Annotated in this window: 47 protein-coding genes (1 of these 47 cut by a window edge); 8 read left to right on the top strand and 39 right to left on the bottom strand. The window is 73.9% G+C overall.

The window, feature by feature from the left end; genetic code table 11:
* On the bottom strand, positions 1-93 hold the 5' end (the start) of the coding sequence (locus I003_RS0130415; RefSeq protein WP_027774872.1) for a dihydrofolate reductase family protein. The gene continues 540 nt to the left of window position 1, outside the view; the window shows 93 of its 633 coding nt (coding positions 1-93); its start codon is at positions 91-93; its stop codon lies beyond the left edge, outside the window.
* Between the two features lie 358 nt (positions 94-451).
* On the opposite strand from I003_RS0130415, the gene I003_RS0130410 reads away from it, so the two are divergent.
* Together I003_RS0130410 and I003_RS0130405 are read left to right on the top strand one after the other, a co-directional pair.
* Positions 452-1,864, top strand: coding sequence for a hypothetical protein (locus I003_RS0130410; protein ID WP_027774871.1), 1,413 nt, complete (start codon positions 452-454; stop codon positions 1,862-1,864).
* A gap of 158 nt (positions 1,865-2,022) precedes the next feature.
* Positions 2,023-3,858 (top strand): alpha-L-fucosidase, encoded by a 1,836-nt coding sequence (locus I003_RS0130405; RefSeq protein WP_027774870.1) that lies wholly within the window; start codon positions 2,023-2,025, stop codon positions 3,856-3,858.
* 99 nt (positions 3,859-3,957) lie between these two features.
* Here I003_RS0130405 and I003_RS0130400 read toward each other — a convergent pair whose 3' ends face one another.
* Positions 3,958-7,122, bottom strand: coding sequence for an amidohydrolase family protein (locus I003_RS0130400; RefSeq protein ID WP_027774869.1), 3,165 nt, complete (start codon positions 7,120-7,122; stop codon positions 3,958-3,960).
* A 195-nt stretch (positions 7,123-7,317) separates the two neighbouring features.
* Between I003_RS0130400 and I003_RS0130395 the strand changes: the two genes are divergently transcribed.
* Positions 7,318-7,605 (top strand): heavy-metal-associated domain-containing protein, encoded by a 288-nt coding sequence (locus I003_RS0130395; RefSeq protein ID WP_027774868.1) that lies wholly within the window; start codon positions 7,318-7,320, stop codon positions 7,603-7,605.
* Positions 7,606-7,720: 115 nt separating this feature from the next.
* Here the strand turns inward: I003_RS0130395 and I003_RS0130390 are convergent, their stop codons facing one another.
* The 10 genes from I003_RS0130390 to I003_RS0130345 all read right to left on the bottom strand — a co-directional run bounded on the left by I003_RS0130390 (position 7,721) and on the right by I003_RS0130345 (position 18,316).
* Complete coding sequence (locus tag I003_RS0130390; protein ID WP_027774867.1) at positions 7,721-9,151, bottom strand: NADH-quinone oxidoreductase subunit N; 1,431 nt, start codon at positions 9,149-9,151, stop codon at positions 7,721-7,723.
* The gene (locus I003_RS0130385; protein WP_027774866.1) at positions 9,148-10,653 is read right to left on the bottom strand and encodes an NADH-quinone oxidoreductase subunit M; all 1,506 of its coding nucleotides are present in this window, start codon (positions 10,651-10,653) and stop codon (positions 9,148-9,150) included. Before I003_RS0130385 ends, I003_RS0130390 begins: the two co-directional genes overlap by 4 nt.
* A gap of 8 nt (positions 10,654-10,661) precedes the next feature.
* Entirely contained in the window at positions 10,662-12,596 is a 1,935-nt protein-coding gene (locus tag I003_RS0130380) for a proton-conducting transporter transmembrane domain-containing protein (protein ID WP_027774865.1), read from the bottom strand.
* Complete coding sequence (nuoK, locus tag I003_RS0130375) at positions 12,593-12,898, bottom strand: NADH-quinone oxidoreductase subunit NuoK (RefSeq protein ID WP_027774864.1); 306 nt, start codon at positions 12,896-12,898, stop codon at positions 12,593-12,595. Before nuoK ends, I003_RS0130380 begins: the two co-directional genes overlap by 4 nt.
* Complete coding sequence (locus tag I003_RS0130370) at positions 12,895-13,458, bottom strand: NADH-quinone oxidoreductase subunit J (RefSeq protein ID WP_027774863.1); 564 nt, start codon at positions 13,456-13,458, stop codon at positions 12,895-12,897. The genes nuoK and I003_RS0130370 overlap by 4 nt, the downstream gene beginning before the upstream one ends.
* Before the next feature lie 17 nt (positions 13,459-13,475).
* Complete coding sequence (locus I003_RS0130365; RefSeq protein ID WP_027774862.1) at positions 13,476-14,411, bottom strand: NADH-quinone oxidoreductase subunit H; 936 nt, start codon at positions 14,409-14,411, stop codon at positions 13,476-13,478.
* Positions 14,404-15,663 (bottom strand): hypothetical protein, encoded by a 1,260-nt coding sequence (locus tag I003_RS0130360; RefSeq protein ID WP_027774861.1) that lies wholly within the window; start codon positions 15,661-15,663, stop codon positions 14,404-14,406. The genes I003_RS0130365 and I003_RS0130360 overlap by 8 nt, the downstream gene beginning before the upstream one ends.
* Complete coding sequence (locus tag I003_RS0130355; RefSeq protein ID WP_027774860.1) at positions 15,654-16,016, bottom strand: NADH-quinone oxidoreductase subunit A; 363 nt, start codon at positions 16,014-16,016, stop codon at positions 15,654-15,656. Before I003_RS0130355 ends, I003_RS0130360 begins: the two co-directional genes overlap by 10 nt.
* Before the next feature lie 332 nt (positions 16,017-16,348).
* Entirely contained in the window at positions 16,349-17,206 is an 858-nt protein-coding gene (locus I003_RS0130350; RefSeq protein WP_027774859.1) for a DMT family transporter, read from the bottom strand.
* 237 nt (positions 17,207-17,443) lie between these two features.
* On the bottom strand, positions 17,444-18,316 hold the full coding sequence (locus tag I003_RS0130345) for a universal stress protein (RefSeq protein WP_027774858.1): 873 nt from the start codon (positions 18,314-18,316) through the stop codon (positions 17,444-17,446).
* 334 nt (positions 18,317-18,650) lie between these two features.
* Here I003_RS0130345 and I003_RS34030 point away from each other — a divergent pair, with 334 nt between their 5' ends.
* On the top strand, positions 18,651-19,412 hold the full coding sequence (locus I003_RS34030) for a CBS domain-containing protein (protein ID WP_078564595.1): 762 nt from the start codon (positions 18,651-18,653) through the stop codon (positions 19,410-19,412).
* Positions 19,409-20,116 (top strand): response regulator transcription factor, encoded by a 708-nt coding sequence (locus I003_RS0130335; protein ID WP_027774857.1) that lies wholly within the window; start codon positions 19,409-19,411, stop codon positions 20,114-20,116. Before I003_RS34030 ends, I003_RS0130335 begins: the two co-directional genes overlap by 4 nt.
* Before the next feature lie 30 nt (positions 20,117-20,146).
* Here the strand turns inward: I003_RS0130335 and I003_RS0130330 are convergent, their stop codons facing one another.
* On the bottom strand, positions 20,147-21,325 hold the full coding sequence (locus I003_RS0130330; RefSeq protein WP_486584474.1) for a sensor histidine kinase: 1,179 nt from the start codon (positions 21,323-21,325) through the stop codon (positions 20,147-20,149).
* Between the two features lie 291 nt (positions 21,326-21,616).
* On the opposite strand from I003_RS0130330, the gene I003_RS0130325 reads away from it, so the two are divergent.
* Positions 21,617-22,486: a universal stress protein gene (locus I003_RS0130325; RefSeq protein ID WP_027774855.1), complete on the top strand. Its 870-nt coding sequence runs from the start codon at positions 21,617-21,619 to the stop codon at positions 22,484-22,486.
* A 20-nt stretch (positions 22,487-22,506) separates the two neighbouring features.
* Positions 22,507-23,181, top strand: a complete 675-nt coding sequence (locus I003_RS0130320; protein WP_027774854.1) for a CBS domain-containing protein — start codon at positions 22,507-22,509, stop codon at positions 23,179-23,181.
* A 29-nt stretch (positions 23,182-23,210) separates the two neighbouring features.
* On the opposite strand, the gene I003_RS0130315 is transcribed toward I003_RS0130320, so the two are convergent.
* Genes I003_RS0130315 through I003_RS0130305 form a run of 3 tightly spaced genes read right to left on the bottom strand, consistent with a single transcriptional unit; the run spans position 23,211 to position 24,954 of the window.
* Positions 23,211-24,140, bottom strand: coding sequence for a pyridoxamine 5'-phosphate oxidase family protein (locus I003_RS0130315; protein WP_027774853.1), 930 nt, complete (start codon positions 24,138-24,140; stop codon positions 23,211-23,213).
* A gap of 37 nt (positions 24,141-24,177) precedes the next feature.
* Positions 24,178-24,636, bottom strand: coding sequence for an Hsp20/alpha crystallin family protein (locus I003_RS0130310; RefSeq protein WP_027774852.1), 459 nt, complete (start codon positions 24,634-24,636; stop codon positions 24,178-24,180).
* Between the two features lie 12 nt (positions 24,637-24,648).
* Positions 24,649-24,954 carry a DUF1876 domain-containing protein gene (locus I003_RS0130305; protein WP_027774851.1) on the bottom strand — a complete coding sequence of 102 codons (306 nt, stop codon included), beginning with the start codon at positions 24,952-24,954 and terminating at the stop codon, positions 24,649-24,651.
* Positions 24,955-25,472: 518 nt separating this feature from the next.
* Between I003_RS0130305 and I003_RS0130300 the strand changes: the two genes are divergently transcribed.
* Positions 25,473-26,162, top strand: a complete 690-nt coding sequence (locus I003_RS0130300) for a phosphatase PAP2 family protein (protein WP_027774850.1) — start codon at positions 25,473-25,475, stop codon at positions 26,160-26,162.
* 7 nt (positions 26,163-26,169) lie between these two features.
* On the opposite strand, the gene I003_RS0130295 is transcribed toward I003_RS0130300, so the two are convergent.
* The 23 genes from I003_RS0130295 to I003_RS34020 all read right to left on the bottom strand — a co-directional run.
* Positions 26,170-27,495: a glutamate-1-semialdehyde 2,1-aminomutase gene (locus tag I003_RS0130295; RefSeq protein ID WP_027774849.1), complete on the bottom strand. Its 1,326-nt coding sequence runs from the start codon at positions 27,493-27,495 to the stop codon at positions 26,170-26,172.
* 7 nt (positions 27,496-27,502) lie between these two features.
* The gene (locus I003_RS0130290; protein WP_027774848.1) at positions 27,503-28,054 is read right to left on the bottom strand and encodes a dTDP-4-dehydrorhamnose 3,5-epimerase family protein; all 552 of its coding nucleotides are present in this window, start codon (positions 28,052-28,054) and stop codon (positions 27,503-27,505) included.
* Positions 28,051-29,316 (bottom strand): polysaccharide pyruvyl transferase family protein, encoded by a 1,266-nt coding sequence (locus I003_RS0130285; RefSeq protein ID WP_027774847.1) that lies wholly within the window; start codon positions 29,314-29,316, stop codon positions 28,051-28,053. The genes I003_RS0130290 and I003_RS0130285 overlap by 4 nt, the downstream gene beginning before the upstream one ends.
* Positions 29,313-30,278 carry a glycosyltransferase family 2 protein gene (locus tag I003_RS0130280; protein ID WP_027774846.1) on the bottom strand — a complete coding sequence of 322 codons (966 nt, stop codon included), beginning with the start codon at positions 30,276-30,278 and terminating at the stop codon, positions 29,313-29,315. The genes I003_RS0130285 and I003_RS0130280 overlap by 4 nt, the downstream gene beginning before the upstream one ends.
* Positions 30,275-31,555, bottom strand: coding sequence for a membrane protein (locus I003_RS0130275; RefSeq protein WP_037722322.1), 1,281 nt, complete (start codon positions 31,553-31,555; stop codon positions 30,275-30,277). Before I003_RS0130275 ends, I003_RS0130280 begins: the two co-directional genes overlap by 4 nt.
* Before the next feature lie 5 nt (positions 31,556-31,560).
* Positions 31,561-32,814 (bottom strand): DUF4910 domain-containing protein, encoded by a 1,254-nt coding sequence (locus I003_RS0130270; protein ID WP_037722321.1) that lies wholly within the window; start codon positions 32,812-32,814, stop codon positions 31,561-31,563.
* A gap of 17 nt (positions 32,815-32,831) precedes the next feature.
* Positions 32,832-33,857 carry an SDR family oxidoreductase gene (locus tag I003_RS0130265; protein ID WP_027774843.1) on the bottom strand — a complete coding sequence of 342 codons (1,026 nt, stop codon included), beginning with the start codon at positions 33,855-33,857 and terminating at the stop codon, positions 32,832-32,834.
* Positions 33,858-33,860: 3 nt separating this feature from the next.
* On the bottom strand, positions 33,861-34,508 hold the full coding sequence (locus tag I003_RS0130260) for a PIG-L deacetylase family protein (RefSeq protein ID WP_027774842.1): 648 nt from the start codon (positions 34,506-34,508) through the stop codon (positions 33,861-33,863).
* Positions 34,505-35,335, bottom strand: a complete 831-nt coding sequence (locus I003_RS0130255) for a glucose-1-phosphate cytidylyltransferase (RefSeq protein WP_027774841.1) — start codon at positions 35,333-35,335, stop codon at positions 34,505-34,507. Before I003_RS0130255 ends, I003_RS0130260 begins: the two co-directional genes overlap by 4 nt.
* Positions 35,332-36,576, bottom strand: coding sequence for a class I SAM-dependent methyltransferase (locus I003_RS0130250; RefSeq protein ID WP_027774840.1), 1,245 nt, complete (start codon positions 36,574-36,576; stop codon positions 35,332-35,334). Before I003_RS0130250 ends, I003_RS0130255 begins: the two co-directional genes overlap by 4 nt.
* Positions 36,573-37,820, bottom strand: coding sequence for a glycosyltransferase (locus I003_RS0130245; protein WP_027774839.1), 1,248 nt, complete (start codon positions 37,818-37,820; stop codon positions 36,573-36,575). Before I003_RS0130245 ends, I003_RS0130250 begins: the two co-directional genes overlap by 4 nt.
* Position 37,821: 1 nt before the next feature.
* Entirely contained in the window at positions 37,822-39,126 is a 1,305-nt protein-coding gene (locus tag I003_RS0130240) for a membrane protein (RefSeq protein ID WP_027774838.1), read from the bottom strand.
* Position 39,127: 1 nt separating this feature from the next.
* Entirely contained in the window at positions 39,128-40,642 is a 1,515-nt protein-coding gene (locus I003_RS0130235; RefSeq protein WP_027774837.1) for a right-handed parallel beta-helix repeat-containing protein, read from the bottom strand.
* 12 nt (positions 40,643-40,654) lie between these two features.
* Positions 40,655-42,628: an alginate lyase family protein gene (locus I003_RS0130230; RefSeq protein WP_027774836.1), complete on the bottom strand. Its 1,974-nt coding sequence runs from the start codon at positions 42,626-42,628 to the stop codon at positions 40,655-40,657.
* Entirely contained in the window at positions 42,625-44,817 is a 2,193-nt protein-coding gene (locus tag I003_RS0130225) for a bi-domain-containing oxidoreductase (RefSeq protein WP_027774835.1), read from the bottom strand. The genes I003_RS0130230 and I003_RS0130225 overlap by 4 nt, the downstream gene beginning before the upstream one ends.
* Positions 44,814-46,730: an asparagine synthase (glutamine-hydrolyzing) gene (gene asnB, locus I003_RS0130220; protein ID WP_027774834.1), complete on the bottom strand. Its 1,917-nt coding sequence runs from the start codon at positions 46,728-46,730 to the stop codon at positions 44,814-44,816. The genes I003_RS0130225 and asnB overlap by 4 nt, the downstream gene beginning before the upstream one ends.
* Before the next feature lie 6 nt (positions 46,731-46,736).
* Positions 46,737-48,260, bottom strand: coding sequence for a Wzz/FepE/Etk N-terminal domain-containing protein (locus I003_RS0130215; RefSeq protein ID WP_027774833.1), 1,524 nt, complete (start codon positions 48,258-48,260; stop codon positions 46,737-46,739).
* Positions 48,257-49,651 (bottom strand): Wzz/FepE/Etk N-terminal domain-containing protein, encoded by a 1,395-nt coding sequence (locus tag I003_RS0130210; protein ID WP_027774832.1) that lies wholly within the window; start codon positions 49,649-49,651, stop codon positions 48,257-48,259. The genes I003_RS0130215 and I003_RS0130210 overlap by 4 nt, the downstream gene beginning before the upstream one ends.
* Positions 49,648-50,910: a glycosyltransferase family 4 protein gene (locus I003_RS0130205; RefSeq protein WP_027774831.1), complete on the bottom strand. Its 1,263-nt coding sequence runs from the start codon at positions 50,908-50,910 to the stop codon at positions 49,648-49,650. Before I003_RS0130205 ends, I003_RS0130210 begins: the two co-directional genes overlap by 4 nt.
* Positions 50,900-52,216 (bottom strand): nucleotide sugar dehydrogenase, encoded by a 1,317-nt coding sequence (locus I003_RS0130200; RefSeq protein WP_027774830.1) that lies wholly within the window; start codon positions 52,214-52,216, stop codon positions 50,900-50,902. The genes I003_RS0130205 and I003_RS0130200 overlap by 11 nt, the downstream gene beginning before the upstream one ends.
* A 73-nt stretch (positions 52,217-52,289) precedes the next feature.
* Positions 52,290-53,759, bottom strand: a complete 1,470-nt coding sequence (locus I003_RS0130195) for a sugar transferase (protein ID WP_106966373.1) — start codon at positions 53,757-53,759, stop codon at positions 52,290-52,292.
* A 572-nt stretch (positions 53,760-54,331) separates the two neighbouring features.
* Positions 54,332-55,090, bottom strand: coding sequence for a response regulator (locus I003_RS34025; protein WP_078564593.1), 759 nt, complete (start codon positions 55,088-55,090; stop codon positions 54,332-54,334).
* The coding region (locus I003_RS34020) for an ATP-binding protein (protein WP_037722279.1) at positions 55,087-57,671 on the bottom strand (2,585 nt) is incomplete at its 5' end. The genes I003_RS34020 and I003_RS34025, both read right to left, overlap by 4 nt.

The following is a 57,671-nucleotide window of genomic DNA, read 5'->3' as shown; positions in this document are numbered from 1 at the left end:
CCGCTCGAACCCGCCCCTGCGGTCCTCGCCGGATCCGCCGAGGCCCTGCATCACTCCGTCGACGGAAACGTGGGTGACGGTCGTCAGCTTCATCGTCGTTCCTTTCCGCGGACACCCCGCGCGGGCGCCCTCTCCCTTCTTCCACGAACGCGGCCGCCCGGATCCGACACCGATCCCGTCGTGGTCTGCCGGAAGGTGACGCTATCTCCGCGCACACCACTTGCCGCGCAGGTACGGAACGCACGCAGTGCCCCGGGTCCCGGGGCGGCCCGGACAGCGCGAGACAACCGCCGTGCCGGCTCGCGCCGCGCGGGTACGGGCCTGCGCGGCGGCCGGCCGCTCGTCCACGGGCGTCGGTGATCCGCAGCGTACCCACGCCGCCCCTTGTCAGATGCCGTTCCCACGTGAGAATCCACAGAGACAGCCACCTCACGGACCGCAGGAGCGCCGCATGACCTCTTCGCACCGTCTGTCCCGCCGTCAACTCCTCGGCGCCTCCGCCGCCGTCGGCGCGGTCTCCGCGCTCGGCCTGCCGGCCACCGCCCACGCCGGGAGTACGGCGACCGCCGGCGGCGGGGTCGTGCCCGTCGACTGGGCCCGGCTCGGCTCGTACGCCGCGAGGGACGCCGCCGGACGGCGGGTCAGGGCGATCCTGGCGGGCAGCTCGCGTTACCTCATCGGCCCCTGGTACGCCGGGACTTACCGCACGTACCTCCCGGACGGCTACATCGACCTGCGCGGCACCGACGAGCGCGCCATCCGCCTGCCGGCCATGGCCGCCGTCTCCGCGGCCACCGCCCTGGTCACCGGCGTGTACGATCCGCGCACCCTCTCCGCCGCCAACGCCACCATCCGCACCCGCAACCTGATCCGCACCCTCGCGGCCCGGCACCTGGCCAACAACGCCGATCCCGCCACCCGCTGGGGCGACGTCTGGCAGAGCGCCCTGTGGGCGTACTACACCGCGCTCGCCGGCTGGCTCTTCTGGGACGAGCTGGACGACGAGGAACGCGGCCATCTCGCCGCGATGACGGCCTGGGAGGCGGACCGCCTCACCACCGGCGACGACGTTCACCTCGTCGGCACCTCGGGCCACCAGCTCTACGAGAAGCGCCGCGACGGCACCGCCGTCACGCCCGGGGACAGCAAGGCGGAGGAGGACAACTGGAGCGCCGCGGTCCTCTCCCTCGCCGAGGCCATGATGCCCGGCCACCCCGCCGCCCCCGCCTGGGCGCGTCGCAACGTCGAACTGCTGCTGGCCGCCGCCGCCTGCCCGGCGGACCTCACCGGCGGCGAGACGGTCGACGGCATCGAGCTGTCCGCCTGGCTGCAGGGCACGAACATCGCCGACGACGGCACGCTGGACAACCATCACATCCTGCACCCGCTCTACATGGTCGCCTTCGACCAGAGCCTCTACCAGGGCTTCGTCTACGGCCTCGCCGGCCGCTCCGCCCCGCGCGCCGCGCTGCACAACATCACCCGCGTCTACTCCGCCCTGGTCGACCTGCCCTTCCCCGCCCCCGACGGCACCACGAAGACCATCTACCAGCCCGGCAGCGGCGAGATCCACTACCCCGAGGGCAACGACTGGGGCACCCACTTCCCCTTCTACTTCGGCAACTTCGACCTCCTGGTCTCCCTCACGGCCCAGGACACGGGCATCGACCCGGCCGCCGCCTCGTGGGAACGACGCCACAACGAGGAGCAGCTCAGGATGATGTCCCGCTTCGACGACGGCCGCACGTACGGCGCGTCCGGCGAGAACACGTACTACGGCCGCGAGCACCGCATCGGCGCGATGGCCGGGCAGGCGTTCTTGACCCTGTACCTGGCCCGGAAGGACGCACTGCGCTTCGGCTAGCCCGGGCCCCGGAGGCGTCCCCCTCTCCCCGCAGCACGATACATCGGATCTCTCCCCCAGAATGAGTCGCGCGTAGCGGCGACGAACCTGAACGCCTCCCATTGACATCCGATGTCTCCATTCCTACCTTCCCGGTGATCCGATGAATTGGAGCTGCGATGCGCACCCCTCGTTCCACACGAAGAGTCACCGCACTGCCCCTGCTCCTCGCCGCGGCGCTCGCCGCCGCCGCCCTGCCCGCCGCGATGCCCGCCACCGCCGCCGCGCCGCCGCCCGCGAGCGGGCCCGGGACCGATCACGCGGTGGACGATCCGTTCTCGTCCGGCCGTACGAGCTGGTTCCGGCAGGACCGCTTCGGCATGTTCATCCACTTCGGCGCCTACTCCCACCTCGAAGGCGAGTACACCCGCCCCGACGGCACCGTCTGCCGCGACGCCGAGTGGATCAAGCGGCAGTGCGCCATCCCGACGGAGGCGTACGAGCAGCAGGCCGCGACGTTCAACCCCGCCGACTTCGACGCCGAGGCAGTGGTCGGCGCGGCCAAGGACGCCGGGATGCGCTACATCGTCATCACCTCGAAGCACCACGACGGCTATGCGATGTGGCCGACGAAGGTCAACTCCTGGAACCTGCGGGACCACTCGGCCTTCGACAGGCGCCGGGACCTCATGGCCGAGCTGAAGAAGGCCGCGAAGAAGGCCGGTATCAAGCTCGGCTTCTACTACTCGATCTGGGACTGGCACGACCCGGACTTCGCCGACCCGGCCACCTTCCCGCGGTACGAGAAACGCATGTACGCCCAGCTCAAGGAGCTGGTCGACAGCTACGACCCGGCCCTGCTGTGGTTCGACGGCGAGTGGGAGACGGACAATCCGCACAACCCCTGGACCGCGCAGGACGGCGAGCGGCTGGAGACCTATCTGCGCGGCCTGGACCCGGACCTCATCGTCAACAACCGCGTCGGCAAGCGCCGGGTGACCGACGGCGACTACGGCACACCCGAGCAGGAGATCCCCGGCGCACCCGTCGACGGCCAGCTCTGGGAGTCGTGCATGACCCTCAACGGCCACTGGGGCTACGCCCGTTACGACGAGGAGTGGAAATCCAGCGCGACCCTGGTGCGCAACCTGCTCTCCACCGCCTCCCGCAGCGGCAACTACCTGCTCAACGTCGGCCCCGACGCCCGCGGGCGCATTCCCGATCCCTCCGTCCGGCGGCTCGGGGAGATGGGCGACTGGCTGCGCACCGCGGGGCAGGGCAGGGCCGTCTACGGCGCCGGGTTCGGCGGGCTCGTCGAGCAGCCCGGCTGGGGCACCGTCAGCCGCAACGGAAACAAGCTCTACGCGGCCGTCACCGACTGGCCCGCGGCCGGCGGGTCGCTGCACCTGAAGGCCCGCACCGGCCTCGACGTCACCGCGGCCCGCGTGCTCGGCTCGGACCAGGAGGTGGCCGTCACCCGGACGGCCGACGGCTTCGGCCTCACCCCCGCGGGCACCGCCGTCAACGACACCGCCACCGTCATCGAGCTGACCGTCGACCCCGGCCCGACCGCCCCGCCGGGCACCGGCACCGGTCTGAAGCAGGAGGTCTTCGACAACCCCGCGCTGTCCGGCACGCCGAAGGTCACCCGCACCGACCCGGCCGTCAACCACTCCTGGAAGTACACCGGCTCACCCGCGAAGAGCGTCCCCGCCGACGGCTTCGGCATCCGCTGGACCGGCAGCATCGAACCCCGCCGCTCCGAGAGGTACACCCTGACCACGGTCTCGGACGACAACGTGCGCGTCTGGATCGACGGCGAACTGGTCATCGACAACTGGACGCCGCACACCGTGAGCATCGACAAGGCACAGGTGGACCTGGAAGCGGGCACCCGTCACTCCCTCACGATCGAGTACGCCGAGCAGACGGGCGACGCACACATGAAGCTGCTCTGGTCCAGCCCCGGCCAGGATCAGCAGATCGTCCCGCGGCAGCAGCTCCACCCGAACTGACCCCCGCACGGGGCCCCGGGGCGCCCCGCCGCCCGGCCGCCGCCGGCGGGGCGGCCGGGGGTCCCGCCGGCGGCGGCCGGGGACACGACGTACGGGAAACTACAGATCCGGGTCGCAGCAGCCGTCCCGGCGCATCAGGCGGCCGACGTCCAGCCAGTCGGCGACGGACCGCGGGCCCGGTGCCGGCTCGAAGGAGCGCACCAGGTCAGCCCGGACGAAGCGCCGTCCGCCGCGCAGCACCGACTCGGTGCGCACCAGGTCCGTGAAGTCCGTGAACGGATCACCGTCGACGACCGTCAGGTCCGCGTACTTGCCGGGCTCCAGCGTGCCCAGGTCGTCCGCCGCGCCGAAGGCCCGGGCCGGGAGCACCGTCGCGGTGCGGAGCGCTTCGGCCGGGGAGAGGCCCGCGCGGTGCAGGGCGCGCAGAGCGAGGTGGAGGTGGAGGCCGACGGGTACCAGCGGCTGGTCGGTGCCGAGGGCGACGACACCGTTCGCGGCCAGAATCCGGCGGTAGACGTCTGTTTCGGTGGCCAGGGCCCTCAGCTCCGCGGCGCTGGGCGGCTGCCCGGCGCGCCGGACGACGGCCGCGGTGTCCCACGGCGGCATCAGCACCGTCACCCGCGGGTCCGCGGCCAGCGCCGGGTCGGCGCCGAGCAGCGCCAGCGCGGTGAAGGGGGTGGCGACGAGGTGGAAGTCGCCGGTCGCGGTGTAGATGTCGACGAGATCCGCGAACGCGCGCCCCGAGGCCGTCGTGGCGTGGCCGCACTCCCAGCGCTGCGTGGCCTGCAGATGCGTCGTCAGGTCCTGGCCGAGCTGCACGCCCGGCGAGCACAGGTGGCTGCCGGTACGCACCCCCAGCCGCTCGTGCGCGAAGTCCGCCGCCTCGGCCATGACCCAGCCGGGCGCACGCACGTACGTCTTGACGAAGTCCCAGTCCAGGCCCTCCGCCCGCGCCAGCGACCGCCGCAGGCCCGCGCGGGTGGCGTGGGCGCGGCCCATGCTGTACGCGACGCGCGCCCCGTCGAGCAGTTCGCCGCTGGACAGCAGCCGGGGGCCCGCCAGTTCGCCGGCGTCGGCGGCCTCGCGGACCCGGGCCTGTTCGTAGGCGAAGCCGCCGAGTGACACGGCGGTGGTGATGCCGTACGCGAGTTGCAGCGCGGTCTGCCGGCCGCCGTAGGTGGACTGCCAGGGGTGGATGTGGGCGTCCCAGAGCCCGGGGACGACCGTGCGCGCGGAGGCGTCGACGCGGCGGGCGGCGGTGCGGCCGGCGCGGTGCGGCTCGACGGCGGTGATCCGGCCGCCGCGGACGACGACGTCGGCGTCGTCGCGTACCGCGTCGGAGGTGCCGTCCCAGAGCCGGCCGGCGTGCACGACGGTGTCGGGGGCGACGGGCCGGCGGTAGTCGAGCGGGATACGGACCGTGCGGGCGGCGCCGGAGGCGACGTCGGCGAGGCGGACCCGTCCCGCGGACAGGTACGCCACCCGCCGGCCGTCGCCGGAGAAGGACGGGTGGTCGGCGGGCTCGTCGGTCAGTTGCCGCGGCGCGCCGTCCGGGGTGCCGTCGGGTTGTACGGGCAGCAGCCAGAGCGCGGACTCCGAGACGACCGCGAGCCACCTGCCGTCCGGCGACCAGACGGGGCCGGAGTCGTAGCGGTCGGAGATCGAGGTGTGCGGGGCGACCGGGTGGAGGCGGTCGGCGCCGGTGGCGGCGTCGACGAGGCGGATGAGGTTGTAGCCCTCGCGGAAACGCCGGTTGAGCCGGTTGCGGTCGCACAGTGCCAGATACCGCCCGTCGGGCGACCAGCTCGGCCGGCCCGGCAGCCCGCCCGCGCCCAGCGGCTCAGCGAGCACGTTCTCCGTGCCGGCGGCGAGGTCGGTCACGACGAGGTTGCCGGTCAGGTCGAGGCAGGCGAGCCGGGTGCCGTCCGGGGACGGTGCGGGAAAGACCCGGCCGCCTTCGGCGAGTACGGTCTCCGCGCCGGAGGCGAGGTCGCGGCGGCGGACGGCGAAGAGGCCGTCGCGGTCGTCGGCGTAGACCAGGCCGCGGCCGTCGGGGGTCCAGGCGGGGGCGAGGACGTAGCGGGTCTTCTGCGCCCGGAGGACCCTGCGCGGACGCCGGCCGCCGGTGACGTCCGCGATCCAGAGCGCGCCGAGCGCGCAGAAGGCCAGGCGGCGGCCGTCCGGCGAGAGTGCGGGCAGGTGCACGCCCCGTACGCGGCGTACGCCGCCGTCCGCGAAGTCGTACACCTTGGCGCGGTAGCGGGGGCGTGAGACCGGCAGCGCGGCGGTGAAGGGGATCGTCTCCGTCCGGGCGGGGGCCGTGAGGTGCACGACGCGGAACTGCCCGCCGGCGGTGAGCAGCAGCTCCTGGCCGGAGATCCAGCGCGGCGGTACGGGCGAGACGTCGGCCCCGCCGAGGTCGACGGGGGCGCCGCCGACGACCAGCGTGCACGACGCCGAAGGCACGGCGGTGGTACGCAGATACGCCAGCCGGCCGTCGGGGGCGACCGCCGGGGTCAGCACCTGGGCCCCGGTGTCCTCCGTGTGCTCGGTACGCACCTCCCCCGCGCCGTCCGCGGCGACGGACGCGACGGTGCGGGCCGCAAGGGTGCCGTCGGCGCCCGCCCCGGCGCGTACGAAGAACAGCCGGGCGCCGTCCGGCGACCAGGCCGGGTCGAAGTCCTCCCAGGCGCCGCCCTGATGCGGTCCCCGCTGGTCCGGCAGTCCGGTCACGCGGGTGAGCGCGCCGGTGGCGAGGGTGAGGATCCAGATGCGGTAGGGGCTGCCGGTCACGGGGTCGCCGCCGCGCTCCGAGCAGAAGGCGATGCGGCTGCCGTCGGGCGACCATGCGGGTGCCCGGTCGTCCCAGGGTCCCGCGGTGAGCCGGGTGAGCCCGGAGCCGTCGGGCCGCATCGTCCACAGGTGGAAGCCGCCGCCGCGGTAGGCGCACACGACCAGGCGGCGGCCGTCGGGCGCGAACTGCGGGCGGCCCGGCTCCAGTCCGGGGGTGGTGAGGGCGGTCGCCCTGCCACCCGATCGAGGGAACGACCACAGGACGTTCTGCACCTCGGCGACGAGACGGTCGCCGGCGGGGGCGAGGGTGGCGGAGCCGTTGGTGGCGGCGGTGAAGGACAGGATGCCCGCCGCACGGCGCGGTGCGGCGCCGGCCGGTGCGTCGAGGACGGCGCCGGCGCCGCCCGCGGTGGCGGCGGCCGTGGCCTTGAGGAAGCGGCGGCGGGAGAGGTCGGACAGCTCGGCGTCCAAGGGTCCTCCGGGGACTCGTACGGTACAGGGCCGTACGGGACGATACGGGGGTGTACAGGGCGATACGGTCCGGTCGAGGCTCCACTCCCGCCCTCGCGGCACAGACTTGCCAATACCCCCTAGGGGTATTACTGTCATGCTGGTGAGAGGGGCACACGCCCTTCGCGTTCCACCCGTCCTACCGGAGGAAAAACCATGAGCGACGGCAACTCCTGCTGCTCGACCGACGGCAGTTGCGGCGGCGGCCCCGACGCCGGGGCCGCCACCCCGCAGACCGGCACCGTGTTCACCGTCAGCGGCATGACGTGCGCGCACTGCGAGGCGTCCGTCACCAAGGAGGTCTCCGCCCTCCCCGGCGTGACCTCCGTCAAGGCCGACGCCGCCAGCGGGACGGTCTCGGTCCAGGCGGGCACGGCACTCGACGACGCGCAGGTGCGCGGCGCGGTCGAGGAGGCGGGCTACGAACTGGTCGGCCGGGCCTGACACCGCACCCCGGGCCGGGCGCCGGTCACCACCGCCCGGCCCGGGGCCACATCCCGCACCTCGTCGCTCACGCCCTCGGCCGGCCGCCCGCGGGGCATTCCCGGGGCACGGCCGGTCAGCGGGCGAGCGGGCCGCCGAGGAGGTCCAGGACCGGGCCGGCGGTGACACCGAGGGCGACGGAGGCGGCGGCCGTCACGTACGCGGTCAGGGCCGCGGGCCGTACGAGCACGCGGGGGCCGGGCTCGCCGGCGGTGCCGAGCGCCGGGCGGATCCAGCGCAGGTAGTAGAAGAGGGAGGCGACGGTGTTGGCCGCGGCGAGGACGGCCAGCCAGGCGTAGCCCCCGTCCACGGCGGCGGTGAAGACCTCCAGCTTGCCGAGGAAGACGGCGGTGGGCGGGGTCCCGAGGAGCCCGAGCAGGCAGACGACGAGGCTGAGCGCGAGGCCCGGGTGGGTGCCCAGCAGGCCGCGGTAGTCGGCCAGGGTGCGGGCGTGCGGCAGGGCGCACACGACGGCGAAGGCACCGAGGTTCGTCACCGCGTAGCCGGCGAGGTAGAACAGCAGCGCCCGCTGGGAGTCGTCGGCGCGGGTGGCCACCGCCACGGGCAGCAGCAGGTATCCGACCTGGCTGACGGTGGAGTAGGCGAGCAGCCGCTTGACGTCGGTCTGGAAGAACGCGGCGAGGTTGCCGAGCGTCATGGACGCCGCGGCAAGCACCGCGGCCAGTTCGTCCCAGGGCACCCGGGTGCCGGCGAGCGGCACGGCGGCCAGCCGGAAGAGCGCGGCCAGCGCGCCCACCTTGGGCAGTGTGGTGAGCAGCGCGGCGGCGGGCGGGCTGCTGCCCTCGACGGCGTCGGGCACCCAGAAGTGGCCGGGCACGGCGCCGGTCTTGAAGAGCAACCCGGCCAGCAGCCCCACGGTGCCGGCGGTCACGAGGACCGCGGGGGCGCCGGGCAGGCCCTCGCCGAGTACGGGATACGCGCTGGCGCGGCCGGCGGCGTACAGCACCGTGATGCCCGCGAGCATGACGGCGCCGAGCAGGGCGCCGGTGACGAAGTACTTCAGCGCCGCCTCGGTGCCCGGAGCGTCCCTGCGGAAGCCGGCCAGGGTGTACGAGGGCACGCTCGCCAGCAGATACGCGGCGGCGAGCAGGAGCAGGTCCTGGGCGCCGGCGAGCATCAGGGCGCCGAGCGCGGCGAGCTGGACGAGGACGTGGAACTCGCTCTCGCGCGCGTCCCCGTGGAACGGCGCGAAGCCGAGGAGCAGCACGACCACGGTGCCGGCGATGATGACGACCCGGCTCGCCGCCGTCACGGCGTCGATGGCGAAGGCCCCGTCGAAGGCGGTCATGGGCCCGTCCGCCGCCTGCCGGACGGCAGCCGCGATCCCCGCCGCACAGGCCGCCAGCCCCAGCGCGCCGACGAGCCACTGCCGCCGCCGCGGCAGCCGGGTGCCGAGGAGCAGGCCGAGCACGGCGGAGGCGCCGAGGAGCAGCTCGGGCAGCAGGTCGAGCGGGTTCTCGTTCATGCCGTCGGTCGTCGCGCTCATCTGGCGACGAGTTCCAGGACGGTGCCCGAGAAGGGTTCGACGACGTCGAGGACGAAGCGCGGGAAGACGCCGAGCACGACGGCGAGGCCCAGCAGCAGGACGATCGACGCGGTCTCGTGCGCCCGGAGGTCGGGGAAGGGCCGCGGCGTACCGGGTGCGTCGGGCAGCCGCAGCGGACCGAGGAAGACCCGCTGCAGCGCCCGTACCAGCAGCGCCGCGGTCAACAGGATGCCGAGTACGGCCAGCGCGGTCGCCACCGGGCGCGGGCCGAGGCTGCCGGCCAGGATCTGGAACTCGGCGATGAAACCGGAGAACCCCGGCAGCCCGAGCGAGGCGAAGACGGCGACGCCGGTGAGCGCGGCGAGGACCGGGGCACGGGCCGCGACACCGGAGTAGGCACTCATGGCGTACGTGCGGCCACGCTCGTGGAGCGCGCCGGCGAGCAGGAACAGCGCGCCGGTCAGCAGCCCGTGGCTGACCATCTGGTACGTCGCCCCGGTCACGGCGAGCCGGCGGGCGGCGGCGGTGTCCTCGCCGAGCGCGCCGGCGGCGCCGACGGCCAGAAGGATGTAACCCATGTGGTTGACCGAGGTGTACGCGATCATGCGCTTGAAGTCCGTCTGCGCCAGGGCCACCAGCGCCCCGTAGAGCACGGAGACGACGCCGACGACCACGAAGACCGCCGCGTACGTGCGCCACGACCCCGGCAGCAGGGGCATGGCGATGCGCAGGAAGCCGTACGTGCCCATCTTCAGCAGCACGCCGGCCAGGATCGCCGAGCCGGCCGCGGGGGCTTCGGTGTGGGCCGGCGGCAGCCAGGTGTGGAACGGCACCGTCGGGGTCTTGACGGCCAAACCGAGGCCGATCGCCAGCAGCACCAGCGCGCCGTAGCCGGTCCGCCCCGCGAGCGGGTTCTCCGCGGCCAGCGCGACGATGTCGAACGTGTGCGGTTCCGCGGCGAGAAAGAGGCCGATGAAGCCGAGCAGCAGCGCGAGCGAGCCGGAGAAGGTGTAGAGGAAGAACTTCTGCGCGGCGCGTGCGGCTCCCGGGTGCCCCCAGCCGGCGATGACGAGGTACATCGCGACGATCGACAGGTCGAAGAAGACGAAGAAGAGGATGAGGTCGAGCGCGGCGAAGAGGCCGAGGCAGGTGGTCTCCAGGAAGAGGAACAGGGCGGCGAACTCCCGTACCCGGCGGGTCTCGCGCAGGGCGTACAGCGCGCAGGCCGGGAAGAGCACGGCGGTCAGGGCCAGCAGCGGCAGCGACAGGCCGTCGACGCCGATGTGGTAGCCGATGCCGGCGCTGGGGATCCAGCGGGTGTTCGTCTCGTACTGGATGCCGCCGCCGTGGTCGTAGCCGGTCCACAGCGCGACGGTCAGCACCAGGACGGCGGCGGAGACGGCGGCCCAGGTGAGGAGGGGGACCCGGGTGCCGGTGGCGCGCGGCAGGCACAGCAGCGCGCCGGCCGCGGCGGCGGGGAGGAAGACGATGGCCGTGAGCACGGGGACGGTCACCTCACGAGGACGAGGACGGCGGCGAGGACGGTGAAGGCCGCGATGGCCTGGGCGAGGTAGGTGTGCACCTGCCCGGTCTGCGGACGGCGGGCGAGCCGGCCCAGCGCCCGGCTCGCGGCCCCGACACCCTCGACGGCGCCGTCGACGGCCGCCTCCGCCCCGCGGTCGACGGCGCCGGCGAGCCGGACGGCGCCGCGGGCCAGGCCGTCCACGCCGCGGTCGAGTACCCGGTCGTCGAAGGCGGCCAGCGCGGCGGCGAGGCGCCGCACGGGGCGTACGACAAGCGTGCGGGCCGCCGCCTCCAGGCCGAGCCAGGCGGCCAGCGCGACCGTGACCCTCGCGGGGAGGAGGGCGCGGCGGTCGGCCCAGGCCCAGACGGCGGCGGACGCGGCGAGCGCGAGGGCGGAGGAGAGCACGATCTCCCAGGCGTACGGGGCGGCTTGGCCGCGGGCGCCGATCCGGCCGGCGAGGGCCGCGCGGGGGCCGGGCAGCGCCAGGACGGCCAGGGCGACGACGGCGACGGCGAGCGCGGCGAACACCGGTGCCCCGGCCACGGGGAGGGCGCGCGTGCCACGGTCCCGGGGCCCGTCGGTGTCCTCGCCGCCGGGCGCCGGGGGCGCGGCGGCGGGCGGGCGGCGCGCGGGCCCGGGCGGGCCCCCCGCGTACCCCAGGGCCCTGACGGCGTAGACGGCCGAGACCACGGCCGCCGCCACGCCCGCCGCGTACAGCGCCGGGCTGTGCTCAAGCGCCCCGGCCAGCAGCAGGTCCTTCGCGGCCCACAGCGACAGCGGCGGCAGCCCGGCGAGGCCCAGGGCGGCCACCGTGAACGCGGTGCCCGCGACACGGTTCCGCCGGGCCGCACCGCGCAGCGCAGGCAGTGTCCCGGCGCCGAACGCCGTCAGCCAGAAGCCCGTGACGAGGAACGCCAGGCTCTTCGCCGCCGCGTGGGCGACGAGTTGCAGGGTGCCGCCGGTGGTGGCGCCTACGCCGGCCGCGAGCACCATGAAGCCGATCTGCGCGCAACTGGAGGCGGCGAGGAGCTGCTTGAGGTCGCGCTGCGCCACCGCGACCAGGCCGAGGGCGAGGGCGGTGGCCGCACCGGTCCAGGCCACGGCGTCGTCGCCCCAGCCGGAGGCCGCCAGCAGCGGATGCAGCCGGAGCAGCAGGTACGCGCCGGCGACGACCATCGTCGCGGAGTGCAGCAGCGCCGAGACGGGGGTGGGGCCCTGCATGGCGCGTGACAGCCAGAAGCTGAACGGCAGTTGGGCGGACTTGCCCAGCGCCGCGGCGACGACGCCGGCGGTCAGCAGGTGCAGCCAGGGGGCGGGCACCTCGTGCAGCCTGTCGAGCGGCAGACCGGACGCCGGACCTGCCCCCCGGCCCGTCGCCGGGCCGCCGGCGAGGGCCGCACCGGCGGCGAGGTACAGCCCCAGGTCGGCCGTCCGGGTCGTCACGTACGCGACGCCCGCCGCCTCGGCCCGCGCCGGGTCGCGCCACTGGAAGCCGATCAGCGCCCAGGAGGCGGCGCCCGTGAACTCCCAGCCCATCAGCAGCGCCGGCAGGGTGGTCGCGGTGACGGTGACCAGCATGGCGCCGCTGAAGAGCAGCATGAGCCCGAAGAAGCGGGCGCGCGGCCGGCCGGCGCCGATGTCGCCGGCGCTGTGGAGGAGCACGGCCAGGGTGACGGTGGCGACGGTCACCGCCATCGGCCCGGACAGGCCGTGCGCGCCGAGTCCGAACGGCAGCCCCGCCAGCAGCGGCACCCGTGTCTCCGGCCGGGCCGCGACCGCGTACACGGCCAGCGCGAGCGCGGCGGCGGAAGCCGCGACGGCGACGGCGGGGGCGCAGCGGTCGGCCCGGCGCCCGCCCGCGGCGAGCAGCGCGCCGGCCGCCGCCGGCACGGCGACCAGCGCCCACAGCGCCGCGCTCACCCCTTCAACTCCGCGGCGTCGTCGGTCATGTCGACCTCGCGGTGCCGGAAGAGAGCCGTGACCACGGCGAAGCCGATGGCCATCTCCACCGCCATCACGGTGACGGCCAGCACGACGAGCACCTGCCCGTCGGTGGCCGCGGGCGCGACGAAGTGCCAGACGGCGGCGGCGGCGAGGATGACGCCGCCGAGCATCAGCTCCAGGCCCATCATCAGCATCACGACGGACTGCTGGGAAAGCGCGCCGAACAGCCCGACACAGAACAGCGCGGCGGCCACCAGCAGGACCGGCTCCAGCGTCACCGGCGCGCCCCCGGGCGGACGGGACCGGCGGGGCGATGTGCGCGCAGATCGTCGCCGAAACGGTCGTACCGGCCGCGGCCGGTGGCGAGCACGACGGCGGCGACGATGGTGGCGAACAGAGCCAGGCCCAGCGTCATCATCGTCAGCATGTGCGGGCCCATCAGCGACTCGCCCAGGGCCATCGTCGGGTCGTCGTCCGGTCTCCCGCGCCGCCGCGGCCAGGGCGCCGTCAGGATGCCGGCGGCCAGCAGGGCGAAGAGCCCGGCACAGATCGCCGCCGCGCCGCGCTTGTTGTGCAGCATCGACATGGGCACCAGCCCGGCCGGGTTCATCATGAACATCACCATGAACACGGCCATGATCGACATCTCGATCGTCATCATCAGGATGACGACCACGCCCAGGTAGTCGAGGCCGAGCCGGAGGACCAGGCCGCCGACGCAGAGCAGGGACAGCAGCAGCGCGTACGTGGCCCGGGCCATGGAGTCGTAGCGGAAGACCATGACCCCGCTCACCACGGCCGGGACGGCGAGCACCCAGAACACCGCGTCATCGGGCATCGCGCCGGCCTCCCCCTTCACCGTTCGAGGACGACGACGGCGACGGCCAGCGCCTGCAGCAGGGTCAGCGGCACGAGCACCGTCAGCGCGAACTCCACGTATCGCTCCATGCGCAGCGTCGGCAGCAGCCGCCGGCCGGCCACCAGCAGGCCGAGCACCCCGGCCGTCTTCAGCAGCGTCCACGCCCACGCCGGCAGCCACGGCCCGTGCCCGCCGCCGAGGAACAGCGGCACGCCGAACCCCGCGGTGACCACCAGCAGCAGCCACCGCCCGGCCAGCAGCACCAGCCGGTCCACGCCCGCGTACTCGGCGACCGCCCCGCCCGCCGCGTCCCGGCCGAGGGGGTGGTCGAACGGACCCCAGAAAGCCATCGCCAGCGCGCTCAGCAGGTACACGGCGAACGCCACCGGCATCCACACCGCGAACCACAGCCCCCGCTGCGCCGCCACCACCTCTCCGACCCGCAGCGACTCCGCGCCCAGCGCCGCGGTGGTGAGCGCGAACATGTGCGGCAGCTCGTACGCCAGTCCCTGGGCGACGAAGCGGTAGCCGCCGATCAGCGACAGCGCCGAGTTCGGCCCCCAGCCGGCCAGCCACACCGCCGCCCACGCCAGCGCCTCCATCGCGTTGAACCACACCACGCCCACGACCGGGTCCGTGACGGCCCGGAACCCCCACGGGAGCACCGCCGCGGCGAGCACGGCGGCCACGGGGACGACCGTGATCCCGATGCGGCCGAGCCACGGATCGTCGGCGGTCGTACGCCGCGGCTGCTGGCCCAGCAGCCGCAGTCCGGCGCGCAGCGGCGCCGGCGCGGCGCGCAACGGGCGGCCGGGGCGGCCGCGTTCCGCCGCCGCGGCCAGCACGGCGTCGAAGCCGGCGACGACGGCCGCCGCGACAGCGAGGGCGACCGGCAGCAGCACGACGGCCCACACGGGCGCGGTGTCAGCCATGGACGGCCACCGCCGGCGCGTCGAGGTCGGGGTCGAGGCTGGCGACGATCACGCGGGCGGAGGTGAACTCGGCACCGCGCAGCAGCCCGGGCAGGACATCCAGCAGCGCTTGCGACGGAGGCCGCGGTCCGTCGAGCCGGCCCCGCGGACCCTCCGGTTCGTACGGTGCGAGGGGCCTGTCGTCGTCGGCCCCGGAGGCGCGGCGCACGGCCTCGTCGAGCCAGGTGAGCAAGCGGTCGTACGCGTCGCCGTCCGCGGCCAGCGCGGGCCCGGTCACCCCGGCCCGCCGCGCCCGCGCGGCGGGCAGCGCACCCAGCCCGGCGGTCGACTGCCGCAGCACCCGCGAGCGCCGCACGCGCCGCGCGAGCCGCCCCAGATCCGCGCCCCACTCCCGCGCCGGCGCACCGCCGAGCACGGCGTCGCGCAGCCGGCGCGCCCGCGCGGCGGGGCCGGGCCAGCCGGAGACGGCCAGGAGCCGCCCGGCGCTGTCGAGATGCGCGGCGCAGCACCGCCGCCGGGCGGTGCCGCGGCGGATGTCCTCACCTCCCGCCGCGCGCAGCCACGGCTCGTCCCAGTAGGGCAGCGCGTCGTCGGGCGGCGACGCCGTACGCACCCCGGCGTGCTGCACGACGTCTCCTTGCAGGGCCACGTCGAGCACGAGCCCGGCGGGCCAGTCGGTGAGGGCGGGCCCGAGGGGCAGGTGCAGCCGGTCGAGCCGGAGCCCGTCGCGGTCGTCGGCGCGCGCGGCCATGGGCAGCCCGGCGACGGGGCCGCCGTGCGGGCGATGCGCTTCGTGGCCGCCGTGGCCGTGACCACCGCCGCGGCCCCGGTCACCGCCGTGACCGTCATGGCCGTCGTGGCCCCCGTGGCCGCCGGGCTCCTCGCGGCCTTCATCGCCCTCGTGACCGCGCCGATCCCCGTGACCGCCACGGCCGGCGCCGGCGGGCGCCTCCACCGGCCGCGCCAGCGCGTCCAGTGCGGCCTCGACGCCGTCGGCGCCGGTCACGGCGGACCGGGCCGCGGGACGCGGGATCTGGCGCCAGAGCGCGTCCACCCACTCCGCGTCCGCCGGCCCCGCAGTCCCCACGACCAGCAACCCGCTCGCCGCCGCGGGGCTCGCGGCCACCGGCCAGCCACGCCGCCGCAGCCCCTCCTCCGCGGCCAGCCGAGCCTCCGTACCCCCGCGGCACACGGCCAGGAGAACAGCGGGGTGGCCGGCCCCCATCCTGCGCAGCGCGTTCCTCAGGCCCACCGCAGTGCGCCCTCGCGCCAGGCGTAGGCGACACCCGCGAAGAGAATGCCCAGGAAGAGGAACATCTCGACCACGGCCGGCGTGCCCATCTCACGGACCACGCGCACCCACGGGTACATGAACAGCATCTCCATGTCGAACGCCAGGAAGATCATCGTCACGGGATACCAGCGCACGTGAAACCGGGAGAACGCGTGCTCCCCGGGCGGCAGCCCGCCGCTGAACGCCCCCGACTCCAGGGCCCCCTGCCCGCCCCGCAGCCACGCGCCGAGGCCGTGCAGCGCCGCGACCCCGCCGACCACCACGCCGAGCAGCACCGCCACCGGCTCCCATACCGACACGGCGAGCATCATGCCCGACACACACCGTCACCACGGGACGGCAGGGCCGACGGCGGAGAGTGAACGGACAGGTATGACGATCGCGGCGAGGAAAACGAGGCGGTGGCCCCGCGTGCGTCAGAGGTCGCCCGGGCGGGGCTGGGCCGGAGCGCCGGCCGAGTCCCTCAGGATGCTGTGCGTCTCGTGGAGCCCGGCCCCCTTCGCGGGGACCTGGCAGCTCACCTGGACGATGCCGCTTGGATCAGCTTAGGGCGCGGAACTTCCGACCGTGCTCGAAGATGCCGTTCACAGGAAATCCTCATCCGTCGCGTACGGGGCGGCGGTCGTCGGCGGCGAGACGGCGGTCAGCCCGCCAGGACGCGGGCGTTGGGGACGGACCGGGCCAGTGCGAAGACGCCGATGAGGACCAGGACCACACCGGCGCAGCCGGGGAGCAGCCACCAGCCCAGGCGGATACTCTCGCCGAAAAGGAACACCCCGAGGACGAGGCTCACCGTGGCGTCGCCGATGGTGAGGGCCGGCTGCGAGGCGGCGAGGGGACCGGCTTGCAGGGCATTCTCCAGCAGCAGTACGGCGGCGATGCCGCAGAGCGCGAACCCGTAGGTCTGCCAGGTCGTCAGGAAGGCGATCAGGCCGTCCTGGACCAGGACGAAGGTGGCGGACTTGAGCAGGGCGGCGGTCAGCGCGTTGCCCACGGCGGCCGCCGCGCCCAGGACGACGGCGCGCAGGAGGCCGGAGGGGGCGCGGACGCTGATGACGGCCGCCGCGGCCATCGCGCCCAGGCAGGCGACCAGCACGGGAAACCACCGGGTCATCGGCGCCAGATTCCGTGCCCCGTCCGGGGCGGCGGCCCCGAGTGCGAGCGCGAGCCCCGCGACCACCGCGGCCACCGCCCACCAGCCCTCCTCCGGCAACCGGCCGCGCAGCAGAAAGGTACCGATCAGCAGGGCGAAGGGAAGTTCCAGGATGAAGACCGGCTGCACCAGGGAGAGCGGTCCGTTGGTCAGGGCGGCCGCCTGGCTGACGGCGGCCACGATGACCCCGGCGATGCCGATCAGCCACGCCGGCTTGCGCACCAGCGCGAGGAGCAGCCGCAGCCCGCCGCCCTGCGGCACGGTGGCCGCGGCTTTGCGCTGGAACGCCGTGCCGGCGGCGTTGCTGGCGGCACCGAGAACCGCGAAGGCTACGGCGAGAACGAGCATGGAGGGTATCCGCGCGGTAGGTGTCGGCTGCGATGCCGATCAGGGAGCATCTGCGTCACTACGTTCGGACCGTACCCTCCGGCCCCTCCCGCCGGGCTCCGGCTCGCCCTGACACATCGCCGATGCACCGGTTCACCGCCGCGGGCGGGGACGTATCGCGCCCCCGGTTCCCGCATCGCCGCTCGTCGCGGTCCCGAAGCGGGCCGTGGCAGCCCGGTCCCGTGCGGGCAGCCGCCCTCAGTGGCTCTCGGGGACGACGGCGACGGGGCACGTGGCGTGGTGCAGGAGCGCGTGCGTCACACGTCCCAGTTGCAGCCCGGTGTGCCTGCGCCGGCGCGGCGCGCCGAGGACGACGAGGCCGGCCTCCGCGGAGGCACCCAGGAGCACGTGGTGGACCGGGCCCTCGGCGGATCGGCGCTGTACTTCGACGGCCGGGTGGGCGCGGTGCGGCTCGTACAGCACATCGGTGAGGACCGCCGCGGCCTGTTCCTCATGGCGCTCCACCGAGCCGTGTCCGGGATGACCGCCGGTCTCGAAAACGGGGCATCGCCACGCCCGCACCGCCAGCAGCGGGCTGTTCCGTGCGGCGGCCTCGCGGAAGGCGAACTCGCCGGCAGCCTGGCCTTCGGCCAGTTCGCTCACTCCCAGGACGACGGGACGGGAACGGTCGTCCCACGTCTTCTCGTCGCCGCGCACCACGATGACGGGGCAGGTGGCCCGGGCTGCCACCGCGAGGCTCACCGAGCCGAGCAGAAAGGAGGCGGCGCCGCCCCGGCCGCGGGAGCCCGTCACGACGGCGAACGCCTGGTGGCTCTCCTCCTGGAGGGCCGTGGCCGGGTCGTCGGCCAGGACCCGGCTGGTCACCTCCAGGTCCGGCTGACGCCTCGCCGCCCGTTCCGCGCCGGTCGCGGCGATGTTCTCCGCGAGCACGTCGAACGGCGGCCGCTCGCCGTCGCTGACGTCGGGGACCGACGATTCGTACCGCTCCCAGAGGGAGGCGAACACGACCCGCAGCGGAACGCCGTGCCGGACCGCCTCGTCCGCCGCCAGGTCGATGGCCTGCAGGCTGTGGGTGGAGCCGTCGGTGCCGACGACCACGGGTTGTTCCATCACCCTCACGTCCCTTCTCCGAGATGCCCTCCCCGGCGCGGCGGCGGGCGCCACGGCGTTCACCTCCAGCCTCCGCCGGGGAGGAGCGGCCGGTGGAGGGGCCACTCGTCCCGGCCGCGGCCCGAGGGTCCCCGGCCGGGGACCTCCCCGCCCCGTCCCGGGCGCACGACGCCCGCGACCGGATGACCGCGTCAGGCTCCTCCGAACGGGCCAGACCCGTTCGCCGTCCGGGTGGCACTCCGGCGCGCGCGACGTGGTGTGCCCGGCGGAGTGGTAATCCGACTGTGCTGCCCGGCGCGTGGGCCGTGCCGTGCTCCGGCCCGGAAGGATCGTCATGAACCATTCGCCGTATCTGGTCGGTGACGTGATGACACAGACGGTCGTCGCGGTCGGGCCGGAGGCTTCTTTCAAGGAGATCGCCGCGACGATGCGGAAGTGGCGGGTCAGCGCGCTGCCCGTCCTGGAGGGCGACGGACGTGTCATCGGGGTGGTGTCGGAAGCCGACCTGCTGCCGAAGGAGGAGTACCGCGACAGCCCGTTGTCCGTGGCCGACCGGGCCCGGCGGCCCGAGAACATCGTGAAGGCCGGTGCGGTGATCGCACGTGACCTCATGACCACGCCCGCCGTCTCCGTACGGGCCGACGCCACCCTCGCCGAGGCCGCCAGGGCCATGGCGCAGCGGCGCCTGAAGCGGCTTCCGGTCGTGGACGGCGAGGGGCACCTCACCGGCATCGTCAGCCGCGGCGATCTGCTGAAGGTCTTCCTCCGGCCGGATCAGGACATCGCCGAGGACGTACGGCGGCATGTCCTCGATCCGCTGTTCCCCCACGGAGGGGCCACCGTGCACGCGAGCGTCGACAAGGGTGTCGTGACCCTCGCGGGGTGGTTCCGCGACACCTCTCTGGTGCCGCTGGCGGCCCGGATGACACGGGCGGTCGAAGGCGTCGTGGACGTCGGGTTCCGTCTGGAGCCGCCGGACGGCCCGCCCGGGGAGGGCACCCGCCGGGGCGTACCGGACGCGGCGTCCCCCGGCCGGGAACGGGACGAGAGTGAGCGCCGGGGCGTGTCCATGCCGCCGTCCGAGGGGCCGGCGTGACCGGGCCGGACGGGTTCGGCACCTCCGCCGCGGCGCCGGTCCGGGTCTTTCTGCTGGACGACCACGAGGTGGTGCGGCGCGGGCTGCGGGACCTGCTGGAGGACGAACCGGACATCCGGGTGGTGGGCGAGGCGTCGACGGCCGCCCAGGCCCTGGCCCGCGGCCCCGCGCTCCGGCCGGACGTGGCGGTACTCGACGTCAGGCTCCCGGACGGCAACGGCGTCGCGGTATGCCGCGAGCTGCGTTCCCGGATGCCGGAGCTCCCCTGCCTGATGCTCACCTCCTTCGATGACGACGAGGCGCTGCTGGACGCGATTCTCGGCGGGGCCGCGGGCTACGTGCTCAAGCAGATCAAGAACTCCGACCTGGTCGCGGCCGTGCGTACGGTCGCGTCCGGCCAGTCGATGCTGGATCCGGCCACGACCGGCCGGCTGATGGACAGCCTGCGGGGCGAGCCCGAGGACTCCGGCGAAGAAGGCCCGCTTTCGGACCTCGCTCCCCGGGAGCGGGAGATCCTCGCCCTCATCGGTGACGGCCTCACCAACCGGGAGATCGGCAAGCGCCTGTACCTCTCGGAGAAGACGGTCAAGAACAACATCTCCCGGCTGCTGGGCAAGCTCGGGGTGGAGCGCCGCATCCAGGCCGCCGTGATCGCCACGCAGGAGGGCGTACGGCCGGAGGGCGACGGTGTCCGGGACCGGTGACACGGTCCACGGGAGTGCCGCACGGACCGGTCACCGGCGGGTGAGGGGCACCGACCACGTCACGCGCGTGCCGCCCGCCCGCGGAGCCATGACCGACATCTGTCCGCCGAGCCTCTCCGCGCGATCGGCGAGATTCGCCAGGCCGCTGCGACGGCCGTCCGGCGGCATGCCCACCCCGTCGTCCTGCACCGACAACGTGGCCCTGCCGTCGGTCACGGTGAGGACCACCTCGGCGGCGGTCGCCCGAGCGTGCCGGGCGACGTTGGCGAGGGCCTCCCCCAGTACCGCCCTGACCGCGTCCGCGACGTCCCGGGGCACGTCCGTGTCGATGAGGCCCTCCAGACGGAGGGAGGGGGTGAACCCGAGGGCCGCTACGGCGTCCTCCACCGCCCGGACCACGTGGGCCCGCAGACCGCTGCCCTCTCTGCGCTGAGCGGTGCGCAGGCCGAAGATCGTCGAGCGGATGATCCGGGTGGTCTCGTCCAGGTCGTCCACCGCACGCAGCAGGCGTGCGCGGGCTTCCTCGTGCTCGACGAAGCGCAGCACGCTCTGCACCGAGATCCCGGTGGCGAACAACCGCTGGATGGCGAGGTCGTGCAGGTCCCGCGCGATGCGGTCGCGGTCCTTCAGCAGCGCGATCCGCTCGGCGTCTCGCCGGCGGTCGGCGAGTTCCATGGCGATCGCGGCCTGCCCCGCGAAGGCGAGCAGCGGGCCGGTCTCCACCTCGGTGAACACCTCGAGCGTGCCGGCGCGGGCGAGCAGCAGGACGCCCCGGACCCCCTCCCCGGCGACCATCGGAACGGCGACCGCCGGTCTCAGTCTCCGCACACCGGGCGATCCAGCAGTGTTCCGCGGGTCACGGGAGAGGTCGGCGGTCGTGATCGGTTCGCCCGCCTCGGCGGCGGCGCCCGCGAACGATCCGGGGCGGGGCAGGAGCCTGCCCTGATACGTCTCCGCCTCCTCCCCGGAGGCCAGCGCCACCCGCAGCCGCCCGGAGTCGCCCTCGGCCAGGGCGAGGACTCCGAGGTCCGTACGGAGGATGCGGCGTGCGCGGTCGACGATCATCTCCAGAACGGCCGGTTCCTCCAGCCCGGAGAGCAGAGCGGCGGTGATGTCCGCGTTGGCCCCGAGCCACTGTTCGGTGAACCGCGGCGGGTCCGCCGGACCGGCCTGCCGGTGTCTGTACGGGCTCACACTCTGATCGCTCACCGGCCCTCCGCGACGCCGTACTCCACGCCCCTTTTCTCACATTAACTCCAGGTTTACCGGCGTGCTCCCGGAGCACGGTCACACCACGTGACGTCGGCAGAAGGGTCGCGACGCGTCACCGGCGGTCGGGGTGCCCGAAGGTCCCTGCGATGAACCCCTACGGCCCTCGCGGGCCGCACCGGCGCGGCGGCAGCCTGAAGGGGCGGCATGGCGTATGCCGCGACGCTCTTCCCCGACCGGGCCGTATGGCGTTCACCGCGCCGCCCGGTCGGTCACTCCGGGGAGGCAGCAATGGCAACGCGGCACGTAGTGGTCGGTGTGGACGGGACGGACCCGAGCATGGCGGCCGTCCGCTGGGCGGCGGCCGAAGCCGCCTCGCGCCGGATCTCTCTGCGCATCGTCCACGCCGAGGCGACGCTGACGAGTAACCAGGTCAGCCCCGGCGGCTCACTGCACGAGGACTGGGTCCGGGACCGGATCGCCACCGCCTGCCGCGAGACCGCGGAACGGTACCCGCAGGTGGAGATCAGCGGCGGCGCGACGACGGAACCGGCGGTGAAGGCGCTTCTCGACGCGGCGCAGGAGGGGGAACTCCTCGTCCTGGGCTCGCGCGGTATCGGTGCGGCGTCGGGCTTCTTCACCGGCAGCGTGGCGTTGCCGGTGGTCGCGCACGCCACCGGGCCCACCGTCCTGGTGCGGCAGGACTGGGACCCCGACGCCGTGGACCGCGATCTGCCCGTGGTGGTCGGGGTGGATCTCGACCACCGGTTCGAACCGGTGCTGGAGTTCGCTTTCGACATCGCCCACCGGACGCGCAGCCTCCTGCGCGTCGTCCACATGTGGCGGCACTCGTCCGTCTACGCCTACCCGTCGGCGCTGCCCGACCCGAAGGCCGACGCCGATCTGCGGACCGTCGCGCGGATGAATCTCGACTCCGCCCTCGGAGCCTGGCAGGCGCGCTATCCGGACGTGGAGACGGAGCCGGTCCTGCTGGACGGTGAGGTGGCGCCACACCTGCTGGAACAGGGCGCCGGCGCCCGGCTGCTGATCGGCGGACGCCGTACGCACAAGCACCTGAAGTTCCCGACGCTGATCGGCCCGGTGACGCACGCCCTGATGCACCACGCCACCGCGCCCGTCGCCGTCGTCCCGCACGAATGATCACGAGCGTGGGAGGGAAGATGCAGCACCGTAAAGTCAGCGACCTGATGACCCGGCACGTCATCAGCGCCCGGCACGACACCCCGTTCAAGGAGATCGCCCGCCTCCTGACCGAGAACGACATCGCCGCGCTCCCCGTCGTCGACGACCGCGGCCGGCCGATGGGCCTGGTGTCGGAGTCCGATCTGCTGCGGAAGGCCAGTGACCAGCCCGGTATCAACGGGAAGGTGCCGCTGCCGCCCCTCGAAGCATGGGAGCGGGCCAAAGCCCAGGGTGCCCGGGCCGAGGAGCTGATGTCCGCACCCGCCGTCTGCGCGCGCCCCGACTGGAACGTCGTCGAAGCCGCGCAGCTGATGGAGGTGCAGCGGATCAAGCGTCTGCCGGTGGTCGACGACACGGACCGGCTGCTCGGCATCGTCAGCCGCCGCGATCTGCTGCGGATCTTCCTGCGCAAGGACGACGCCATCCAAGACGAGATCGAGCAGGACGTCCTGCAGCACACCGTGGGCCTGGCGCCCGCCCAGGTGTCCGTCACCGTACGGGACGGCCGGGTGGAGCTGCGGGGCGTGCTCGAGGTCAGGAGCCTGATCCCGGTCGTCGTACGGCTCTGCAACGCGGTGGACGGCGTGGTCGAGGTCCTGGACCACCTGTCCTACCAGGTGGATGACGTCGGCAGCACTCCGCTCGGGGCGTAAAGCCCCGGAGCGCAGGCGCCGGCGGGGCTTCACGCCCCGTCCTGCGTGATGCGCCGTCCCGTGATCCGCGTGGGCCGGATCGACACCCACATCTCCCGTTCGCCCCCGGCCCACGGCGAAACGCGGGCGCCCTCGGCCAGTCTCCGCACGGCGTCGGGTTCGGTCACCACCCGGGCGGATCCGACGACCAGCACGCTCCAGCCCCGGCCCATGGCCTCGTCCACCTGGTCGACCTCGAAGGCGACCTCCGACCCCACCGCCGCCGCCGGGATCGAGTCCGGCGCGGTCCGGTAGGCGATCGCCCCGCCGACGACCTCGTAGGTGACCGGAACGACCGCGGGACCCTGCGGTGTCGAGACCGCCACCCGTCCCACGCCGCCCGCGGACAGCAGACGGCGGCACTCGTCGGGGTCGAGTTCCTGCATCCGCGGATGCCGGAGCGGCTGTGCCCGGCCGGGCGGAAGATCGACGTCGCCGCCGCGCAGAGCGACGGGGGTGGTGCCCAGCACACCCGCCAGGCGGGCCAGGCAGGCCGCCGTCGGATCGGCCGCCTGTTCTTCGAGGTACGCCAGGTACTCCGGCGCCATTCCGGCGCGGCGGGCCGTCTCCTCACGGGTCAGCCCCGCACGTCTGCGTTCGCCGGCCACGCGGCGGCCGATGTCACCGGGGTGCGGCGTCCTGCCGGGCGGCGCCGTGCGCGGCCCGCCGGCCGGCCCCGTACCCGTCCGGTCCGTACGCGGCCGGACCGGTACGGGTACGTCCTCCCGCCGGTGCCGGGGGCCGCGGACATGTGCGTCGGGTCCGGGAAAGACGGTGCTCACCGCGCCCGTGTCCGACCAGCGCACCTCGTAGGGAGGTGTGCCGTCATCATGGCGGATGCCGACGATCTCGCCCTTGCGTCCGGCCGCTCCGGTGGCGGGGCTTGCGACAACGAGTTGATCACCGAGTTCGGCTCGCATGATCCGCGTCTCCCCGGAGTGCTGTCGCGGCCGGCGGTCAGTCCTCGATCTCGATGCGCCGCGCCGTGGCCTTCTCGGCCTTCGGAACGCGCACGGTGAGGACCCCGTTGTTCAGCTCGGCGCTGACGTTGGCGGTGTCCGAGTTCGGCGGCAGACTCGCCCGGTAGTCGAACTCCCCGACATGGCGGGCGCGCCGCCGGACCACGCCGGTGCGCTCCTTCTCCTGGATCTCGCCGTGCACGCTGATCTCGGAGTCGGTGATCTCCACCTCGACGTCGTCCTTTTTCACGCCGGGAAGCTCCAGCTCCACCAGGTAGGCGTCCTCGGTGTCCTCGATGTCGGCAAGGGGCATCCATGCCCCGGTGGCGCCGGGGCCGGGTACGACCGGAACGGCGGTCTCCATGAGCCGGTCCAGACGGGTGTGCAGGTCCTGCATCTCCCGGAAGGGGTCCCAGGTCTCCAGCACGCCGTTGCCGTGACGGGTGGGCTTGGTCATCGGTCTTCCTCCTCACATCCGGTCCGGGGACGGCCAGCCGGCTCCCGGGCGTGCACTCCGCCCGGAGGCCATGACGGCATCGACGTCTTCGATGTCACGCCGGGCCGTGTCCCTCAGTTGCCGGCCGAGATCGTCCAGCGCGCGGCCGGCCGCCAGCTCGTCACCGATCTCCGGCACGTCCGGGTCCGCGGGGTTGCGGTGCGCGTCTCCGTGCCCGGTGATCTGCTTCGTCGCGGTGTCCAGCACCACGCGCGCCTTCGTCGCCCCCTCCTCTTCTGAGAGGTAGAGGTCGGCCTTCCATTTCGTGGTGTGCCCCATCGTTTCCTCCGCATCTGCGTACGGAGCGCCGGGGTCTCGGTGGCGCTCCGATGGCGCTCACCCGGGTCGGGGTCGAGGCGTCAGCCGACCTCGGGCGACGTGCCGCAGACACCGGCTCGTCGTGGCCGGCTGCGTGCTCGCGCCCGGGGTGGAAAAGCGCCTGCCCCACCACTGTGTGACGGTGGCGGCACCGGACCACAGGGCCGAAGGTCCCTGCCGTCCGTCCGCACGGCCCTCGCTGCCGCTTCCACCCCGCTGACCAGCGCCGGGACGGCGCCCGTCGGCCCTACGGCATCGGAGAGCGGTTCCGTCCGGAGCCACATCATGTGCATGGGCGGCGGGAACCCGCACGAGTGGGGTCGGCATGCCCCGCATCTCGTCTGTGCCCTGTGACAACCATCCGTGCCGCCCCGCGCCTGCGGGGAGGCTAGGGTCGCCGGAGGGTGGGTGCCCGCGGGCCCGCCGGCCGCGATCTTCCGGCGGCACCGGCGGGCCGGAGGGCCGGACGGGAGGCAGAGGTGGGCTACGTCCGCCGGAGTTTCCGTGCGGGCCGGGGGGTCCCGCCCGAGGTGCTGCACCCGTCGCTGCGTGCGTGGCTGGCGCCGGTTGCGGGCGTTGCCGCGCTGGTGGTCGTGGTGACCGGCGTTCTCGTCGCCGGCGGCAGCGGGCCCGGCGCGGTGGACCGGGGGATCCGGTCGGCGGTGGGCGAGGTGAGGTCACCGTGGCGGGACGTGGCGCTGGCGGTGGACTTCCTCGGGGAGCCCGCCGGGGCGGCGGTGTCGGTCGTGGTCGCGGTGGCGGGGTGCCTGGCGGCCGGGCGCTTTCGCACCGCGGTGGTCACCGTCGCCGGCAGCGGCACGGCGGTGGCGGCGACGACGCTGCTCAAACCCTTGGTCGGGCGCACCATTCACGACGGGAACCTGTCCTACCCGAGCGGGCACACCGCCTTCCTCACCGCACTGGCCCTCGCGCTGGCGTTCCTGGCCGCCGGCCGCCGCGGCGGCGGCAGAGGGGCCGGTGCGCCGCTCGTGCTCGGCGCGGCGCTGGCCGCCGGCGCCGCCATGGGCTGGGCGCAGGTCGCGCTGGGCGCGCACTACCCGACCGACGTCGTCGGCGGCTGGTGCACCGCCCTGGCGGTGGTGCCGGCGACGGCGTGGCTGGTCGACCGGGCGTGCGGCCGGGTGGGCGGCCGGGGCGGGCGCCGCTGACGGCCCGTCACGCCCGGCGGCGGAAGACCGGCCGCACCGGCCGGCCGCCCAGCCAGGGTGTGGGGTCGGCGGCGTCCAGCGCCCTGCGGTACACCGCGCACGCCCGGCCCACCACGTCGACCGTCCGGTCGATGTCGGCGTCGTCGAGTGCGCTGCTCACCACGAACGACGGGGCCAGCACGCCGCCTTCGAGGAGCCGGCGCAGGAACAGCGTGCGGTAGCGCTGCGACGGCCGCCCGTTCTCGTCGAGGGTGGCGAAGACCAGGTTGCTGGCCCGCCCCCGTACCACGACGTGGTCGCCGACGCCCGTCCCGGCCGCCGCGTCGCGCACCCCGGCGGCCAGCCGTTCGCCGAGGTCGTGCAGCCGCGCGGTGACGCCCTCCTCGGCGTAGACCGTCTGCACGGCCATCGCGGCGGCCAGCGCGTGGGTTTCCGCCCCGTGTGTGGTGGACAGCAGGAACACCCGGTCGTGGGAGTGCCGCAGTCCGCCCCGTTCCATCAGCTCGCGGCGTCCCGCCAGCGCGGAGACGGCGAACCCGTTGCCCAGTGCCTTGCCGAACGTGGAGAGGTCGGGGACGACGCCGTAGAGGCCCTGGGCGCCCGCCTCGGACCAGCGGAAGCCGGTGATCATCTCGTCGAAGACGAGGACGCATCCGTGCCGGTCGGCCAGTGCGCGCAGGCCGGCGAGGTACCCGGGCGGCGGGTCGGCCCGGGTGGCCGGTTCGAGGATCAGGCAGGCGATCTCGTCCCGGTACCGGGTGAGCAGTTCCTCGGTGGCGGCCAGATCGCCGTACGGGAATGTCACGGTCAGCTCACCGGCGGGCGCCGGCACACCGGCCGCCAGGGGCGTGGTGGCGATGAACCAGTCGTCGACGGAGAAGAACGGATGGTCGGCGCAGACGGCCACCCGCGGGCGCCCGGTGACGGCGCGGGCCAGGCGCACCGCGGCGGTGGTGGCGTCGGAGCCGTTCTTCGCGAACTTCACCATCTCGGCCGTCGGCACGGTGGCCAGGAAGCGTTCCGCGGCGTCGACCTCCAGGATCGACGGCCGGACGAAGTTGCTCCCGCGGTCGAGTGCACGCCGCACCGCCTCGGTCACGCGCGGGTGGGCGTGACCGAGACTGACCGAGCGCAGCCCGGAGCCGTACTCGATGTAGCGGTTGCCGTCGACGTCCCACACGTGGGCGCCGCGGCCCCGGCTGATGACCGGAGCGAGGTCTTCCGGGTACTGGTCGTCTCCCTTGGCGTACGTGTGCGCGCCCCCCGGGATCAGGGCGTGCAGCCGCTCGTTCGCCATCCGGGACCGGGGCAGTCCTCCCCCTTCGGTGAGCACGCCGGCTTCACCCCTCCCCTCGTGCAAGGACCTCGGCGAGACACGGCGCGTCGCGGTCCCGCCGGGACATCGACGTGACCGGCAGGGGCCACGGAATGGCGAGGTGCGGGTCGTCGAAGACGATCGTGACGTCCTCCGCGGGATCGTGCGGCCGGTCGATCCGGTACGAGGTGTCGGCGGTCGCGGTCAGCGCCTGGAAGCCGTGCGCGCATCCCGCCGGGACATAGAGGGTCCGCTGCGTCTCGCCGGACAGCTCGGTCAGGGCCCGGCCCAGGTACGTCCGCGAGCCCGTCCGCAGGTCCACGACGACGTCGAAGATCCTCCCGTACGAGCACCGCACCAGCTTGGCCTCGCCGGCGCCGGAACGCAGGTGCAGGCCGCGCACGACGCCGCGGGCGGAGCGGGAGACGCTGTCCTGGACGAAGGCACCGGGGTCCAGGCCCGCCGAGCGGACCACGCCGGCGTCGAAGGTGCGGCAGAAGAAACCGCGCTCGTCGGCGTACGGCGTCGGCTCGAAGAGGTACGCGCCGGCGATCTCCGGCACCTCGGTCACTTTCATGAAGCCTCCCGCGGGGCGTCGTCGGTCGTCGGGAACAAGGTCCGTGTCAGGGCGGTGAACTGGTCCTCAAGGTGCCGGGCCACGGCCGCGTTCCGCTCCGCGAGGGTCTGCCGCAGCTTCGCCGACTGCCGCTCCAGCGCCCGGAACTGGCCGAGCAGCCGGTCGGCGTCGATCTCCCGCGCCGGGTGGCAGAACGTGCCCAGGCCCATCCGGGCCATGAGCGCGTCGCTCTTCGCGGCGTAGCCGAGCGCGAGGGTGGGCGTGCCGGTCCGCAGCGCGCAGACCAGGTTGTGGTAGCGGGTGGCCACGACGGCGTCGGCGGCGGCCGTCTCCTTCATCAGGTCGGCGAGCGAGGCCGCTTGCGCGGCGGTGACCAGTGGCGAGTCGACGGCCTCGAGGAGCGCGGCGACGACCGGGGCGTCGACGGCGTCGCCGATGAGGAGCCGGACCTGCCTGCCGTCCTCGACGAGCGCGCGGACGAAGCGGGTCGTGCCGTCGAGGTAGCGCCGGTGGATCTCCCCGGCCCGGGCACGGTCGTCGTTGCCGCCGCGGAAGGCCATGACGCCGACGCAGACCGGGCCCGGCGGGCCGCCGGGCGCCTGCCCGGGATCCCGGGCGGGCCCGGCGCCGGGGTCACCGCCTTCCCCCGGCGCGGGCAGGGCGAAAGCGAGGTCCGGGTAGACCTCGTCGTACGCGGTGTCCACGCCCATCGACCGCATCGCGTCGCGGGACAGCTCGTCGCGGTACGAGCGGTACGCGGCCAGCCGCGCCGACCAGCGGACCAGGGCCCGGGTCGGCCGGTCGCGGATCGGGGCGGCGCCGGCGCCGACGAGGGCGACCGGGGTGCCGGACAGCCGGCCGGCCGCGCAGAGCAGGAAGAGCGAGTAGGGGAAACCCCACGGCCGCAGCGGCAGCGTGGCCTCCAGCACGCCCATGCCGGGCACGATGACCAGATCGTGCCGGCGTACCCAGGCGGCGGTGCGGACGGCGTCCACGACCTTGCCCAGAGCCTTCGCCGCGATCGCGCCGGCGCGCGCTGCGGTCCGGTACTCGCCGCGGTACCAGTGCAGCCGCGAGGCGGGGATCCCGTACCGGGCCGCGACGGTCCCGGGGCCGCCGCACAGCGCGTCCACGACCGCCTCCGGATGCTCGGCGCGGAGATACCCGAGGACGGCCTCCAGCGACCCGTCGTTGCCGAGGTTGCCGGAGCCGAGCAGGCCGAACACCCCGACGCGTACGGGGGTTCTGCGTGCGTGGGTCATGCCCGCCGCCCCGCACGGCCGCCACGTCCTTCGCGGCCGGCGACGAGGGCGTCGACACAGACCGCGGGCCCGCCCGGGCCGGCCGGGGCCCGGTCCTCGACCCGCTCCCCGGCGCCCGGTCGGGCCCGGCTGGCCAGCCACGCCGCCAGGTGGCGGTAGCACGCGCGCCGGTCGGCCGCCGGCAACGGGGCCCGCCGGATCGCCGAGACGAAGCCCCAGACGTACTCGGCGAGCAGCCGGGGCGTCGGGTGCAGCGGGCCGGCCCGGCGGGGGTCGAGGTTGACGCACCGGGAGCGCTTGGACGGGTTCGCCCGCTCCGCCCGGGCGGGGTGGTCGCGGCGGAAGTACAGCAGCTCCGGCACCTGGTGGAAGGGCCCGTGCAGGCCGATCTCGGCGACGAACGTGCGGTCCGCGTGGTGATAGCTGTCGTGCGGCTTCACCCTGCGCAGCACGTCGGCCCGGATCACCCCGTAGAAGTCGTCGCCGCCGGGCTCGAAGAGCATGCTGCGGAAGCGCTCCGGCGGGTGCGGCGAGTCGGTGGCGAGCCCGTACTCGTACGGGACCTTCACCCGGCCGTCGCCGTCGACGACCGCCTGGCCGGCGTGCGCGAGGACCACCTCCGGCCGCGCGTCCAGCGCCTCCACGCAGCGCCGCAGCAGGTCCCGGGCGTACAGATCGTCGTGCGAGGCCCATTTGAACAGCTCGCCCCGGCACTCGGTGAACACGTAGTGGTGATTCGGTGCGGCGCCGATGTTCCGGGGCAGCCGGATGTACCGGATGCGCGAGTCCTTCGCGGCGTACCGGCGGCAGATGTCCGGTGTCGCGTCCGTCGAGGCGTTGTCGGAGATGACCAGTTCGAAGTCCTCGTAGGTCTGGCCGAGCAGGGCGTCGAGCGATTCGGCGAGGTACTCCTCGCCGTTGTGGACGGGCAGGCCGATGCTGAGCCGGGGTCGGGCGGTCATGGCGTCCTCACTTCGGGGATCGGGTGGGCATGGTGGGCGCGCAGCGCGGACCGCAGGTGCAGCCACCACACCGCGGACCCGCTGACGGTTGCGGCGGCGACGCCCCAGGCCGAGCCGGCCACGCCGGCCGCCGCCGCCCCGCCGAGCCCGCCGCCCGCGTAGCAGGCGGAGGCGAACAACTGGGCACGCAGGCTGCGCCGGGCCGCGGCGAGCGCGCGCAGTCCGGCCGCCGCGCCGGCGCCGAGACCCGCGCCCGCGACGCCCAGCGTGGCCGGAACGATCAGCTCCGAGGCCGGGTACCAGACGGTGCCGAGGACGTGTTCGCCGAGAGGGTCGGGGACCAGCAGCAGCGCGGCCCCCCAGAGCACCGCGGCTGCGGCCTGCCCCGCCCCGAGCAGCAGACAGAACCGGGCCAGCCGATGCGGGACCCGCCGCAGCACCCGTGCCGCCTCCGCGACGGTGACCAGCGACAGGCCCATGAGCACCGCGAGGAACGGGCCGAGCAGGAGTTCGGCGCCCCGGACCACGCCCACCGCGCCGACCCCGGCGATCGCGCCGAGCCCGTACATCCGCAGTTGGGCCGCGCCGCTGACGCCGACGTTCTCGACCAGGTAGCGGTAGCCCAGGTCGCGGTGGTCGCGCAGCCATGCGCGGGCACCGGCCGGACGGGGGCGGACGCCGGACTGGAGGCAGCCGTACGCCGCGGCGACGGCGGCCGATCCGCCCCAGGCGAGCACGAAGCCGGCCACGCTGCCTGCGCGCGCGGCCATCACCAGGCCCGGGACGCACACGACGCCCCAGACGACGTCATTGACGAACGCCTTGCGTCCGGTGCCGGCGGCGAAGAACGCGAACCGCCAGGCGTCCTGGAGCACCAGCCCCGGCAGCACGACGCCGAGGCAGATGAAGGCGGCTCCCATGTCACCGCCCGCACACACCCCCCCGGCCAGACACGCGGCGCCGAAGGCGGCCCCGGCACCGAGCGCGGTGCCCGACGACCGGGCCGTCGCCTCCCGCCAGGACTCCTCGGGCGCGCCGCTGAAGCGCACCACGAGCGGGTCGGTGGCCAGCCCGCGGGAGACGCCGAGCACCACGCCGTACGTCACCCAGGCCAGGCTGAACACGCCGAACGCGGCGGGGCCGAGCGAGCGTGCGACGTACATCCCCACCAGGAAGTTGGACGCGCTGGAGGCCGCCTGGTCGGCCAGGCCCCACGACAGCCGGGCGGCGATGCCGCGGGCCGGCGACGCCGTCGTCTTCTCCCCCTCGGCGGCCATCGGCGTCACGCCCTGATCAGCCCGGCGCCCTCCAGGGCGTCGGCCGCGGCGGCAACGGCGTCGAACGGCAGCCCGGCGTGCTCGGCGACGTCCAGCAGGCTGTGCTCCCCGCCGGAGAGGCTGAGCACCCAGAGCATGGCCATCTGGGCCTGCCGGGCGTCGCTGCGCCCGCCGAGCGAGTCGTACAGCCCCCGCCGGCCGAGCTGGGGCTCGCCGTAGGGGCTGAGGTTGAGGTACCGCCGGTTGCGGTCCAGCACGGCGAACGCCTCGCGGCAGACGGCGAGCGTGTCCGCCATCGCCTCGGAGGAGACGAAGTCCAGGTCGTCCGCCGAGGTGTGGTACTCGGGATAGCCGGCGTACGGAGTCCGGGTGAGCGAGCCCACGCCGAGATCGAACCCGGGCGAGCAGAACTGCCGCTCGTCGTAGCCGTAGGGGGTGAACTCCTTGATGCGGTACGGGCGTTCGGAGGAGGCGAGCACGTGTCGCAGCACCCGGTCGATCTCCGCGTCGCCGCGTCTGCTCCGCTTGTACGTCAGCGGGCCCGGGTCTCCCGCACAGGCCAGCACCAGCCCGTGCCTGACCCGCCGCACGCGGTCCGCGTTGCGGGCCAGCCAGGTGATCGCCCCGATGGTGCCGGGCGCGAAGAGGAATCGGTAGGTGTAGTACGGCGTCCGCTCCCCCAGCGCGCGCGCCAGGAATGCCGCCACCGCGATGCCGGCCAGGTTGTCGTTGGCCAGCGACGGGTGGCAGACGTGGCTGGAGACGAGCACCTCGTCGGCGACCCGCCCGGGGATCACGTGCTCGGCGTAGGTGAGGTGGCCGTCGGCGAGCGTGGAGTCGATGCGCACCTCGTACTCACCGTCCGGCAGCGCGTCCAGGGTCTCCTGGGCGAGGCAGAATCCCCACGCCCGCTCGTAGTAGCTGGTGCGGTACGGCACCCAGGCCGGGCGGTCCGGCAAGGTGTGCAGATGTCCGCGCAGCTCGGCCAGCGGCAAGGTCGCCGACACCGGCACGCTGTAGCCGAGCACGTGCAGGCTGGAGGCGGCGAAGTCGACGACCCGGCGGCCGGCGGCGTCCGCGATGTACGCGTCCCGGATGTTCCACTCCTGCGGCACCGTCCAGTCGAGCACCCGCGTCCCGGTCGGCACCTCGTGCACGTGCAGCGGGATGTACTCGCCGACGATCTCCAGCGTCGCGCGCACCCCGTCGCCCGTGATGCTCCGGCACAGCGGGTACAGCCGCTTCACCAGGGCGTACATCTCCTCGCCCGGCGCGGTCACCGGCGCCGCCGCAGGGTGTCGTCGACGGCACCGGCCCCGGACGCCGCGCGCAGCACGGCGAGGCGGGTGAAGCGCCGGTCGAAGTCCGCCCGGGTCAGCCCGTACTTCCGGTAGGCGTCGGCGAGTTCGAGCGCACCCTGCCCCACCGTCCACGCGCACGCGAAGCCGGGTATCGCGGCGCGGAAGGCGGAGAAGTCCACCCGGTACGACCGCGGATCGGCCCCGGTCTCCCCGGTGATCACCACCCGGGAGCCGTGCACCGCCGCGGCCACCTCGTCGGCGATCTCGGCGACCGTGACGTTGTTGGTCTCGCTGCCGATGTTGAACGCCCGGTCGTGCACCGCTTCCCGCGGCGCCGTCAGCGCGGCGGCGAAGGCGCGGGCGATGTCGGCGGCGTGGACCAGCGGGCGCCAGGGGGTGCCGTCGGAGAGGACCAGCACCTCGCCGGAGAGGAGCGCGTGGCCCACCAGGTTGTTCAGCACGATGTCGGCGCGCAGCCGCGGCGAGTAGCCGAAGGCGGTGGCGTTGCGCATGAACACCGGGCTGAAGTCGCCGTCGGCCAGCGCGTGCAGGTCGTCCTCGACCCGCACCTTGGACTCCGCGTACGGCGTCACGGGGCGCAGCGGGGCGTCCTCGCCCACCAGCTCGCCGCCGCCCGCGGCTCCGTAGACCGAGCACGTCGAGGCGTACAGGAAGCGCTTGACTCCGGCGTCACGGGCGAGCCGGGCCAGCCGGACGGAGGCGCGGTGGTTGATGTCGTAGGTGAGCTGCGGCGCCAGCGATCCCAGCGGGTCGTTGGAGAGCGCGGCCAGGTGGATCACGGCGTCCACCCCGGCCAGGTGCCCGGCCGTCACGTCGCGCAGATCCACCCGCAGCCCCGGCGGGTCGGCGGGCGGCGGGCCCAGCACGCAGTCGGCGAACAGGCCGGAGTCGAGGCCGACGGCCCGGTGTCCGGCGTCGGCGAGTACCGGCGCCATCACGGTGCCGAGATAGCCCTGGTGCCCGGTCAGCAGTACGCGCAAGGGTCAGCCCCCCAGGTCGAGAGTGAGTTTGGTGACGGCGAACGCCTCGGCGTAGCGCGCATGGCATTCGATGCCGCGGATCCGTGCCAGGGCGAGGAAGACCTCGCGGTCGTACCAGGGGCGGTGCCGCTGCGAGGGGTAGTGCTCCTGGAGCAGCCGCACCTTGTGTTCCGCGGTATCCGGCGACAGCGGCAGGTACGCGGCCGGGCGGCCGAGGTCGCCGTCCCACTTGACGATCTCGTAGCAGAGCACGAGGTGGTCGCGGAAGGCGGTGGTGACCAACCGGGCCAGCCCGCGGTGGTCCTGATGCGCGTCCTCGGTACGGGGGGCGAGCACCAGCTCCGGATCGGTCCGCCCGCGCAGTCCCTCGACCGCGGCCTTGGCCTCGTCCCAGTGCGCGGGCAGCCGGCCGTCCGGCAGCCCGAGGACGGTCAGCCGCAGGTCGGCGCCCGGGCAGAAGGCGGCGAGCGCGGCCCGCTCCTCCGGCTCCCGTTCGCTGCCGCCGCCGGAGAGCACCAGGGCGTCGACGCGGATACCCGGCCGCGCCTGACACAGTGTCAGCAACGTGCCGCCGGCGCCGATGGCGATGTCGTCGCAGTGCGCCCCGACGGCGGCGATCCGGTCCGGGCACCGGGCCCCGAGCCGGATCACGCGGTCTCCGCTCCGGCGCCGATCCCGCCGCCGTGCACGCCGGCGCCCGCGCCCTCCCGTTCCCACACGGCCCACGGCCGGTCGCCACGGGCGTAGGCGGCGTCGAGCGCGGCCCGTTCCTTCACGGTGTCGGTCGGCTTCCAGAAGCCGCGGTGCCGGTGAGCCACGAGCCGGCCGCGCTTGGCCAGCCGGGCGCAGCCGTCCGCGACCAGATCGCCGTTCTCCGGAATGTGGTCGAAGACCTCCTGCCGCAGCACGAAGTAGCCGCCGTTCTCCCACAGCGGCAGTTCGCTCACCGCGGTGATGCCCCCCACCAGACCGTCCTCCCCCAGGTCCACGCAGTGGAACGAGGACTGCGGCGGCACCACCATCATCGACGCGCCGGCGTCGCGCCGGGCGAACCGCTCGGTCATCTCCGGCAGCGGGGCGTCGGTGAGCACGTCGGCGTAGTTGGCGAGGAACATCTCGTCGCCCTCCAGGAGATGCCGCACCCGGCGCAGCCGCTCCCCGATGGGCGAGGCGATACCGGTCTGCGCGAACGTGATCGTCCAGGAGGCGATGTCGGTGGAGAGCAGCTCCGTCCGGCCGTTGCGCAGCACGAAGTCGTTGGACGCGGTCTCCTCGTAGTTGAGGAAGAAGTCCTTGATGTGGTGCGCCCCGTATCCGAGGCACAGGATGAACTCCGTGTGCCCGTAGTGCGCGTAGTAGCGCATGACATGCCAGATCAGCGGGCGCGGGCCCACCATCGCCATCGGCTTGGGCACGTCGTCGGAGGCGCCGCTGCGCATACGCAGCCCGTAGCCGCCGCAGAACAGTACGACCTTCATGGCTTGACCTCGACAATGCTCAGTTCCGGGATGGGAAAGACCAGCCGGCCGCCCCAGGCGTGCACGTAGGAGAGCTGCCGGGACAGCTCCGCCCGCAGGTTCCACGGGAGGACGAGCACGTAGTCCGGCCTGTCGGCGGCTATCTGCTCGGGCGGCAGGATCGGAATGCGGGTGCCGGGGGTGAAGCGGCCGTGTTTGTAGGGGTTGCGGTCGACCGTGTACGCGAGCAGGTCGGGCCGGATACCGCAGTGGTTGAGCAGGGTGTTGCCCTTGCCCGGGGCGCCGTAGCCGACGACCGTCTCGCCGCGCTCGGCGGCGCCGATGAGGAAGGCGAGGAGGTCCCGGCGCACCCCGGCCACCCGCGCGGAGAAGTCGGTGTACCCGGAGAGCTCCTGCAGCCCGGCGGCCTTCTCCCGGGCCAGCACGTCGGCCACCTGCCGGGACGGATCGCCGGCCGCGTCGGCCGGGCGGGCCCACAGCCGGAGGGAGCCGCCGTGCGTGGGCAGCAACTCGACGTCCACGAGCGCGAGTCCGCCGCTCGCCAGCGCGCGGACGGCGGAGGCGACCGTGTAGTACTGGAAGTGTTCGTGGTAGATCGTGTCGTACTGGTTCCCGGCGATCAGGGTCAGCAGGTGCTGCACCTCGATGGACACCCAGCCGTCGTCGGCGACCAGGGCGCGCAGACCCCGGGTGAACCCGGTTACGTCGGGGATGTGCGCGTACACGTTGTTGGCCACGACCAGGTCGGCCGGTCCGTGTTCGGCGCGGACGGCCGCGCCGGTGGCCTCGTCGAGGAACGCGGTGAGCGTGGGCACCCCGGCGTCCCGTGCCGCGGCGCCGACGTTCACCGACGGCTCGATGCCCAGGCAGCGGATCCCGCGGTCCCGCACGTGCCTCAGCAGGTACCCGTCGTTGCTGGCGACCTCGACCACGAAGGCGTCCTCCCCGCCGGCGTCGAGGCCGAGCCGCCGGACGGCTCCGGCGACGAAGGTGCGCGCGTGCTCCACCCAGGAGGCCGAGTACGAGGAGAAGTAGGCGTACTCCCGGAACGTCTCCTCCGGGGTGATCAGCGGCGGGATCTGCGCCAGCCAGCAGTCGGTGCAGACCCGCAGGTGCAGCGGGTACGCCGGCTCCGGCAGGTCCAGTCGGTCCGCGGCGAGGAAACTCTCACACGGTGGTGTCGCCCCCAGATCGACGACGCTCTCCATCGCTTCCGAGCCGCACAGTCGGCATCGTGTCATCTGCTGTCCCCATCCCCCCTGCTCGGGCGGGTGCCCCCACCGCGAGTCGGCGCCGGCCGGCCCGCGATCGCGGTGCGGTACCCCGCCACCAGTCGCTCCAGCCCGACCTCCGGGCTGAAGCCCTGCTCGTAGCGGCGCCGGGCCGCCCGGCCCATCTCCCGGTTGCGGCCGGGGTCGGCCGCGATCCGGCGCAGGCACGACGCGAGGGACGCGGCATCACCCGGCCGGTGCAGCAGCCCGGTCACCCCGTCCTCGACGAGTTCGACGAAGGAGGCGTGACCGGCGGCCACGGCCGGCACTCCCGCGGCCATCGCCTCCACGACCACCAGCCCGAACGTCTCCAGGGCCAGCGAGGGCGCCACCACGGCCACGGACCGCGCGAGGGCACGGGTGCACTCCTGCGGGTCGTACAGACCGACGTACCGCACGTCCTGCCGGCCCGCCGCCCAGGCGGTCACCTCCCGCTGCAGCGGCCCCGCGCCGGCGACGACGAGCGGCACGCCCACCCCGCCGTCCGCGGCGATCTCGTCCCAGACCGCCATGAGCAGCCGCACGCCCTTGGCCTCGGCGAGCCTGCCGAGAAAGAGCAGATGCTCACCGTCCGCGGCACGGCGGGCGCCGGGGCCGGGGTCGGGCACGAAGTTGTGCTTCACCGCCAGTTGCCCGGCGGGCATGCCGGAGCGCACCAGGACGTCGCGCTGGGCCGCGGAGATGCAGAAGAACCGCTGAACGCCGGAGAGCCACCGGCGGCGGTTGACCGACAGCCCGACCGCCAGGGGCACCGTCGCCAGCCGGGAGTCGCGGTAGCAGCCGTGCCGGACGGCGGGCAGCGGCGTCGACCCGACGCACTCGGTACACGGCCGGCCGTCCCGCCGCAGCGTGCCGGGCGGGCAGACCTGGGTGTAGTTGTGCAGTGTGGCGACGGTGGGCACGCCCGCGGCGGTGCAGGCGGCCAGCACCGCGGGCGACAGGAGCGGGAAGACGTTGTGGACGTGCACCACGTCCGGCCGTTCCGCGCGCAGCCGGCGGGTCAGCTCCGCGCGGACCGCCGGGTTCCACGGCACCAGCAGCGGCACGGCGGCCTTGCCGAGCAGGGACCGGGCGCCGATGTCGTCGCTGCGCCGTTCGAACACCTCGACCCGGTGGCCGGCCGCGCGCAGCAGCCCCACCTCCTGGTCGACGACCCTGTTCTCCCCGCTCGGCTGCGCCGAGACATAGCGGTTGTGCACCACGAGTACATGCATGTCAGCTCATCTCCGATCCCCGGGCCCGGCGCGGCACCCGGTGCCGCGGAACCGGGAGCGCCGCAGGGGAGCCGGCCGCAGGGGGCGTCGCCAGCAGCGAGGCGGCCACGGCCAGGTGCAGCAGGTACGGCGAGGCGTCGCCGAGACCGGCCTCGGTGTACGACGAGATCGCGCAGTAGCTGATCAGGAAGATCGCGCAGGCCCTCGGCAGCGACGGAGGCCGCAGCAGGGCGACTCCGCCCAGCACCACGACGACCGCCGCCACGACGGCGGCGCCCGTCAGGCCCTGCTCGTGGTAGGCGGCGAGCCAGCTGTTGTCGATGGGCAGCCCGTCGTACGACTTGTCGCCCAGTCCCACGCCGAACAGCCGCTCCGAGGTCGTCCGGGGCGCTGCCAGCAGGGCGTCCCAGACCTTGGCGCGGCCGGTGAGGCTGGAGAAGTTCTCCTCGCTCTGACCGCGCAGGAACCACGTCTGCACCGCGGAGGCGAACCACACCGCGGCCACCGCGGCGCACAGCACCGTCCAGGCGAAGAACCGGCGGGCGGCGGCGCTGGTCAGCAGGAGCGAACCGATCGCCAGCGTCAGCCCGGCGAGCAGGCCGACCGTCGCCGTGCGGGTGTGGCTCAGGACGAGCAGGACGCCGGCGGGCAGGACGACGACCGCCGCGGCGGTCCCGGTGGTCCGGCGGCCCAGCACGAGCAGCACGGTCAGCCCGATGACCACCGCGGCGTACTGGCCGATCTGCGGCGGCGTGAGCGGCCAGAGCGCGCCCACCAGCCGGCCGCCGTAGAGGTCGGGCATGGCCGTCCCCGGCGAGACGGCCAGACCGGCGGCCACCGACACGAGCACCGCGACGTACATCCGGATATGGCTCCGGACGAACGTGAGGCCGCCGTCCCACCAGCGGCTGAGCAGCCACAGGGTGGCGACGAAGAGCGCCAGCCGGGCGCAGCGGAAGAGCGCACCGAACCCGGACTCCAGGTCCACGCTGGAGATCACACTCGGCACCAGCAGCAGGGTGAGCAGGAACACGAAGGCACTGGGCCGGATGCGCAGCCGGAGGTTGATCACGAGCGCCAGCGCGAACGCGGCGGCCAGTGCGCCCATGGTGACCATCTGGATGAGGGAGCGGGGCAGGGAGACGATGGTCTGCGCCCCGGCCGAGCCGAGGGTGTTGAGGCCCAGCAGCCCCCAGACGATCCCCACGGTCTTCGGTGGGCGGGCGGGACGCGGGTCCGCGCCGGGCGGCGTGCCCGTCGCCTCCGGTCCGCCCGGCGGCCCACCGCGCGCCGGCTCCCCGCCCATCTCAGCCACCGGCCCGCGGATCGAGGGTGCTGCCCGTGTCCTGCCGGTGCGGCACGCCCTGCCACTGCTCGAAGTCGAGTTCCCGGCCCTGGTCCCCGGCGACGAAGCTCCACGGTCCGCGGTAGGTGTTGTCGTGCCAGCGGTTGTGCTGCTTGCCGGTGACCGCCTCGGCCACCCGCTCGCCCTTGTACGGCGACCAGTCGGGGTACGTGCCGTAGTTGGCCAGCACCGCCATGCGCCCGCACCCCGTCGCGCACCCGACGACTGACGTGTCCAGCACGAAGCGGTTGTCGTGGATGTCCACCCGCTGGGTCTTCCACCGGCAGTCGGAGTAGAGCGGTGCGGTGGCGATCGCCGGCCGTACGCAGCGGTCGGTGTCCGGCACCAGTAACGTGCATTCGCCGGTCGAGGTGTTGGCCGGGCTGTTGCAGAACCGGTCGGCGTTCTCCCAGAGGGTGATCCCCGACCAGTTGTCCTCCAGCACGTTCCGGTAGATCTCGATCTTGTCGGTACGGGCGCGGACGCGGGGTTCGCCCCCGGACTCGGACACGTAGACGGTGGCGTACGGGAAGTCGTCGCCGCGGTCGGCGTTCCTGCGGCCCTCGACCCAGTTGTTCCGACGGATCAGGTTGTGGCGGATGACCGCGTTGTAGCTGGTCTCGTACATCAGCGCGGCGCCGTCGTTGGCCTCCAGGACGTTGTCCTCGATCCGGAAGTCGTTGTTGTTGTTGTCCGCCCACAACCCGGTTCCGCGGTTGTCGTGCACCCAGTTGCCGCGTACGTCGGCGCCGTCGACGGCCCAGAACTTGACCCCGCCCGTGCAGCCGCAGCCCGGCCTGCGCCGCTCCCAGTCGCCGGTGTTGTTGCCCGTGATCTCGTTGCCCTCGACCACCAGGTCGCGGATGCCGTCACCGGCCTTGTACGCGTTCATGCCGTACTGGCCGTTGCCGCGCAGGCAACTGGCGCGGACCTGCTGGCGGGCACCGGCCATCAGCCCGGCGCCGGAGTTGTCGCGGATCGTCGCGTGCTCGATCACCCACCCGTCGGCCGAGTCGTGGTTGACCACGCCCTCGTTGTGCGGCGCGACGAACCCCTGCACGGTCAGGTGGCGGAGGGTGACGTCGGGGGCCGTGCCTCCGAACGCGTACTGGTTGGTTTTCCGGCCCTCCAGCACCGCCCCCGGCGCGCCGAGGTAGGTGTTTCCCTCCTTGGGGACGACCTGGGCGTAGCGGTCCGGCTCCAGCCGGTGCGTGCCCGGCCGCAGCCAGAACGTGGTGTGCGCGGGGCTGCTCGCCGTCTTCGCCGCCAGATCGCCGACCACCGCGGGATCGACCGTCACCGCGCCCGCCGGCGCCCGCGCCGGCCCGGCCGCGGGCTCGGCGCACACCCGGGCCACGGGCGCGGGGGACGGCGCGGGGCCCGGGTCCTCCCGGTCGTCCGCCGTGTCCCAGCAGCCGGTCGCCAGCAGGACCGCGGCCAGTGCCGCCGCCCAGGCCCGGGGCCGCCATGTGATCACCACGTGCCCTCCCTAGCCGTGGAACCTGAGTACGGTGGTGAACTCCTGCGGTTCCGCGGTGCCGTCGGTGGAGCCGGAGCCGACCAGCGTGGTGGCGGGCTCCCTGCGCCCGAAGCCGGCGGAGTACCAGCCCAGCGGCGGGTCGGTCTCGCCGCGGTGCGCGCGCCAGCGCAGCCGGCCGGGCAGGTCGAGTACCGCGGAGCGCTCCTCGCCGTCCCGGGACCAGGTGAGTACCGCCCGGTCCCCCGCCAGCTCCGCGGCGATCGCCGGGCCGAGGTGGAACGCCAGGTGCACGGAGCGGCGCGGGCCGCGTACCTCGTCGACCACCCGCAGTTCCCTGCGCGCGGCGGTCAGCTCCACCCGGCGGCGGTGCGCTGCGCGCCCGTAACCGTCGTGCTCGGCACACCACAGGGCCGGATCGCCGGAGGTGTCGGCGGCCAGGACGCGGCTGCGGGCATGCCGGGTCCACAGGAACGGGCCGCCGGAGACGGACTGGTCGGCGCCGTCCAGCCGCAGGGTGTTGTGCGCGAGGGTCGAGCGGAAGTACCGCCGCCACTCGGGCTGCCCGTGGTAGCAGAACGTCCCGGGGTCGGCGAGCACGTCGACCCCGTCGTGCCGGACCTCCACCGACAGCGCGTCGGCGTGGGCGTGCGCGGCGATGGACAGGAAGCCGTGCGGACCGCCGTCGCAGCGGCACCAGATCCCGCCGGGACCGCGCAGGATGGTCAGCCCCGCGTCGGCGAGATGGGCCGGCCGGCTCGCGGGGCGGGCCACGGCCCGTGCGGTGTCCGTCGTCGCGTACGGCCGGATGAGTGCGGCCAGCAGCGGGGTGCGTACGTCGGTGCCGGTCGCGGCCGGCCACCAGCGGAGCCTGCCGAACACGGCGTCCCCGGTCGCCAGCAGCGAGGCCCAGCGGTCGGTGCCCGCACCGTCCACGACCAGGCCGTGGCCGTCGTCCGCGTCCCCCTGGCGCGGCGGGCGCAGCCGGTCGTCCACGACGGCCGCGAGCGCGTCGGTCATCCGCAGCAGCACCTGCCGGATGGGCGCCGGTACCCGCACGCCCGTGGCGTCCGCCTCGGCCAGCGCGGCGAGGCCGAGTTCCAGCACCAGCCCGTGGTACTCGGTGGCCAGCTCGCGGTTGAGGCCGGAGCCGAAGGTGTTGGCCCGCAGATGCCGCGCCAGCGACGTGAGCGCGGCGGTCCGCCAGCGCGCCGAGTCGGGGAACCACCCGAAGGCGCAGGCCGCGGCGAACTGCCCGGCGGCCTCGGCGACGGCGTGGTTGTTCGCCGAGGACCCCCGGCTGGGGAATGCGGCCAGCCAGCGCTGGTGGTGCCAGATCTGGTCCAGCGCCGCCGGGTTCTCCTCGAACAGCCCGGCCGCGCCCGGCCAGCCGTCGAGCAGCCGGCGTATCCACACCCAGGACAGCAGCCGGATGCCCAGTTCGATGCCGCTGGTCCAGTGCACGCCGTGCAGCGGCGGGTTGGCCGCCCACCACGACCGCAGGTGCCCGGCCGTCCGCTCGGCGTACCGGTCGTTCCCGGTGAGGGCGTAGGCGGTGGCGAGCACGGTGAGGTACTGGTGCCGGGACAGCTCCCAGAGCTGCTTGACGTCCCCGGCTTCCTCCTCGTTCCGGTACGGCACGTCGAACGCATGGCACGACGGGGCCCGGCGCCCGGTCCTCGGGTCGTGCCACCAGTCCGGGTCGGCGAGGTCGTCGCGGGCCACCCCGAAGAACTCGGCGTGCCCGTCCATCAGCCGGTCCGCCTCGGCCACCAGACGCTTCGCCGCGTCCGGCGGCACGGCGGCGAGCGCCCCCGCGGGCAGTGCCGCGGTGAACCGGGCGCCGGCCACGTCGGGGCGGCCGGGCGGCGCCGATCGCCACCGCCGTCTGCGTACCGCGTCCGCCACCCGGCCGGCGACCTCCCGCGGCCCCATCCGGGACAGCCGCCGGAGGTACCAGCCCGCGCTCCCCTGGGCCGGGGTCATCGCGGCCTCGCCAGCGTCACCGGTGCGCCGCCGGCGAGTGCGGTCCGCACGGCAAGGGTGGCCGCCGTGGTGGCGGCGAGCGAATCCAGCGGCACCGGCATCGGGCCGCCGGTCCGCACGGCGTGGAGGAATGCATCGAGTTGGGCCCGCTGGCCCTTGTCCCGGGCCCGCGGCAGCCGGGAGCCGACCCGCCGCGTGCGGCGGCCCTCGTGGACGGCCGCGCGCACGAAGTCGTCGAGCCGCAGCACTTTGCCGTCCGCGACCAGGTCCAGGGTCTCCTTGGGGAAGCCGGGCGGGCCGGTGGTCACGTAGCCGATGGCGGCGGTGGATCCGTCCGGGTAGGCCAGCACGGCCTGGAGGTGGTCGCCGCCGGGCGGGGTGAGCGCGTACACCGAGACCGGGTCGGCGCCGAGCAGCCAGCTCGCCGTGTCGATGAAGTGCCCGCCCTCGCCGGCGAACCGCGAGCCCTCGGTGTCCTGCCGGAGATACCAACTGCCCTTCTCCAGCCGGCCGGCGTTGACCAGGTAGCGCAGGCTCGCCGGGCCCTGCCGGACGCCGAACCGCTTTCTGGCCTCCCGCAGCAGCGGCGCGAACCGGCGGTTGAAGCCCACCTGCAGCCGGTCGTTGCCGGACTCGTCCACCGCCGCGAGCACGCCGGCCAGCTCGTCCCCGGTCAGGGCCAGCGGCTTCTCGACGAACACCGCCTTGCCGGCCAGCAGTGCCCGGCGGGTCAGCTCGGCGTGCGAGCTGTGCCGGGTGACCACGAACACCGCGTCCACCGAAGGGTCTTCGAGCACGGTGTCGAGGTCGGTGGTCGCCTCGGCGAAGCCGAACTTCCGCTTCGCGTTGGCCGCGGAGAGCGCCGTCGTGGTCACGACCGAGGAGAGCGCGACGCCGTCGCGCCGTGCCAGATGCGGCAACAGCATCGACGTCGCGTAGTTCCCCGCGCCGACGAATGCCAGCCGCACGGGCGTTCCGGCGGACCGGACGGGAGCGGCCACGCGGGCGTCGCGTCGCGTGCCCGCCGCGGGAACGGTCACGGCCGGGGGCTCCGCCTTCCCCGCGTGCCCGGGGTAGCGGAACAGCACGGCCACGGCCCTGAGGCCGCCGTCCTGCAGGCGCCGGTACGTCTCGACGGCGTCCCCGAAGTCGGCGATGTGGGAGACCAGGGGCTCCACGTCGACGCGCCCGCGGGCGAGGAGGTCGAGAAAGCAGGCCAGGTTGCGGCGCTCGGTCCAGCGCACGTAGCCGATCGGGTAGTCCCGGCCCTCCAGCTCGTACGCGGGGTCGTAGCGCCCCGGGCCGTACGAGCGGGAGAACCGGACGTCCAGCTCCTTCTCGTAGTACGCGTTCCACGGCAGGTCCAGCCGGCACTTCCCGATGTCGACGACCCTGCCGCGGTCGCGGCTGAGCCGGGCGGCCAGCTCGACGGGCTGGTTGCCGCCGCCGGCGGCGGCCAGGTACACCTGATCCACGCCCTGCCCGCCGGTCAGTTCGGCGACGGCCGCGTCCAGGGCCGTGGACCCGGGATCGCCGCAGGCCACGGCGCCCAGACCCGCGGCGACGTCGCAGCGCACCGGATCGGGGTCGGCTCCCACGACGCGGACCCCCGACGCGGCCAGCAACTGCACCACGAGCTGCCCGATCAGCCCGAGGCCGACGACCAGCGCCACATCGCCGAGCCGCGGCTCGCCCCGGCGGACGCCCTGGAGCGCTATCGCCCCCACGGTGCCGAAGGCCGCGTGCCGCGGCGCGAGACCGCCGGGCACGGGGGCGTAGAGGTTCTTCGGCACCCAGTTCAGCTCGGCGTGCAGCGCGTGTTCGTTGCCGGCGCAGGCCACGAGGTCGCCGGCCTTCACCTCGTCGATCCCGGCCCCGGTCCGCTCGACGACGCCGCACAGCGAGTAGCCCAGCGGCGTGTAGGAGTCCAGCTTGCCCATCACCTTGCGGTATGTCGCGGGCACACCGCTGGCCGCGACGCTCTGCACCACCCTGGCCACCTGATCCGGCCGGGAACGGGCCTTGCCCAGCATCGACATGCCCGCCTCGTCCACCTTCATCAGCTCGGTTCCGGTGGAGATCAGCGAGTAGGCGGTCCGCACCAGGACCCCGCCCGGTTTGCATCCCGGTACCGGCACGTCCAGCAGGGCCAGCTCGCCGCTCCTGTAGTTCTGAACAACCTGTTTCACCCGAACTCCCCAGAGGTCGCGCCGCGATACCAGTACTCGAGGGTCAGCACGTGCCACAGATGCTTGGAGTAATCCCGCCGCCCGGCCGCGTCCTCGGCGACGAGCCGCGCCAGCGCGTCGCGGCGCAGGAATCCGGAACGCACGAGCACGCCGTCGTGCACCACCTCCCGCACCAGCGGCGCCAGATCCCGGCTCATCCAGGCGCGCAGCGGGGCGCTGAAGAGGCCCTTGGGCCGGTAGACGACCTCCCGGGGCAGGGTCTGTACCGCGGCCTCCTTGAGCACCGCCTTGCCCTGCCGTCCGACGATCTTGCGGTCGCCGGGCACGCTGAACGCCGCCTCGACCACGTCGACGTCCACGTACGGCACCCGCACCTCGGTCGACGCGGCCATGCTCGACCGGTCCGTGTAGGCGAGGTTCAGGCCCGGCAGGAACATCCGGGCATCGCCCAGGCACATGCGGTTGACGAAGTCGTCGAGGTCGTTGTCCGCGTAGAGGTCCGCGTGCTCGGTGAGCACGTCGTCGACCGTCCCGGCCAGGTCGGGGTCGATCAGGGCGACCAGCTCGTCCCGGTCGTACATGGTGTAGCTGCGCCGGAACGCGGTCTCCTCCGGCAGCTCGGCGAAGGAGAGGAACCGCTGGGCGAAGCGCACCGACCGGTAGCCGCGGCGGGCCGTGGCCACGGGCAGCCGGTGCACGGCCGCGGCCACCGTGCGCCGCAGCGGCGCCGGGACGCGCTGGTAGCGCAGCGCGATCAGGTTGGCGCGGTGCTTGCGGTACCCCGCGAACAGCTCGTCGGCGCCCATCCCGGAGAGCATCACCTTGATCCCGGCGTCCCGGGCGGCCGAGCAGATCAGGAAGGTGTTGATCGCGGCGGGGTCGCCGATCGGCTCGTCCAGGTGGTACGTCATCCGCGGCAGCAGGTCGAGTACGTCCGGCGCGATCTCGATCTCGTGCAGATCGACGCCGAACCGCGCGGCGACCCGCCGGGCGTGGCGCAGGTCGTCCGGCATCGCCTCGAACCTGGCGTCCTCGGCGCGGAACCCGATCGTGTACGCGGAGATCCCCGGTCGGTGCCGGGCCGCCAGCGCGGTCAGGAGGCTGGAGTCGAGGCCGCCGGAGAGGAAGGCCGCCACGGGCACGTCGGAGAGCAGGTGCCGCCGGGTGGACTCCTCGACGACGGCGGCCAGGTCGGGCCGCTCACCGCTGCGGGCCCGTTCCCGGCCCTCGGCGGCGACATCCTTCAGATGCCAGAACCGGCCGCGCTCCGTTCGGCCGTCGGGCCGGCACCTGAGCCAGCTCCCCGGGGGCAGCTTCTCCGCCCCGCGGTACGCGCAGCGCGAATCCGGGACCCAGTAGTAGAGCAGCGAGGCCACCAGCGCCGCATGGTCGACCTGGAGCGACCCGCCGGTCACCGCGGCCAGCGCCTTGAGTTCGGAGGCGAACACCAGGCCCGTACCGCGCCGGAGGAGGAACAGCGGCTTGATGCCCAGATGGTCGCGGACGAGGACCAGGTCACCGGTCCGCTCGTCGAAGACCCCGAACGCGAACATGCCGCGCAGCCGGGGCAGACAGTCCGTCCCCCAGCGCCGCCACGCCTGCAGCAGCACCTCGGTGTCGGAGGTGCCGCGGAAACGCACCCCGGCCGCCGCCAGTTCGGCGCGCAGCGCGGGCGCGTTGTACAGCTCGCCGTTGTACGTCAGGGCGAGACCGTCCGAGACCATCGGCTGCGCGCCGGTCTCGGACAGGTCGAGGATGGCCAGCCGGCGGTGCCCGAGGTGCACGTCGCGGTCACCGGCGCGGTGGCTGTAGCGGCCGGACCCGTCCGGACCGCGGTGGGCGAGGGTCCCGGTCAGGCGGTCGGTCACGGCCTTTCCGTCCGGCCAGCGGTACGTGCCTGCGATGCCGCACATGCCCTCTCACACCTCCTGGCCGCTGTCGGGGATCTGTGCGGCCGGGAGGGACGGCCCCTCGGCGCTCCGCCTGTCCGCCCCGTTCCGGGAGACCGGCCAGGGGTAGGTGGCGCGCAGCGCCGTCTGCGGGCCGTCCCACAGCGTGCCGTCGGTGCGGTCCCGCGGATCGGGGTCGACGAGCACCACGCCGATCACCGCGATGCGCAGGTCCGCGAGTTGCCTCGCCACGGTGTGCAGCCACGCGGCGCTGCCGTGCCCGGCGCGCACGACGAGCACGCTGCGGGCGCCCAGGTACCGCAGGTCGGTCCATGCCGTACCACACCCGATCGAGCCGACGCCGACCCGCCGCTCCCGGTGCGGCACGGCGTCGGCCTCTCCGCCGCCGATCACCGGCGGATCCCCGGGCCGCGGGCGGCGGTGGGCGAGCTGCTGGCCGGGCAGCCCGTCGACGAGCGCGACCGGCCCCTCCCTCGCCAGGGCCCGGGCGAGCTCCAGGGCCACCGCGCTCGCGCTGCGCGCGCAGCCGAGTTCCAGCAGCGAGACCGGCTCCGCCGAGCCGCGCACGGTGCGGGCCAGCATCGTGGTGAGCCGTGCCCGCGCCGCCCGTATCCGCCTGCTCTCCCACCTCCCGGCCGGCCGCCGGCGCGTGCGGGGCAGCTCCGCGATGACCGAGGCGCCCAGGTTCGCCGCGATCTCCCGGCGCAGCACCGGGCGGTCGGCCACCACCGAACCGACCGCGGCCAGCGCCAGCCCCAGGACGAGCCCGAGGACCACCCCGATCCCGGCGTGGGTGGCGGCCGACGCGAGCGGTGAGTGCCCGACCGCGCGCGCCGCGTCCACGACCTGCGTGCCGGCGACGAGTTGCGGCGTGCCGATGTGGGCTTCCGCCGCGCGCTGATCGAAGTCCTCGATGCGCGAGGTGAGTTCGGCCCGGCGGGCGAAGAGCGACTCCATGTTCGCCGCCGCGTCCGGGTCGCTCTCCTCCGCCTCTCCGATCGATTCGTTGACCTCGGCGAGTTCGTCGCGCATCTTGTCCCGCTCGTCGAGCAGGGTCCTGGCTTCGGCGTCCGCGGCTTCCCGCAGCCGCCGCACGTGGTCGGCGACGAACGCGTCGGCCAGCGCCCCGGCGCGGGCCACCGCCTGGGCGTCGTCGGCGCCGGTCGCCTCGATCCGCAGCAGGTTGTTGGTCACGCCGGACCCCCGGTAGTCACCCATGAAGTCCTCGGGGCGTTCCGCCGATCCGAGGGATTTCAGGGCCTCGCCCGCGATCCGGGTGGTCCGCAGCAGCGCGACGTCGGTGCGGATCAGCGTGCCGGGGTCGGTCGGCTGATCCTGTGTGTGCGCGACCAGCACCGTGGTCACCGCGGTCGGCGGGGGCGGCAGCAGTACCGCCAGCGCCGCGCCGGCGAGCAGTCCCAGCAGCGCGGTGGAGTACCACAGGCGCCGGCGCCTGCGCACCGCCGCCACCAGCGCGTGCAGGTCCACCAGCGGCGCTGCCGCCGGGGAGTCCGGCGTCGTGCCCGCCGTCACCGTGCGCCTCCCCTCGCGCCGTCGCCCGCCGCGACCGCCGTCGCGGCCTGCCGGGGAGGACGGACGCCGGAGCGCGTCGTACGGGCCCGGACCGCGTCGGCGACGACGAAGCCGACGACCTCGTGCCCCGCGTCCGCGCACGCCTCGGCGATGCCCGCCAGCTCCCCCGCGGTCCACTGGCCCGCGCTGAGCACGACCAGGGCCCCGGACTCGGCCGTACGGTCCGGCACCGTGGGCCGGGACACCGGGACCTCCGCGACGTGCAGCACGGGGGGTGCGCCGGCGTTCCGGGAGGCATCGCCCGCGCACTCGGTGGCCAGCCTCTCGGCGGCCCCGCGGCCGGTCCCGTCGCCCTCCGGGACGACGGCCAGCAGCCGCCGTCCGGGCGGCAGCCGGTCCCGCAGGCGTGTGCACACCCGCCGGTAGCGGATCCGTCTGCTCTCCTCGTCGCCGGACGTCTGCGGGGGCGGGATGTCCCACCGGGTGTCGGTGCCCAGCAGCCGGCGGAGCCGGGCCCACGGATCGCGGCCGTCCGGCCGGCGCCGCACGGTGTGCTCACCGGGTACGTCGACCGTGCCCAGCGGCGAGGCGCCCAGCGCCGCGGCGATCTCCGGTGCGGTACGTGCCCGGCGGCTCGCCCGCGCCGCGGCGAGGTGGCCGGCGATCCCGGCCAGGAAGAACAGCAGCGCCCCGGCGCTGATGAGCTGCACCCGGGTCGGCGGTGCCTCGCCGGCGGGCCGGGCCGCCGGGCCCATCACGACCATGCCGGATCTGTCGGTCCGCGAGTCGGCCTGCTCCAGGTCGTCCATGGCCTCCTCCAGCGAACTGCGCAGTTGTTCCAGCTCGGTGCGGGCCTGGACGCTCTCCACGGTCTCGCCCGGATCCGTCGCCCGGGCCAGGTCGGTGATGCGGCGACCGGTCTGCACCACGAGGTCCCGCAGCGCCTCGGGCCGCTCCGCCGCCTCGGTGCCGGTGCCGTCGCCCGCGATCCGCGCGGCGTACGCGACGAACTGCCGGGCCACCTCGTCGGAGAGCTGCTGGGCGCGCTCCGGGGAACGGGCCGTACCCGAGATGTCGATGATGTTCCCCTCCGCGGTCTCGGCGCTCACCCGGTCCCGCAGGTCGTCGCCGCCGACGCCGGGCCAGTCGAGCACGGCGGCCGTGCGGTCGGCGACCGCGGAGCTGGTCGCGATCTCCGCCTGCGTCAGCAGCTCGCGCTCCTCCCACTGCCCCGGCAGCAGCACGGACGCCGACGTCGCGTACCGCGGCGGGAAGAGCACGGAGGCGCCGAAGCCGACGAGTGCGCCCGCCGCGGCGAGGACGACGAGCAGCCGCCGGCGCCGGCGGAGGATCCGGCCGAGCGTGACCAGACGTATGGTGTCGTCGCTCAACGGCGCCGCCTCCTCCCGGTCGCCGGCGTGCGGCCCTGCGCCGCCGGAGTGTGGTCACCGCAGGCGGCGGAGTAGGCGGCGAGCAGCGCCCGCTGGGAGTTGCGCCAGGAAAGCGGCCCGCTGATCCGCTCCCGTCCGGCCCGGCCCATACGGGCCCGCCGCTCGGGATCGTCCAGCAGCAGGGCCAGAAGCCCGGCGAATTCGGCCTCGTCGCCGGCCGCCGCATAAACCGCGGCGTCGCCGGCGGACACCCGCGCCTCCCGCAGGTCGAACGAGACGATCGGCCGGCCCATCACCATGTACTCCAGCACCTTGTTCATGGTCGAGACGTCGTTGAGCGGATTGGGCGGGTCGGGCGACAGGCACACGTCCGCGGTGGACAGGTAGCGCACCAGGTCGGCGTCCGGGACCCGCCCGGTGAACTGCACCTGCTGCGACAGGCCGAGCCGCCGGGACAGCGCCACCATCGCGTCGAAGGTGTCGCCGGCGCCGACGAACACCGCGTGCCAGTCGGTCCGCCCCTGTTCGTCGCGCAGCCTGGCCAGGGCCCGCAGGGCGTAGTCGACGCCGTCCTGCGGGCCCATGACCCCGAGGTAGCACAGCAGATGCGGCTTGCCGCGCTTCAGCTCCGGCTCGGGCGGCACCGGGCGGAACCGGTCGGTGTCGGGTGCGCTGCGTACGACGAAGACGTCCTCCGGCCGCAGTCCGCCACGGCGCAGCGCGACGTCCCGGTAGCTCTCGTTCGTGGCGAGCACGACGTCCGCGGCCCGGTAGGTCCGCCGTTCCAGCGCGCACACGGCGCGGTAGAGCCGGTCCTCGCCGCGGCCGAACCGGGAGAGGTACAGCTCGGGTACCAGGTCGTGCTGGTCGAAGACGAACCTTGCGCCGCGTCTCTTGAGCCACAGGGCCGGCAGGAAGAGCAGGTCGGGCGGGTTGCAGGCGTGGACGACGTCGACCGGGCCGACCGTGCGGGCCAGCCGGAGCGTATGCCACAGCGCCGCCCCGTACTCCCGCAGATAGCCCGCCGGACCCCCGGTGGCCGCGCGCAGGGGGTAGCGGTGGATCCGTACCCCGTCGACCTCCGCTTCCGCCTCCGTGTCCCGGCCGCTGCCCCGGGGGCAGATGACGTGCACCTCCCAGCCCGCGTCGCGCAGCGTCGTGCACTCCTGCCACACCCGCCGGTCGAACGGCACCGACAGGTTCTCCACCAGAACCAGCGCGCGACGGCCCTTCCCGCCGCCGGCCGCGTCACCAGGCAAGGCCCACGTACTCCGGTTCGGCCCGGCGCTCTTCGGCGTCGGGCAGGCGGACGAGGTCGATGAGCACCGGTCCTCCGCCGCGGGGCAGCGCCGCCAGCACGGCCGGATCCCTGGTCCCGATCAGGCACACCTCGGCGTGGTCGAGCACCTCGCCGACGGAGTTCGCGAGCAACTGCGCGAGGTGCGGCAGCCGGGTCTCGATGTACGCGCGGTTCGCGCCGAGCAGCCGGGAGAGGTTCACGTTGGCGTCGTAGATCCGCAGGTCGTAGCCCTTGCCGAAGAGCCTCTCGGCCAGTTCGACGAGCGGGCTCTCCCGCAGGTCGTCCGTGCCGGGTTTGAAGGAGAGCCCGAACAGGCCCGCCCGGCGCTTGCCGGTGCGCTCGACCAGCTCCACCGCCCGCTGCAGATGGTCGGAGTTGGAGGGCAGCACGTGGGCGAGGATGGGAACCGACACATCGGCCCGCCGCGCCGCGTACACCAGGCTGCGCAGGTCCTTGGGCAGGCAGGAGCCGCCGAAGGCGAAGCCGGGCCGCAGGTAGGCGGGGCTGATGTTCAGCTTGCGGTCGGCGAGGAACATATCCATCACCTGGTACGAGTCCACGCCGAGGGCCTGGCACACCGCACCCAGCTCGTTCGCGAAGCCGATCTTGAGTCCGTGGAACGCGTTGTCCGCGTACTTGATCGCCTCGGCCGTCGGGATCTGCACCCGGAACACCTCGCCGGGTAACCCGTCGTACAGCGCCGCCACCACGTCCCCGCTCGCCGGGTCCAGCTCGCCGATGACGGTCTTGGGCGGGTCGAAGTAATCACGCACGCTCGACCCCTCGCGCAGGAACTCCGGGTTGACCGCGACGCCGAAGTCCACCCCGGCCGTACCGCCGGTGTGCTTCTCCAGGATCGGCACCAGCAGGTTCAGGCAGGTACCCGGGAGCATGGTGCTGCGGTACACGACGGTGTGCCGCCCGCCCCGCTCGACGAGCGCGGCGCCGATCTCCTCGGTGACCCGCTCCAGGTACGCGGTGCACAGGCTGCCGTTGGGCTCCGACGGCGTGCCCACGCAGACGAGCGACACGTCGCTATCCATGATCGCTTCGCGGACGTCACCGGTGGCGCGCAGCGCTCCGGTGCGCACGACCCCGGCGACCAGTTGCCCGATCCCCTCCTCGACCACCGGTGTCCTGCCGGCGTTGACCAGGTCGACCTTCGCCTGGTTCACGTCCACGCCGATGACCTCGTGACCCTGCCCGGCCAGGCACGCGGCCGACACGCAGCCCACGTAGCCGAGCCCCAGGACGCTGACCCTCATGACTCGTTCCTCCCGCCGGGCAGGCACGTGCGGCCCGCGGTCCGGGCGGCGCCCGGACGACCACACCCGCCCATCAGTAGGCCCCCTGGCCCTGGAGCACCGCGCGCAGGGTCTTCCACAAGATCACGGTGTCGAGCGCGAGCGACCAGTCCTCCACGTACCGCAGGTCCAGCCGGACGGCCTCCTCCCACGGCAGGTCGCTGCGCCCGCTGATCTGCCACAGGCCGGTGAGCCCGGGCTTGACCAGGAGCCGCCGCCTCAGGTCCGGGCCGTACGCGGCGGACTCCTCCGGCAGTCCCGGCCGCGGACCGACGAGCGACATCGAGCCGTTGAGCACGTTGAACAACTGGGGCAGTTCGTCGATCGAATACCGGCGCAGCACCGCGCCCACCCGGGTCACCCGCGGGTCCCGGCGGAGCTTGAACAGCAGGCCCGCGCCCTCGTTGCGATCGGCGAGCCCGGCTCGGGCCCCGTCGGCCCCGGCGACCATGGTGCGGAACTTGACGATGGTGAACTCCCGGCCGTCCTTGCCGACTCTGCGCTGGCGGTAGAAGACCCCGCCCCGGCTGTCCATCAGCACCAGCAGCCCGACGAGCACCATCAGCGGCGCGAACAGCAGCAGCAGGACCATCGCACCCAGCCGGTCGACGATCCCTTTGACCACCCGGCGGCCTCCGGTGAAGACCGGCATGCTGAGCCGCAGCAGCGGGATCCCGAGCACCGCGTCGACGTGCAGCCGCGGACCGGCCACCTCCATCAGCACGGGGGCCACGACCATCTCGGCATCGCTGCCTTCGAGGTCCCAGGCCAGCCGCTGGAGCCGCTCCGGTGACCAGTGCGGGTCCGGCGTGACCGCGACGACGCGGTAGCCGCCGTTGCGGACGTGCCCGGCGACATCGGTCAGCCGGCCGACGACCGGCACTCCCTCCACCCGGTCGCCGTCGGGCCCGAGACCGTCGGGTGTGCACACCGCGTCCACCCGCCAGCCGAGGTGCGGGAACCTGCGGACCCGGGCGATCAGGTCGGCGACAGTGGTGTGGCTCCCCGCGGCCAGCACCGGCCGCAGGCAGCGCCCTTCTTTGCGCTGTCTGTACAGCCACAGGCGCAGCAGGTACCGCTCGGTCAGGGTCGCGAGCGCGATCGCCGGGATCGCGACGAAGATCCAGAGCTTGATGTTGCGCGAGGTGAGGGCGATCCCACCGAGCGCCAGTACGACGACCGCCGTGGACAGCGCGCGTCCGAGCCTGCGGAACTCCTCGGCGCCCTGGCCGAGTACGGCCGGAGCCCAGGCCCTGCCCACCGCGAGCGCTCCCAGCACCAGCACCTCGGTGCCGAAGGCGAGAACCACCCACTTCTCATGCCAGTCCGCCGCGTCCCGGACCCCGAACAAGCCGCCGATCGCGGCCACCACGAAGGCGGTGGCCAGCGTATCGCTGGTGATCACGGCGCGGCGGTAACGCTGCTCCCAGTGAATCGCGGACCGGCTCCCCGCCCCGGTCGCCGGACGCCCGCGCGCCGACGGAAAAGGGCTGACGACATCCACCCGCCTGCCGGACCTTCCCAGATCGCCGGCGGGTTCCACGTGTTCGTTCAACACTGATACCCCCCCGGGGAGGCTCGTCGCCTCCCGCGATGGTCACCCCTCGGGAAACCCCCGCTCCCCACGAAGGACAATCCCGGTATTTCAGCGCTACTTGAACAACTCGCCCGGGCAGCGGGACTCGCCTGCCCCGCCGGACTCCCGGGTTGATCCGGAACCCGGCGAAGCCCTGGGTGTACCCCCCACCCCAGACCCCACCCGGGCCCCGTACATGGACCGCCTTCCCGGCTCGCGCCGGGGAAGCGGCTACCGGCCCGCCGCGGCACCGGGCCGATGGATCGACATCGGCTGCTTCGCGCGGCCAACCGGGTGAAGCATCGTCAATCTAGACCATCGGGACCAGTATGCGGAGAGGTTGTATGAAATATGGACTCAGACTTTTCGCCCGGATCGGGGAGGCTGACGACCACCCACAGGCCATGACGCGGAGGAGGTGTATGGTGACCTGCAGTAACGAAAGCACACGGCGGAAGCTTCGGGACGGGGTACTTTGACCGGTAATCGACCCCCGGGCGTCACGCGTGATCCGGCCGGTCGCCGCCGTCACCTCTCCCGCCGCGAGCGTCGCCCCGGTCCGGTCGCGCCACGCCACCGCCGGCTTGTCCGCTCTCGTCCGCTCCGGCGCCCTCGGCGGTGTCCGTACCGCCCCGGATGAGGGTGCGCACCGCCGCCTCCAGGCTCCTGACCCGGTCGGCGAGGGCCGGACCGGTGAGGTTCGGCCCCTCCCGCAGCAACGACTCGACCTGCGTCAGCCGCCAGCTCACGTCGCTCAGCCGTTCCTCGAACCCGTCGTCGTCACCCCGGCCGGTGATCGCCAGTCGCTGCAACTGCTCTGCTTGCACCGCGAGTTGGCGGTTCTTGCGGTGCAGTTCCAGAAAGACGTTGACCTTGGTGCGCAGTATCCAGGGCTCGACCGGTTTGGAGAGGAAGTCGGCGGCGCCCACCGCATAGCCGCGGTAGGCGTAGTCGGGGTCGATGCCCTGCCCGGTGAGCAGGATGATCGGGACGTCCTTGGTCTGATCGAGACGCTTGATGTTCGCGGCGGTCTCGAAGCCGTCCATCCCCGGCATCAGGATGTCGAGCAGGACGACGGCGAACTGCTGGCGCAGCATCGCCTTCAGCGCCTCCTCACCGGAGTGGGCGAACACGACGCGCTGGCCGAGCGGACCGAGCACCGCCGCCAGCGCGATCAGGTTCTCCTCCATGTCGTCGACGATGAGGATGCCGGCCGGGTCGGGGACCGGCGGCGGCGTCGGGGTGGCCGGGGCCGTCATGCCGCCCGTCCCGTCGCCGTCGGGTCGTCGCCCTGCGCGTCCTCGCCGGGACCGGATTCCGCGGGGCCCGGCTCCGCGGCCGGGGGCTCTCCGCCGCCGGGGTCCGCGGTCCCGCGCTCCCCCTCCGAGCGGCCGTCCACCCCGCGGTCGTTCTTGTCGAGTTGCTCGTAGATCGCCGCCAGCAGCCTGTCGACGTTGACCGGCTTCGGCACATAGCCGTCCGCGCCGGCCTCGATGGCCTTCTCCCGGTCACCCGGCATGGCCTTGGCGGTGAGGGCGATGATCGGGATGTCGGCCAGGCGCGGCGTCGCGCGGATGGTCCGGATCACCTCGTACCCGTCGATCTCCGGCATCATGATGTCCATCAGCACCAGCGAGATCTCCGGGGAGCGGTCCAGGACCTCGAAGCCCTCACGGCCGTTCTCGGCGTACTTCACGGAGATCCCGACCCGGCCCAGCATGTGGGTCAGGGCGAACACGTTGCGGATGTCGTCGTCCACGATGAGGATGTGCCGTCCGGCCAGCACCCGGCCCGGCCGGCCGCTGAGCCACTGGCGCAGCCGGGTCGTCTCCGGCCAGGTGTCCGCCCGTTCCCGCTCCCCCGGCCCCTCCGTGCCCGCCGCCGCGGGAGCCGGCGCCTCCGGGGCCGGCGCAGCGGTGCGGTCCGCCTCGCCCTCCGCTGCGGGGGACGGAGCGCGGGCCGGGGCCGTCGCCGAGGGCTCGGCACGGCCCTCCCCGGGTTCGACCCGGTCCGCGACGGCCTTCTTCACCGGCACGCGCTGTTCCGCCTGTTCGAGCCGCGGTATCGCACTCCCCGAGGCCGCCGCCAGCGCCTTGCTGGGCAACTGCGCCGGTACGTACAGGGTGAACCGCGAACCCACGCCCTCCTCGCTCTCGGCGTCGATACGCCCGCCGAGGAGTCCGGCGATCTCCCGGCTGATGGACAGGCCCAGCCCGGTGCCGCCGTACTTGCGGTTGGTGGTGCCGTCGGACTGCTGGAACGCCTCGAACACCACGTCCAGCTTCTCGGCCGGGATACCGATGCCGGTGTCCACCACGGAGAAGGCGAGCACCGACTCCGCGTCGCGCAGCGTGTCCTCCTCGAACTGCTCCGACGGGACCCGTTCGACCCGCAGTTCCACCTTGCCGCTGCTGGTGAACTTCACCGCGTTGGAGAGCAGGTTGCGCAGCACCTGCTGGATGCGCTGCTGGTCGGTGTGAAGCTCGTTCGGCACGTCGGCGGCGACGGTCACCTCGAATCCGAGCCCCCGGTCCACGGTCAGGGGCCGGAACGTGGCGCGTACGTAGTCGAGCAGCTTGGTCAGCGGGATCCGCTGCGGGCGCACGTCGACCCGGCCGGCCTCCACCTTGGACAGGTCCAGGATGTCGTTGATGAGCCGCAGCAGGTCCGATCCCGCCTGGTAGATGGTGCTCGCGAACTCCACCTCCTGCTCCGAGAGCCTTCCGTCGGCGTTGTCGGCGAGCAGTTGGGCCAGGATCAGCAGGGAGTTCAGCGGGGTGCGCAGCTCGTGCGACATGTTCGCCAGGAAGTCCGACTTGTACTGGGACGACGTGGCCAGCAGCGATGCCTTCTCCTCCAGCTCCGCGTTGGACTGCTGCAGTTCCTCGGAGCGGGTGCGCAGCTCGGACGTCAGCCGCTGCGACTGGGACAGCAGCGCCTCGGTGCGGGCGTTGGCGAGGATGGTGTTGAACGAGACGCCGATGGTGTGTGCGAACTGGTCGACGAACGTCAACTGGATCTCGTTGAACTTGCTGAACGAAGCCATCTCGATCACCCCCAGCAGCCGGTCCTCGAAGAGGATCGGCAGGATGAGGATGCTGGAGGCGGGGGCGGACCCGAGGCCGGACTCGACGGTCACGTAGTCCTGCGGGGCGTCCTCGATCAGGATCCGCTCCTTCTGCTGCACGGCCTGGGCGATCAGCCCGCGGATCGGGGACTCCGACTGGAGGTCCTCCCGACCGCGTCCGCCCACCCCGTAGTCCGCGATCAGCTCCAGGCCCTCGCCGTCCGGGGCCGTGGAGTCGACCCGGAAGAAGAGCTCGGAGTGCGCGTTCACCAGCGGCGCCAGTTCGCGCAGGATCAGGTCGGCGACCTCCACCATGTCGCGGTGGCCCTGCATCAGGCCGGCGATGCGGGTCAGGTTGGACTCCAGCCAGTCCTTGGTGCGGGTGGTCTCCCGCAGGTTGGACACCATGCGGTTGACGTTGTCCTTGAGGTCGGCGACCTCGCCCTGCGCCTCCACGGTGATGGACCGCGACATGTCGCCCTTGGCCACCGCGCTCGCCACCTCGCCGATGGCGCGCACCTGCGTGGTGAGGTTCAGGGCCAGTTCGTTGACGCCCCTGGTCAGCCGCTTCCAGTTGCCCGACACGCCCTCGACCCGGGCCTGGCCGCCGAGCTGCCCTTCACTGCCCACCTCGCGCGCCACGCGGGTCACCTCGGAGGAGAACGACGACAGCGTGTCGACCATGGTGTTGAGGGTGGTCTTGAGTTCGAGGATCTCGCCGCGGGCGTCCACGTCGATCTTCTTCGACAGATCACCATTGGCCACGGCGGTGG

The organism is Streptomyces sp. CNQ329 (assembly GCF_000482585.1).
Note: the sequence above shows the minus strand (reverse complement) of the source record. Positions and strands in the feature narration are given on the sequence as shown.

What these genes read in the sequence shown, in the direction of transcription:
- I003_RS0130410 (WP_027774871.1), top strand. Translation starts at nt 452, where the DNA reads ATGACCTCTTCGCACCGTCTGTCCCGCCGTCAACTCCTCGGCGCCTCC.
- I003_RS0130405 (WP_027774870.1), top strand. Translation starts at nt 2,023, where the DNA reads ATGCGCACCCCTCGTTCCACACGAAGAGTCACCGCACTGCCCCTGCTC.
- I003_RS0130395 (WP_027774868.1), top strand. Translation starts at nt 7,318, where the DNA reads ATGAGCGACGGCAACTCCTGCTGCTCGACCGACGGCAGTTGCGGCGGC.
- I003_RS0130390 (WP_027774867.1), bottom strand. Translation starts at nt 9,151, where the DNA reads ATGAGCGCGACGACCGACGGCATGAACGAGAACCCGCTCGACCTGCTG.
- I003_RS0130370 (WP_027774863.1), bottom strand. Translation starts at nt 13,458, where the DNA reads ATGCCCGATGACGCGGTGTTCTGGGTGCTCGCCGTCCCGGCCGTGGTG.
- I003_RS0130365 (WP_027774862.1), bottom strand. Translation starts at nt 14,411, where the DNA reads ATGGCTGACACCGCGCCCGTGTGGGCCGTCGTGCTGCTGCCGGTCGCC.
- I003_RS0130355 (WP_027774860.1), bottom strand. Translation starts at nt 16,016, where the DNA reads ATGATGCTCGCCGTGTCGGTATGGGAGCCGGTGGCGGTGCTGCTCGGC.
- I003_RS0130350 (WP_027774859.1), bottom strand. Translation starts at nt 17,206, where the DNA reads ATGCTCGTTCTCGCCGTAGCCTTCGCGGTTCTCGGTGCCGCCAGCAAC.
- I003_RS0130345 (WP_027774858.1), bottom strand. Translation starts at nt 18,316, where the DNA reads ATGGAACAACCCGTGGTCGTCGGCACCGACGGCTCCACCCACAGCCTG.
- I003_RS34030 (WP_078564595.1), top strand. Translation starts at nt 18,651, where the DNA reads ATGAACCATTCGCCGTATCTGGTCGGTGACGTGATGACACAGACGGTC.
- I003_RS0130325 (WP_027774855.1), top strand. Translation starts at nt 21,617, where the DNA reads ATGGCAACGCGGCACGTAGTGGTCGGTGTGGACGGGACGGACCCGAGC.
- I003_RS0130320 (WP_027774854.1), top strand. Translation starts at nt 22,507, where the DNA reads ATGCAGCACCGTAAAGTCAGCGACCTGATGACCCGGCACGTCATCAGC.
- I003_RS0130315 (WP_027774853.1), bottom strand. Translation starts at nt 24,140, where the DNA reads ATGCGAGCCGAACTCGGTGATCAACTCGTTGTCGCAAGCCCCGCCACC.
- I003_RS0130310 (WP_027774852.1), bottom strand. Translation starts at nt 24,636, where the DNA reads ATGACCAAGCCCACCCGTCACGGCAACGGCGTGCTGGAGACCTGGGAC.
- I003_RS0130305 (WP_027774851.1), bottom strand. Translation starts at nt 24,954, where the DNA reads ATGGGGCACACCACGAAATGGAAGGCCGACCTCTACCTCTCAGAAGAG.
- I003_RS0130290 (WP_027774848.1), bottom strand. Translation starts at nt 28,054, where the DNA reads ATGAAAGTGACCGAGGTGCCGGAGATCGCCGGCGCGTACCTCTTCGAG.
- I003_RS0130285 (WP_027774847.1), bottom strand. Translation starts at nt 29,316, where the DNA reads ATGACCCACGCACGCAGAACCCCCGTACGCGTCGGGGTGTTCGGCCTG.
- I003_RS0130280 (WP_027774846.1), bottom strand. Translation starts at nt 30,278, where the DNA reads ATGACCGCCCGACCCCGGCTCAGCATCGGCCTGCCCGTCCACAACGGC.
- I003_RS0130275 (WP_037722322.1), bottom strand. Translation starts at nt 31,555, where the DNA reads ATGGCCGCCGAGGGGGAGAAGACGACGGCGTCGCCGGCCCGCGGCATC.
- I003_RS0130270 (WP_037722321.1), bottom strand. Translation starts at nt 32,814, where the DNA reads ATGTACGCCCTGGTGAAGCGGCTGTACCCGCTGTGCCGGAGCATCACG.
- I003_RS0130255 (WP_027774841.1), bottom strand. Translation starts at nt 35,335, where the DNA reads ATGAAGGTCGTACTGTTCTGCGGCGGCTACGGGCTGCGTATGCGCAGC.
- I003_RS0130250 (WP_027774840.1), bottom strand. Translation starts at nt 36,576, where the DNA reads ATGACACGATGCCGACTGTGCGGCTCGGAAGCGATGGAGAGCGTCGTC.
- I003_RS0130245 (WP_027774839.1), bottom strand. Translation starts at nt 37,820, where the DNA reads ATGCATGTACTCGTGGTGCACAACCGCTATGTCTCGGCGCAGCCGAGC.
- I003_RS0130240 (WP_027774838.1), bottom strand. Translation starts at nt 39,126, where the DNA reads ATGGGCGGGGAGCCGGCGCGCGGTGGGCCGCCGGGCGGACCGGAGGCG.
- I003_RS0130230 (WP_027774836.1), bottom strand. Translation starts at nt 42,628, where the DNA reads ATGACCCCGGCCCAGGGGAGCGCGGGCTGGTACCTCCGGCGGCTGTCC.
- asnB (WP_027774834.1), bottom strand. Translation starts at nt 46,730, where the DNA reads ATGTGCGGCATCGCAGGCACGTACCGCTGGCCGGACGGAAAGGCCGTG.
- I003_RS0130200 (WP_027774830.1), bottom strand. Translation starts at nt 52,216, where the DNA reads ATGAGGGTCAGCGTCCTGGGGCTCGGCTACGTGGGCTGCGTGTCGGCC.
- I003_RS34025 (WP_078564593.1), bottom strand. Translation starts at nt 55,090, where the DNA reads ATGACGGCCCCGGCCACCCCGACGCCGCCGCCGGTCCCCGACCCGGCC.